We start from the raw sequence: 55,700 nt of genomic DNA, 5'->3' as shown, positions 1-55,700 counted from the left end.
ATCTGCCACGATGAAGGTGCGGGCCCCCCACGGCTCGGTCCGCAATGTCTGATGAAAGCTGACCCCGGCCGCCTGATATTCCAGGAACAGCGGCTTGATGGCGTCGAGCACGATCGTCGCCGACAGCAGATCCTCATTGGCCCTGGGGCTTTTGTCGAACAGAGGCTTGTCGACATGGCGCAGGTTCAAGCGTGCGCCATCGCGGATGACCTGGGCGTAGAAGGGCGGTTCGCCATAGGTGAACCGCGTCCGGAAGCCTAGTTTTTGGCGATAGAACGCGCAGGCTGCGTCTACGTCGGAAACGAAAAGCTGGGGCTCGGCAAAGGCGAGGAAGGGTTTTTCTGCATCCGGTGGCGTGCGGTCGGTCATGGTTTGAAGGCCTTTCTTCAGCGCCTGCCAGTTTTCGAAGCCCGCTTTCCTGGAGACCAGTTCCTGTGCATCGGCGAGCTTGAAGCCGTGATCCAGGATTTGGCGGTCGGTCAGGTGGCGGAAGCGCGGCAGTATCGAACCGATCGCATCCGCGACGGGATAATACCGCTCGCGATGCCAGCGCAGGTAAAGCTGGGCCTGTTTCCTGAAGGTCTCGAGATTCGGCATGTTCGAAGATTGGGCGCATTGATTGAGGGGTTGAAGGTGTCGTAGGCGGGCAATGCCCCTCCGGCCGAAGCCGATGCGCCCTACAGCAGCACCGGCAAGCTATGGTGGTTTACGGTCTGTGGTCAAGGGGCGGCTGCGTCGGCATCGTATCCGGTGAGTTGCCTGAAGCCGCCCAGGCGCTATCTATGAGCCGTTGCCATCTGCCGCTCCCTTGCGGTTGACTTGCCAACTGCCTTCCGATTTACACCGAACCCAACACATCCCGACAGCTCGGACCTCTTTTCATGCTCGAAAAAACCTACGACGCCAAAATCGTCGAGCCGAAGATCGCCAAAATCTGGGAGGAGGCCGACGCGTTTCGCGCCGGCGCCGGCGCCGAGGAGGGCGCGGAAGCCTTCACCATCGTCATCCCGCCGCCGAACGTCACCGGCTCGCTGCATATGGGCCATGCGCTCAACAACACGCTGCAGGACATCCTGGTGCGCTTCGAGCGCATGCGTGGCAAGAACGTGCTGTGGCAGCCCGGCATGGACCATGCCGGCATCGCCACGCAGATGGTGGTCGAGCGCCAGCTCATGGAGAAGCAGATCCATCGCCGCGACCTGACGCGCGGTGAGTTCATCGAGAAGGTCTGGGAGTGGAAGGCCGAATCCGGCGGCGCGATCCTCAACCAGTTGAAGCGGCTCGGCGCTTCGGCCGACTGGAGCCGTGAGCGCTTCACCATGGACGAGGGGCTGTCCAAGGCGGTGCTCGAAGTGTTCGTCACGCTCTACAAGGAAGGGCTGATCTACAAGGACAAGCGCCTTGTGAACTGGGATCCGAAGCTGCTTACGGCCATCTCCGACCTCGAGGTCGAGCAGCAGGAGGTCAACGGCAATCTCTGGCATTTCCGCTATCCGGTCGAGGGCGAAGCCTTCGATCCGGAAAATCCGAAGACTTTCATCACCGTGGCGACGACGCGCCCCGAGACGATGCTGGGCGATACGGCGGTGGCGGTGCATCCCGACGACGAGCGTTTTCGGCATTTGGTTGGCAAGAATCTCGTCCTGCCGATCGTCGGCCGCAAGATCCCGGTGGTGGCGGACGAATATTCCGATCCGGAAAAGGGCTCAGGCGCGGTCAAGATCACGCCGGCGCATGATTTCAACGACTTCGAGGTTGGCAAGCGCCACAAGCTGCCGGCGATCAACATCCTCACCGTGGAGGCGGCGGTCGCCCTCACGGACAATGACGACTTCCTCGCCGGGCTGGAGGTGACGCCCGAACGCCAGGCCGTCTGGGATGCGCTCGACGGCCTCGATCGTTTCGTCGCGCGCAAGAAGATCGTCGAGCTGATGGAGGCGGGCGGTTTCCTCGAAAAGGTCGAGCCGCATCGCCATGCCGTGCCGCATGGCGATCGCGGCGGCGTGCCGATCGAGCCGCTCCTGACCGACCAGTGGTATGTCAACGCGGCCGAACTCGCCAAGCCGGCGATCGCGTCCGTGCGCGAAGGCCGCACCAAGATCATACCCGGCAGCTGGGAGAAGACTTACTTCCAGTGGATGGAGAACATCGAACCCTGGTGCATCTCGCGCCAACTCTGGTGGGGACACCAGATCCCCGCCTGGTATGGGCCGGACGGGCGTGTCTTCGTCGAGAAGACCGAGGAAGAGGCGCTCGCAGCGGCGATCGAATATTATCTGGCGCTGGAGGGGCCGTGGAAGGCCTGGGTCGAGGACAAGCTCGAGAACTTCAAGCCGGGCGATATCCTGACTCGCGACGAGGATGTGCTCGACACATGGTTCTCGTCGGCGCTATGGCCGTTCTCGACGCTTGGCTGGCCGGACCAGACGCCGGAGCTGAAGACCTACTACCAGACCGACGTGCTGGTGACCGGCTTCGACCTGATCTTCTTCTGGGTCGCCCGCATGATGATGATGGGCCTGCACTTCATGGAGGAGGAGCCGTTCCACACCGTCTATATGCACGCGCTGGTGCGCGACAAGAACGGGCAGAAGATGTCGAAGTCGAAAGGCAACGTCATCGACCCGCTCGATCTCATCGACGAATACGGCGCCGACGCGCTGCGCTTCACGCTGGCGGTGATGGCGGCGCAAGGGCGCGACGTGAAGCTCGATCCGGCGCGCATCGCCGGCTACCGCAATTTCGGCACCAAGCTGTGGAACGCGACGCGTTTTGCCGAGATGAACGACGTCGCGAGAAACGACGATTTCTGGCTGAACGATGCCAAGCTGGCGGTCAACCGCTGGATCCTGACCGAACTGACGCGCACCGCGGGTGAAATCACCGATGGCATCACCTCATACCGCTTCAACGAGGCGGCTGGTGCGGCCTACCGCTTTGTCTGGAACCTGTTCTGCGACTGGTACCTGGAACTGTTGAAGCCGGTGTTCATGGGCACGGACGAGACCGCCAAGGCCGAAAGCCGGGCTTGCGTCGCCTTCGTGCTCGACGAGATCTACAAGCTGCTGCACCCGATGATGCCGTTCATGACCGAAGAGCTGTGGGCGCAGACGGCCGGCGAGGGCAAGGAACGGCCGTCGCTGCTTTGCCATGCCGCATGGCCGTCGCCCGACTTCGAGGATGAGGCCGCGGCCGCCGACATCAACTGGCTGATCGATCTCGTCTCCGGCATCCGCTCCGTGCGCTCGGAGATGAACGTGCCGCCGGCGGCGATCGCCCCGCTGGTGGTGATCGGCGCCAACGAAGCGACGCGCGACAGGCTCGAACGCCAGGATTCAGCGATCAAGCGGCTGGCGCGGGTCGGCGATATCTCACTCGGCGAAGCAGCACCCAAGGGCTCCGCCCAGATCGTGCTCAACGAGGCGACCATCTGCTTGCCGCTTGGCAGCCTGATCGACCTCACCGCGGAGGCGGCGCGACTGCAGAAGGAACTGGTCAAGGTGACCGAGGAGATCGCCCGGCTGCACAAGAAGCTGTCCAACGAGAAATTCGTCGCCAACGCGCCGGAAGACGTCGTGGAAGCCGAGCGCGAAAAACTCGGTGAGTACCGCGAGGCGCAGGAGAAACTTTCAGTGGCGTTGACGCGGGTGCGCGAAGCCGGTTGAGCTATTTTCGTCCAAGCATCGGATTGTCCCAAAACCCGATTCTACGATGCTCTGGATTCGTGTTTTGGACGGGCTTCCTGCCACGAAAATAGGCATTCCGCAGCGTAAATCTTGACGTAAACGGAATGTTTTGGCCCCATTGTTGCCATAATGTAACAATGGGCCTGATCCTCGCAAAACGGGCCGTTTTTGCGTCGTTCTATGCTGGTTTTCCGGATTTTTTCGTCGATTTGCATCCTAATGGGCCATTTTCTGGCCTTGTCATGAAAGCTGTCACTTTGCCCAGAATACGATCGGCGAAGGCGTACGTGTACGCATCGAGAATTCGTTGTTGCGACGTTAACCTGAATTGGTTCTAGCTTGGTCCATTCGTATTCGGGAGGGACATTCATGAGTAATTTGCGTCTGAAAGCGCTGCTGGGGGCAGGGTGCTTTTCGCTATCCATTTTCGGCGTTGCGAACGCGGGCGGCTTCGACCGGGGCGGTGTCAACATCGACCAGTTGTTCGATGCCGCGCCATATTCGTTCGATGCCGGCGTCACCTATGTTTCGCCACAGCGCACACTGAAGAATGTGCAGCGCTTGGATGGCTCGGGAATGTCGACGTCGAAAGTGGATGTTGAGGGCGACTATGCGGTACCCCGCATCGGTTTCAAGGCCAACATCTTTGAACCAGTGGATTGTCTTGCGACCTATACGGAACCGTATGGTGCGGAGGCAGACTTCGGCATGAACAACGCCTATTCGCCAACGGCGGTCAAATACTATGTCAAAACAAATGATTTCGGCCTTACCTGTTCCTACAAGATAAATGTCGGCAAGGGCGCCATCCGGTTCATCGGCGGCGTCTCCTACCAGGAGGTCGAAGCGTTTCTGTCCCGCCAGACGCTGCTGGCCTTCGGCAATACCGGCCTCGGCAAATTCAAGCTTTCCGATGAGGCATGGGGTTGGCGCGCGGGCGCCGCCTATGAAATTCCCGAGATCGCCTTGCGCGCAAGCTTGATGTACTATTCGAGCTACAAATATGACGGACTGTCGGGAACCGTCGACACGACCGGTTTCAGGGGCGCCCCTCCGGCGGATCTGGTTCCAGGCTCTACAGGAGTCTTCCCTGTCTCCGCATCCGCCGAGATTCCCCAGGCCGTGGAATTCAAGCTGCAGAGCGGTATAGCTCCTGGCTGGTTGGCCTTCGGCTCGGTTCGTTGGCAGCAGTGGAGCAATCTTGGTATCATTCCAATCAAAGGAGTCCGTAGTCCGGTAACCGGTGGCATACCTGGTTCACCAGACTCTGCCACTTCTTTCGACCTACTCTATCGCGACGGCTGGACGATTTCGGGCGGTATAGCTCACAAGTTCACCGACCAATTGTCGGGCGCGGTTTCGCTGACCTGGGATCGTGGAACCTCGACGACTTCCGGCTATCAGTCGGACACCTGGTCCGTGGCCAGCGGCATCTCCTATTCGCCGAACGAAAAGATCGAGGTCAGACTTGGTGGCTCGATCGGCGTGCTGACCAGCGGATCGTCGACCTTCACCGGTGCTGGCGACACGGCAAATGCCATTACCTACACATACGGCGACGATCTGCTCCTTGCTGGCTCGGCTTCGGTCAAGATCAAGTTCTAAGTATAGGTTTTCAATAACAAAAAGGCCGGGCAATGCGCGGCCTTTTTGTTTGAGCGGCTTTCCCGGCATCCGTCTGGCGTTGCAAATACACCGCCCCTTGCCTCCTGCGATCGTGACGTTTTGGCAACAGTTTGCGAGCAACGCTCGCGCCGCGAGGGCAGCAGGGGACATTGCCTATTTCCCGCCATAAACCCGGCGCACCTCGAATTTGTCTCAGAACACGTGCCAAAAGGCCCGGCAATGGGGCAGGCCGCATCGCCCGCGGCGAGGAAGAGTATGGACGCCAGAGTCATCTCCAAGGCCAAACTGCCCAGCCGCTATGTGACCGTCGGCCCGGCGCGCGCGCCGCACCGCTCCTATCTCTATGCGATGGGATTGTCGGCGGCCGAGATCGCGCAGCCGCTGGTCGGTGTCGCGAGCTGCTGGAACGAGGCGGCGCCCTGCAACATCTCGCTCATGCGCCAGGCGCAGGTGGTCAAGAAGGGCGTCGCCGCGGCTAACGGCACGCCGCGCGAATTCTGCACCATCACCGTCACCGACGGCATCGCCATGGGCCATCAGGGCATGAAATCGTCGCTGGTGTCGCGCGAGGTCATTGCCGATTCGGTCGAACTCACCATGCGCGGCCATTGCTACGATGCACTGGTCGGCCTTGCCGGTTGCGACAAGTCGCTGCCCGGCATGATGATGGCCATGGTGCGGCTCAACGTGCCGTCTATCTTCATCTATGGCGGCTCGATCCTGCCCGGTTCCTACAAAGGCCGGCAGATCACCGTGCAGGACGTGTTCGAGGCCGTCGGCCAGCACTCGGTCGGCACGATCGATGACGCCGAACTTCTTGAAATCGAACAAGCCGCCTGTCCGTCGGCCGGCTCTTGCGGCGCCCAGTTCACCGCCAACACCATGGCCACGGTCGCCGAGGCCATCGGCCTGGCGCTGCCCTATTCCTGCGGGGCGCCGGCGCCTTACGAGATGCGCGACCGCTTCAATTTCGCCTCGGGCGAAAAGATCATGGAGCTGATCGCAAAGAATATCCGCCCGCGCGACATCGTCACGCTAAAGGCGCTGGAGAATGCCGCGACCGTGGTTTCGGCCACCGGCGGTTCGACCAACGCGGCGCTGCATTTGCCGGCGATCGCGCATGAAGCCGGAATAAAGTTCGACCTCTTCGACGTGGCCAGGATCTTCGAGAAGACGCCCTATATCGCCGACCTGAAGCCGGGCGGCAAATATGTCGCCAAGGACATGTTCGAGGCCGGTGGCATTCCGCTTTTGATGAAGACGTTGCTCGACCATGGCTATCTGCATGGCGACTGCCTGACGGTGACCGGCCGCACTTTAGCCGAAAATATGGAGCACGTAGCCTGGAATGATAGCCAGGATGTGGTCCGTCCCGCCAACCGACCAATCACCCAAACGGGTGGCGTCGTGGGTTTGAAGGGAAACCTTGCCCCCGAAGGCGCGATCGTGAAGGTCGCGGGCATGTCGGAGCTGAAATTCTCGGGTCCGGCACGCTGCTTCGATTCGGAAGAGGAATGTTTCGAGGCGGTTACGGATCGCAGCTACAGGGAGGGCGAGGTCCTCGTCATCCGCTATGAGGGGCCGCGCGGCGGTCCGGGCATGCGGGAAATGCTTTCGACGACGGCGGCTCTCTATGGCCAGGGCATGGGCGGCAAGGTGGCTCTCATCACCGACGGACGTTTTTCGGGCGCGACACGCGGTTTCTGCATCGGCCATGTCGGGCCGGAAGCCGCCGTCGGCGGTCCGATCGGGTTGGTGAAGAATGGCGATGTGATCTCGATCGACGCGGTGAACGGCACGATCGAGGTTGATCTGTCCGACACCGAACTGGCGGCGCGGGCAAAGGCATGGAAGGCGCGCGCAACCGACTATCAGTCGGGCGCGATCTGGAAATATGCGCAAACGGTAGGGTCTGCGCGCGACGGCGCGGTCACCCATCCCGGCGGTGCGAAAGAAACACACTGTTATGCGGATATCTGAGTTGCTGAGGTCGTCTGTCTTTTCGGCACTGGTCGCGATCGCCACTTTTGGCGCGACCTTGGGCGCCGTAGGCCAGGCCATGGCCTTCGACGACAAGGTGTTCGACGATAAGACCGGCGTGAAGCCGCAGTCCAGCCCGTGGGCGGTGTTCCAGTTCGGTTTCTCCGCCTACAAGAACGGCCGCAAGGAGCAGGCCGCGGAGGCCTATAAATACGCGGCCGAAAACGGCCAGATCGGCGCCACCTGGAAGCTTGCGCGCATGTATGCCGAGGGTGACGGCGTGGAGCGCGACGATTACGCGGCGTTCAAGTTCTTCAGCGAGATCGTCGACCAGGACGTCGAGCCCGGTTCGCCGGAAGAGAGCTATGTATCGGACGCGCTCGTGGCGCTCGGCGACTATCTGAGGAAGGGCATCCCCGGCAGCCCCATCACAGAGGACGAAGTGGCGGCCCAGGAATATTACATGCGCGCCGCCGCCAACTACCGCAATCCGAACGCCCAGTTCGAGATGGGCCAGATGTTCCTGAGTGGCAAGGGCGGCGTCAAGGCCAGCATCAAGCAGGCCGGGCGCTGGTTCCAGCTCGCCGCGGAAAAGGGCCATGCCGGTGCGCAAGCGACGCTCGGCAACCTGCTCTTCCAGAGCGGCAAGATCGTTCGGGGGCTGGCGATGATGACCGCGGCACTTGAGCGGGCCTCACCCGCCGACCGGCCGTGGATACGCGGCATGCAGGAAGAGGCGTTTGCCGCGGCCGGCGAGGCCGACCGCCGCACCGCGATTTCGCTGGCCGGTGACATCCTCACCAAAGGTGGCGGCGGCGACCAGTAGGTGCTGCTCGCTGGGGACAAGACTATCCGAACTCTTTGAGTGGCGAATTCCGTTTCGAAGCGTTGCGTCGGCTGCTCAGAGATCAATTCTCGGTCGGCCCGTCCGGAACCGGGCTTGGCGCCGGTGTCGAGATTGGCGTGGTGCGTGGCGCCGGCTTGGTTCCCTGGCACTCGTCGTCTACCTTCGCCCACGACGTGTTGTTGAGCACCATGTCGCAGCGGGCGAGGTGGCTTTTGCCGGAAAGCCTCAGGCAGGCGACCTGACCGATCGGGAACGATTTTCCGTTGGCCAGGCAGTGCGGGTCGCCAAGAGCCGGCGTTGCCGCAGCCATGGCAAGCGCGCAGCCGATCGGACAGAGAGCAAATCGAATAGTCATGGGAACCCCAGCCACCATGATGATTTCTCATCAAACGCGCGATTTGTGGCGATAAGAGGTCAACATTATCAATGTGCTGCCGGACAACCGTCGATCAAGCAGGCAGCAGCGCCAGTTCGATAGCCACCGGTACGTGGTCGGAGGGTTTTTCCCAAGCGCGCACATGCTTTTCGATCGAGGCTGCGGAAAAGCGGTTGGCGGCCTCCGGCGAGAGCAGCAGGTGATCGATGCGGATGCCGTTGTTCTTTTGCCAGGCGCCGGCCTGATAATCCCAGAAAGTGTAGGTGTCGCCCGCGTCGGTGACCGCGCGTACGGCTTCGGTGAAGCCGAGATGCTTCAGCCGGCGGAACGCCTGCCGCGTCTGCGGCTGGAACAGCGCGTCGCCCAGCCAGTTCTCCGGGAATCTGGCGTCGATCGCTTCGGGGATGACATTGTAGTCGCCGGCCAGCACCAGCGCCTCTTCGAGCAGAAGCCGCTCCTGCGCCCAGCGCTCCAACCGCGCCATCCAGGACAGCTTAAAGGGAAACTTCTTCTCGTCGTCGATCGGGTTGCCGTTCGGCAGGTAGAGCGAGACGACGCGCAACGCGCCCTTGTCGGTCGAGAATACGCCCTCGATGAAACGCGCCTGCTCGTCGGCGTCGTCGCCCGGCAGGCCGCGATTGACTTCGTCGAAGCGCAGCTTCGACAGGATGGCGACGCCGTTGAAGCCCTTCTGGCCATGGGTTTCGACATTGTAGCCGAGCGCCTCGATCTCGGCGCGCGGAAACTGCTCGTCGACGGTCTTGATCTCCTGCAGGCAGGCGATATCAGGCGCGCTTTCCGTCAGCCAATGGGTCAAATTGCCGATGCGGGCCCGAACGCCGTTGATGTTCCAGGTGACGATTTTCATGACGGCCTCACTGATGTTTCGGGCTGTTCCGGCGGATGGCGTTCGACGAGCCCGATCGTATTGCCTGCCGGGTCCTTTAGGAAGGCCATCCATTCGCTTTCCCCCGCCGGCCCGAACAGGCCTTCTGTGTCGCGATGGACAAGCATTGGCGGCGCGGTGAAGGGGACACCGGCGGCTTTCGCCGAGGCGTGGAAATGGTCAAGGCCTGATATGTCGAGATAGACGGTGCCGGCCGGCAGGCCATCGGTGAACAACAGGCGCACGTTGCCCGCCATGATGAAGGCGATGCCGGGCGGATCGAAGCGCACGTGCAGGCTCATGCCGAGCACGTCGCGCCAGAACGCCAGCGTTGCGTCCAGATCGCGCCCGGCCGAAAGCGCGACCTGACGGACCGCGCCGACGCCAGGCATTTCTATATGCTGAAGCTGGTGCCGCAGCCGCAGGAGGCGACCGCATTCGGGTTCTTGATCTGGAACGACTGGCCCATCAAATCGTCGACGAAATCGATCACCGAACCGCCCATATAGACCAGCGAAAGGTCGTCGATCAGAACGGTGGCGCCGTCCTTCTCGATGGCGACGTCGTCGTCGTTGCGGGTGTCGACCAGGTCGAACTTGTAGGAAAAGCCGGAACAGCCGCCGCCCTCGACCGAAACGCGCAACGCCGTCTTGCCGGCTTCGCCCGATACAATCTTCGCGATCCGCCTGGCGGCGGCGTCGGTCATCTCGACTTTCATGGCGGTCTTGGCATCAGCGCCCATGGGCGTCACCTTGCTTTCGGTTTCACATGATAGGTATGAAGCGCAAGGAGGCAAGTCAACTGCGGTATCGGCGATGACCAACGAGTTGGGCGACATCGGATTCGGCTATCGGCCGCGCGCGGCCTATGCCTGCGATCCGGCACAGTCGCGCGGGCGGCTGTTCGACGAGGTGGAGAGCCCGACCCGAACGCCGTTCCAGCGCGACCGCGACCGCATCATCCATTCGACGGCCTTTCGCCGGCTGAAGCACAAGACACAGGTGTTCGTCGCGCATGAGGGCGACCATTACCGCACCCGGCTGACGCATTCGATCGAGGTGGCGCAGATTGCGCGCGCCCTGGCGCGGGCGCTGCGCGGCGACGAGGATCTGGCCGAGGCCGTCGCCCTGGTGCACGATTTCGGTCACACGCCCTTCGGCCACACCGGCGAGGACGCGCTGAACGAGAAGATGGCCGCCTGGGGCGGCTTCGACCACAATGCGCAATCGCTGCGCGTGGTGACGCGGCTGGAGAGCCGCTATGCCGAGTTCGACGGGCTGAACCTCACCTGGGAAACATTGGAGGGGCTGGTCAAGCACAACGGACCGCTGACCGACGCCGCCGGAAAGGGCCTGAAGGGGCCGGTGCCGCAAGCGATCCGCGATTATTCGGAGTTGCACGACCTCGAACTCGACCGCTTCGCCGGCATCGAGGCGCAGTGCGCGGCGATCGCCGACGACATCGCCTACAACACCCATGACATCGATGACGGCCTGAGATCCGGCTTCCTGACGCTGGACATGCTGGAAAAGGTCTCGCTGCCGGGTTCGATCCTCGAAGGCGTGCGTCAGCGCTATCCGGCGCTCGACGACGTGCGCACCGGCCACGAACTGATGCGCAGGCAGATCACGATGATGGTCGAAGATGTTATCATATCGACAACCGCCAATCTGGACCGCATCCAGCCGGAGAGCGCCGACGCGGTGAGGGCTGCGGGCGAGACGATGGTCACCTTTTCCGTCGAAATGGCCGCGTTCGAAAAGGAGTTGAAGGCTTTTCTCTACACGCACCTCTACCGGCACAGCGAAGTCATGCGCGTGCGCAACGATGCCGAGCAGATCGTCAAGAACCTGTTCGATGCCTATTTCGCCGATCCGCGCGCCATGCCCGATGGCTGGCGCGAGGGGCTCGACCGGGCGGACGATCGCATCAAGGCGCGCAGCGTTGCCGATTTCCTGGCGGGCATGACGGATACCTACGCTTTGAAGGAACACCGCCGTTTGTTTGACCATACGCCTGAATTAAGCTAGGGCGGGCTCGATTTTGCCGGCCAATGAGCCGGATCCCTGCAATACCGCCAGAGCCACACCAAATGAACATCTTCGCCGATTTCACCGCGCGAATCATCAGAGCTGTCGAAGCGCTTGATTTGAAAGACAAGGACGGCGGTTCGCTGGACCTGTCGCGCATCGCCGTCGAGCCGCCGCGCGACGCCAGTCATGGCGACCTGGCGACCAATGCGGCGATGGTGCTGGCCAAGCCGACAGGCCAGAATCCACGCGCACTGGCCGAAAGGCTGGCGCAGGCGCTGCGCGCCGACAGCGACATCGCCGCCGCCGACATTGCCGGTCCGGGCTTCGTCAATCTCAGGCTCAAGGACGCATTCTGGCAGGCGCATCTGACCGCGCTGCTCGGCGAGGGCCGCAATTATGGCCGCTCGACGGTCGGCGGCGGCAGGAAGGCCAATGTCGAATATGTCTCGGCCAACCCAACCGGGCCGATGCATGTCGGTCATTGCCGTGGCGCCGTGGTAGGTGACGCGCTCGCCAATCTGATGGCCTTCGCCGGCTACGACGTGACCAAGGAATATGTCATCAACGATGCCGGCACGCAGATCGACGTGCTCGGCCGATCGGTCATGCTGCGCTACCGCGAGGCGCTCGGCGACGACATCGGCGAAATACCGGCCGGGCTTTATCCGGGCGATTATCTGATCCCGGTTGGCCAGGCGTTGGCCGGCGAATTCGGCCGCTCCTTGCTGCAGATGCCCGACGAGGAAGCGCTTGCCATCGTCAAGGACCGGTCGATCGACGCGATGATGGCGATGATCCGCGCGGATCTGGCGCTGCTCAACGTTCATCACGACGTCTTTTTCTCGGAGCGCACGCTGCATGCCGACAACGCCCGAAAAATCCGCTCGGCCATCGCCGACCTGACGCTCAAGGGGCATATCTACAAGGGCAAGCTGCCGCCGCCCAAGGGCGAGAAGCCGGACGACTGGGAGGATCGCGAGCAGACGCTGTTCCGCTCGACGGCGGTCGGCGACGACATGGACCGGGCGCTGGTCAAGTCGGACGGCACCTTCACCTATTTCGCCGCGGACGTCGCCTATTTGAAGGACAAGGTCGGCCGCGGCTTCGTCGAGCTGATCTATGTGCTTGGCGCCGATCATGGCGGCTATGTGAAGCGCCTGGAAGCGCTCGCCCGGGCGATCGCCGGCGACGAGGTGAAGCTCACCGTACTGCTTTGCCAGTTGGTGAAGCTTTTTCGCGACGGCGAGCCGGTGCGCATGTCGAAGCGGTCGGGCGATTTCGTGACCCTGCGCGAAGTGGTGGAGGAGGTCGGCCGCGATCCGATCCGTTTCATGATGCTCTACCGCAAGAACGATGCGCCGCTCGATTTCGACTTCGCCAAGGTGACTGAGCAGTCGAAGGACAATCCGGTGTTCTACGTCCAGTACGCTTCGGCGCGCTGCCATTCGGTGTTCCGCCAAGCCAGCGAGCAGTTGGGCGAGGCCAATTTCGACCGCAATCGGCTGGCGGCAGCCACCGCTTCGCTGACCGACGAAGGCGAGATCGGCCTGATCCGGAAGCTCGCGGAATATCCGCGGCTGATCGAATCCGCGGCACTTGCGCTCGAGCCGCACCGGCTGGCATTCTACCTCTATGATCTCGCCTCCAGCTTCCACGGACATTGGAACCGCGGCACCGAGAATCCCGACTTACGTTTTGTTAAGGTTAACGACCGACAATTGACGCATGCCAGACTAGGGCTGGTGCAGGCTGTTTCGGACGTTTTGACGTCCGGCCTGACGCTGATCGGAGCGGATGCGCCCACCGAAATGCGTTAGGTTTGTCTAAAAAACCTGTCACCTTTTGCCCACATTGCGCTGGTAAGGGCCAACCCTACGCGACGTCCATGGCGTCCGAATGAGTGCGAGTTCGGGAACAATAATGGCAGACAGAACCCAGCTGAGAGCAGCCGCCCAAAACGATATCGCCGACGATGATCCGTTCGCGGAACTGACCAGGATCATGGGGTTTGACCCGCGCCAGCCGGTCAAGCCGCAGGCCCAGCCGAAGGCGGCTCCCGCCAGTCAGCCGATGGACGAGGGCGATTTCGACATCGACCTCGAGAAGGAGTTGATGGGCGAATTCGGCGCCGACGACAATGACGGCGCCGCCGAGGTTCGCGAGCCGGCTTTCAACGCGGCTGCCCCTGACGCAGTGGACGACGAGCTTGCCGCGTCGCTCGAACAGGATTTCCCGCTGTATGACGACGCGGCCGACGAAGCCGCCCATGCCGTTGCTGCCGGTCAGGCGCATTCTGGGGCTGCCGAAGCATCCGCGCCGGCCCTTGAATCTGCTTTCGATGACGGTTTCGACGATGCGCTCGCCAGTTCGCTCGAAGACGTCTCGCCATTCGAAGATGATTTGCCGGTAGACGACGAGCTTGCCGCATCGCTCGAACAGGATTTCCTGCTGTATGACGACGCGGCCGACGAGGCTGAACAGAATACTGCCGCCGCCGACGTTTCCGCGTCGCGCGCCGAGCCCGTCTTGGACGATGACTTCGACAATGCCGTCGCAGGCTCGCTCGAAGACGAGTTGATGCTGGACGAGCATGTGCCGGTGGAGAGCGCCGCCAACGTTTTCGCGTCGCGCGCCGAACCCGTCTTGGACGATGAATTCGACAACGCGGTCGCAAGCTCGCTCGAAGACGAGCTGATGCTGGACGAACACGTGCCGATGGAGAGCGCCGCCGAAGCTGCTGAAGCCTCCGCGCCGGCCGCCGAGCCCGCCTTGGACGATGAATTCGACAACGCGGTCGCAAGCTCGCTCGAAGACGAGCTGATGTTCGATGACCATGTGCCGACGGAGCACGCCGCCGTCGATGCTCCTGCTGCGCCTGTTCGGGCTGTTTCGGATGAGTCGGACGAGGACTTTGCCAGCCAATTCGACGACGCCATGGCCGATGTCGATATGGATTTCGACGTTCGAACGGATGAGCCAGTCGAGATCGACGAGCCCGAAATTGACGAACCGGAGACTATCGCCGCCAAGGACGAGCCTTCCGCCGCACCCTCGGAAGATGCGTTCGATGACGATTTCGATTTGCGCTTCGACGACGTGCTTGCCGAGGAAGCCGAAGAGCCGGTCGCGCAGGCCTCCGGCTTTGCGGCCCCGCCGACGGCGCCAGCCCACGTCGCTGACGAGCGGAGCCTCGAAGACGAATTAAACGCGCTGTTAGGCACCATGAGCACACGGGCTGCTCCCGTGGCCGTGCCCGAATCCGCCATGATTCAGCAGCCTGTGGCCGAGGCTGAAAGAGCCGCCGACAAACCAAGGGATATTGTCGACGACCTGGATTGGAGCCTTGACGAGCAAGCCCCTTCGGCGCCGTCGGATGACGACGCGGTTCAGTCCGCCGACGCCGATCTCGACGCCGTTCTCCTCGATGAGCTCGAGGGCCAGGATTTCGATGCTGAAGATGCCGCCGAGTCGGCCGATGTTGATTTCGACGACGATGAATTGCATGCCGCCTTCGCCAAGGACATCGGTCTGGATCATGGCGACGGCGATAGGGGTGCGACATCCGCTTCCCAGGAGGATTCGGATGAATCGCTCAACTGGCTGGCGGCACGGCCCGCCCCGCCGGCGCCGGCCCGTTCGTGGAGCCGCGTAACGCCGGTCGCACAGTCGCAGCAGCCTGCCTTTGCGGCCCAACCGACGGCTTCGGCGAAGACCACAGAAGTGGCTTCGGCGAAGACCACGGAAGCCACGCCGCCCATGGCTGCGGCACCGTCCTATCAGGAAGAGCCGGCCTATCAGGACGAGCCGGCCTATCAGGAAGAGCCGGCCTATCAGGAAGAGCCGGTCGAGGACGATGCCGCCAACGCGGCATCCGCGCCAGCGCAAAGCGAACCGCCTTCGGCGTATGACGAGATGCCCGATCTCGAGACGGTCGATGTGCCCGAGCGCGTCGTGGCGTTGGCGGACGATCTCGATATTCCGGAACTCGACTTCGACGAAGACGAACCGGCGGCGCCTGCCTATGACGATCTTGACACCGAATTCGCCAGCCTTCTCACGGAAATGAATACCGTGGACGTCGCTGCAGCTCCGGCGCGCAGCGCGGCATATGACGATGCATCCGGGTTCCGTTCAGGCGCCGAGTTCAAGTCAGGCTATGAGCCCGACCGCGTCGAAACGCGAACCTATGCGGCGAGGCCCGCAGAAGCGCCCTTCAGTGCGTCCTATGCCGACGCCGCCAGCGGCTTTGATCTGGGCGACTTGCCCGGCGGCCGACCGTCTTCGCAGGCCGACGACTTTGGCTTGGACGAACTCGACTACGACCCCGAACTGGATGAGGCTATGTCGGTTCCCGGCCTGGCCGAGCAGGAGGCCGCGAGGCCCCGGAGCCGTGGCCTGCTGGTTGCCGCAGTCGTTGGCGCCGTGGCGATCGCCGGTGGTATAGGCGCCTTCGCATTGTCTTTCGGCGGCAGCGGCGGCAGCGATGCGCCGGTCATAGTCAAGGCGGACAATGCACCGATCAAGGTCAAGCCGGAAAATCCGGGCGGTACCGTCGTGCCGAACCAGGACAACAAGGTCTATGATGCCGTGGCCAAGGGTGGCGCGAGGCCTGCCGAACCGGTCCAGGAGAAGCTGGTCACCAACACTGAAGAGCCGGTGGACGTGACGGCCAAGGAGCCGCCGCAGAGCCGTGTGGTCGATCTTTCGCCCGACGACATCGACGCGGCTGAAGGCGCCGATGCGATCGGCGGCACGCAAGCGGCCGGAAATGCCGATGCCGCCGCCGCGCCGGCACCCAAGTCCGAAGACCGTATCGCCCAGGTTCTGCAGGAGGCCGACAAGGACATAACGCCCGATGTCGTCGCCGTTGCGCCGCGCAAAGTGAGAACCATGGTCGTCAAGCCCGACGGTTCCCTGGTTGCGCGCGAGGATCCGGCACCTGCGGCACCGCAGGTGGCCGCCGTCGAGCCTGTCGATCCGGCGCCGCAGCATGTGGCCCCGGCGGCCCAGGCCGGCGACGCGGAGCAGACCGGCACGGTGCCGCCTATTGCCGATCAGGCAAGTGGCGACCCAGTGGCCGGCGACCAGATGATCGAAGCCGTCAAGCCGGCAGTCGCGCCCGAGGCCCAAACCGCCCAGCCCGTCAACACGCCGGCCACGGTTCCGGTGGCTCCGCAGCGCCCGTCGGACCAGCCGGTCGATGTCGTCGGCGAGGTCAAGCCCGACCAGGTTGCGTCCATCAGTCCGGCGGCGGCCTCGAACGGCGGTGGCTCGTGGTCGATGCAGATCGCCTCGCAGCCGACCGTCGAAAGCGCTCAGTCGACCTATCGGGATCTGCAGCGCCGCTATGGCAGTGTGCTTTCCGGCCTCACCGCCAACATCGTCAAGGCCGAGATCGCCGGCAAGGGAACGTTCTACCGCGTTCGCGTCCCGGCGAAGTCGCGCAACGATGCGATCAACCTGTGCACCAACTACAAGGCTGCCGGCGGCAACTGCTTCGTGTCGCGCTAGCCAAATCTCCCGTCCTTAGGGGCAAGAACCGGCGCGGTCACAGACCGCGCCTTTTTTGTGGGATTCTGGTTCAATCGCATATGGTTCGATGCGATTCCCTTTGTTCGCGTGAAGCTCTAAACTCCTGCCCATGACCGAATCAAAATCCATGATCCTCGGCTGCGCCGGGAAATCGCTCACACGCGACGAAATCAATTTCTATCGCAATGAATGCCCATGGGGCTTCATCCTGTTTGCGCGCAACATCGGCGAGACCGAGCAGATCCGCGATCTGGTCGCTGCGATGCGTGACTGTGTCGAGCGCCCGGATGCCCCGGTGTTCATCGACCAGGAAGGCGGCCGGGTGCAGCGCCTGCGGCCGCCACTGGCGCCGAATTATCCGGCCGGCGGCGCGCTCGGCGTCTTGTGGCGCAACGACCACGACGCCGGCAACCGCGCCGCCTGGCTGATGGCGCGGCTGCATGCCTTCGATCTGCTGCGCTACGGCATATCGGCGGATTGCCTGCCGGTGCTCGACGTGCCGATCGAGGGCGCCAGCGATGTCATCGGCGCGCGCGCCTACGGGAAGGAGCCTCGTGCCGTCATCGAACTGGGTCGCGCGGCGGCGGAAGGATTGATGTCGGGCGGCGTGCTGCCGGTGATGAAGCATATTCCGGGGCATGGACGGGCCTTTGCCGACACGCATTTCGAACTTCCCACCGTCGATGCCTCGATGAGTGACTTGCAGCGGCATGATTTCGCCCCGTTCAGGGAGCTCAATCATTTGCCGATGGCGATGACGGCGCATGTCGTCTACAGCGCGATCGACCCGAAGAACCCGGCCACGACGTCCGGCAAGGTCATTGATGAGATCATCCGCGGCGAAATCGGCTTCGACGGGCTGTTGATGAGCGACGACACCTCGATGAAGGCACTTTCTGGGGATTTCCCGACAAAGGCGGCCGCGATCCTTGCGGCGGGCTGCGATCTGGTCCTTCACTGCAACGGCGTTTTCGAGGAGATGGCCGGCATCGCGTCGCGCACCACGGGGCTTGAAGGCACGTCGCTGCAGCGCGCGCAACGCGCACTGACCTATATCAAGGGTCGCGATCAGGCCGATGAAACCGAGATACGCGCCGAATTCGCCACCTATTTCGACGCGGTGGCCTAGCAAAGGACGGGAAGTGGCGGAAACATTGGACAGTAAGGCCGGCAAGGCCGCCCCGATGGACCGTCTGTGGGCCGCCGAGAACGACGATTCGCGGCTGACCGGCGATCCCGCGCTGGTCGTCGACGTCGCCGGTTTCGAAGGCCCGCTCGACCTCTTGCTGCATCTTGCCCGCAACCAGAAGGTCGATCTGGCGCGCATCTCGATCCTGGCGCTGGCCGAGCAATATCTGGCCTTCATCGAGAAGGTGAGGGCGCTCAGGCTGGAGCTCGCCGCCGACTATCTGGTGATGGCGGCGTGGCTGGCCTTTCTCAAGTCGAAGCTTTTGATCCCCAAGCAACCCGGCGACGACGGCGAGAGCGGCGAGGAATTGGCGGCGGTGCTGCAGTTCCGGCTGAAGCGGCTGGAAGCCATGCGCGACGCTGCGGCTCGGCTGGTCAACCGCAACCGGCTCGGGCGCGACGTGTTTGCACGCGGCATGCCGGAGATGGTCATCGTCGAGAAACGCAACGCCTATTCGGCCTCGCTCTACGATCTGCTGACCGCCTATGCGGCGCAACGTCAGAAGCAGGCGATCACCAATGTGACGATCGCCAGGCGCGGTGTGTGGTCGCTCAAGGACGCGCGCGATGTCCTGACCAGGCTGATCGGCTCGCTTGCCGACTGGACGGCGCTGGATGGCTTCCTGATCGAGTATCTGACCGATCCGGAAGAGCGGCGCACAGCGATCGCCAGCTCCTTTGCGGCAACGCTGGAGCTGGTCCGCGAAGGCAAGGTGGAAATGCGGCAGGACGAGGTGTTCGCGCCGCTCTATCTGCGCGGTCGTGCGCAAGGCATCAGGGCAGTCGAGGTGGCATCATGAGTGAACGCGCCAACGCTTCGGTCATTCCGTTCAAGGTCGACGACGAGGCCGAAGAGGGCGTGCTCGCCGGGACTCCGGCAGAAAATCAGGCCCAGAATCCATTCCAGACTCCTGGCCAGAATCCTGGCGAGCGGCTGCATATGGCGGAAGCCGTGCGCATGGCCGAGGCGATCGTTTTCGCCAGCGCCGAGCCGGTCAGCGAAAAGCAGCTTGCCGCGCGCCTGCCCGACGGCATCAGCATTGCAGCGGCGATGGCTGAACTGCAGCAGATTTATGAGCGGCGCGGGGTCAATCTGGTGCGCGTCGGCGATGCCTGGGCGTTCCGCACCGCCGGCGACCTCGCTTTCCTGATGAGCCGCGACACGGTGCAGCAGAGGAAGCTCTCCCGCGCGGCGCTCGAAGTGCTGGCGATCATCGCCTATCACCAGCCGGTGACGCGCGCCGAAATCGAGGATATCCGCGGCGTCGAAACCTCGAAGGGCACGCTGGACACGCTGATGGAGACCGAATGGGTGAGGATGCGCGGCCGGCGCCGCACGCCCGGCCGTCCCGTCACCTACGGCACCACCGACATCTTCCTCGACCATTTCGCGCTGGAGGAGATCCGCGATCTTCCCGGCATGGAGGAATTGAAGGGCGCCGGGCTGCTTTCGGGCCGCATGCCGTCGAATTTTTCCATTCCGCTGCCGCCGGCCGATCCAGACGCGCTGACCGACGACGAGGATCCGCTGACCGACATCGACCTCGAGGAACTCGGCCTGTTGACGCCGCGCGTCGAGGAAGATTGACCGCAGGTGTGCTGTCGAAACGGCCGGCAGGCGGGGGCTGCGCGGATTCGTAGCGCCTCTCTCGCAACGAAAGTGCGTGACTTCGGCCACTCATTCATAAACTCTGTCGCGGTTGTGTTTGAATCCCAGCGCGAAAACGCATAGATCATCGTCAGAGAAAACATTTCGAGAGAGAGTTGCTATGGGTTCGTTTTCGATTTGGCACTGGATGATCGTGCTGGTGATCGTGCTGCTGGTGTTCGGCCGCGGCAAGATTCCCGAGTTGATGGGTGACATGGCCAAGGGTATCAAGAGCTTCAAGAAGGGCATGGCCGACGACGATGTCGCCGAGGACAAGCGCACCGTCGAGCACCGTGCCGACGAGACCGTTTCGGCAGTGAAGGAAAAGGCCAGCAAGAGCTGAGCCCAAAACTTTAGTCGGCCAAAACTTTAGTCGGAACGTATCGCCATGTTCGACATCGGCTGGACCGAGATGCTGGTGATCGCGATCGTCATGATCGTGGTCGTTGGGCCCAAGGATTTGCCCAAGATGCTGCGCACTTTCGGCCGCACGACGGCAAAGATGCGTGGCATGGCAGCCGACTTCCAGAAGCAGTTCAACGACGCGCTGAAAGAGGCCGAACTTGACGACGTCAAGAAGTCGGTCGATTCGCTCAGAAGCCTCAACCCGGCCGCCGAGATCAGGAAACAGCTCAACCCGTTCGAGCAGGCGGCAGCCGACGTGCGCTCCGGGGTCGATGCGGTGATGAAGCCGAAGCCGGCTGTCGACCCGGTCGCGCCGGATGCTTCGGCGCCGCAGGATATCGAGCTAAAGAATGGCGCGACGGTGCTGCCGGGCGTCGATGCGCCGGAAGCGATCCCGGCGGCGCCGACCTTTCCGGCCATGACCGATGAGTCGGTGGTGACGTCGCCTGTCGGGACGGCGACGCCGGCTGCATCGCAAAAGGCTTCGGCAGCGAAGAAAAAAGCTGCGCCAGCGAAAGCGATGCCGGCCTCCGAGGCCGCAGCGAAGCCAGTGGCAGCAGCGGCAAAACCTGCCGTAACAAAGACCCCAGCCAAAAAGGCCGAGCCGAAGGCTGCACTGGCAGCGGTGAAGAAGCCGGCGGCAGCCGCCAAGAAGACGGCGGGAGCCACCAAGTGAGCGTTTCGGAAAAGGACGAGATTGAACAATCGGCGGCTCCGCTGATGGAGCATCTGATCGAGTTGCGCCGGCGGCTGATGTGGTCGATCGGCGGTTTCTTCATCGCCTTCCTGTTCTGCTTCTTCTTCGCCAAGCAGTTGTTCAACCTGTTGGTCATCCCGTTCAAATGGGCGACCCAATGGGCAGGGCTCGACCCGCACAAGGTCGAGCTGATCTACACGGCGCCGCAGGAATTCTTCTTTACCCAGGTCAAGCTGGCGATGTTCGGCGGCATGGTGATCGCCTTTCCGCTCATCGCCACGCAGATCTACAAATTCATCGCGCCCGGCCTCTACAAGAACGAACGCAACGCTTTCCTGCCGTTCCTGATCGCTTCGCCGATCCTGTTTCTGATGGGCGCGTCGCTGGTCTATTTCTTTTTCACGCCGATGGTGATGTGGTTCTTCCTCGCCATGCAGCAGGCCGGCACCGACGACCAGGTGCAGATTTCGCTGCTGCCGAAAGTCTCGGAATATCTCAGCCTGATCATGACGCTGATCTTCTCCTTCGGCTTGGTGTTCCAACTGCCGGTGGTGACCAGCCTGATGGCCCGGGTGGGCATGCTGTCATCCGAGGCGCTGGTCGAAAAGCGCAAATGGGCCATCGTCATCGCCTTCGTCGTGGCGGCTGTGCTGACACCGCCCGACCCGATAAGCCAGATCGGCCTGGCCATTCCCACGATCCTTCTCTACGAGGTCTCGATCTGGTCGGCCCGGCTGATCGAGCGCAACCAGGAGCGGGACCGCCTGGCGCGCGAGAAGCGGGAGGCTGCGGAAGCGGCGGCCGAAAAGGCAGCGGACGCGTCGTCGACGTAGGTTCCGTCGTGGGCGAGTAGCGCTCTCATCTTTTCAAGATCCGCGGGACAGAGGGGGGCGTGAAGGAACTCGACGCTGACGTCTTGCATCGATCAAGGATGCGGTTTACGCCCTCTGGCCTAGCTCAGGAGCGTTCAAGACCATGCTTGACATCAAATGGATTCGCGACAACCCGAAGGCCCTTGTCGAGGCGCTCAAGAAGCGCTCGTGGTCCGGTGCTGACGCGCAGTCTACAGTCGATGATCTGATCGCCAGGGACGAGGCGCGGCGTGAACATCTGACCGAGCTGCAGACCAGGCAGGAGCGCCGCAACGCCGCGTCGAAAGAGATCGGCAACGCCATGCGTTCGGGCGACGCCGCCCTTGCCGAAAGGCTGAAGGTCGAGGTCGGCGAGATCAAGGCCTTCATCCAGAATGGCGAGGCGCGCGAACGCGAACTCGACAAGGCGCTGAACGACGCCTTGGCCGTGCTGCCCAATTTACCGCTCGACGATGTGCCGGTCGGCAAGGACGAGCACGACAATGTCGTTAAGCGCATCGTCGGCAAGGTGCCGGCGCGCCCGAACTGGGTGAAGGAGCATTTCGAGATCGGCGAAGCGCTCGGCATGATGGATTTCGAGCGGGCGGCGAAGCTGTCCGGCTCGCGCTTCACGGTGCTGAAGAGCGGACTGGCGCGGATGGAACGCGCACTCGGCCAGTTCATGCTGGACCTGCACACGACCGAGCACGGCTACGAGGAAATCCAGCCGCCGCTGATGGTGCGGGACGAGGTTCTTTTCGGCACAAATCAGTTGCCGAAATTCGAGGAAGACCTGTTCTTTGCCCCGCATGGGGACGGCAGGCTCGGCCTCATCCCGACCGCCGAAGTGCCGCTTACAAACCTCGTGCGCGAGGACATCACGCCGCATGAAAAGCTGCCGCTGCGCTATACGGCGCTGACGCCGTGCTTCCGCTCGGAGGCGGGCTCGGCAGGGCGTGACACGCGCGGCATGCTGCGCCAGCACCAGTTCTACAAGGTCGAGCTGGTGTCGATCACCGATCAGGAATCGTCGCTGGCCGAGCACGAGCGGATGACCGAGTGCGCCGAGGAAGTGCTGAAGCGGCTCGGCCTGCCGTTCCGAACCATGACGCTGTGCGCCGGCGACATGGGCTTTGGCGCGCGCAAGACCTACGATATCGAGGTCTGGCTGCCGGGCCAGAACGCCTATCGCGAGATTTCGTCGTGTTCGGTGTGCGGCGATTTCCAGGCGCGGCGAATGGACGCCCGCTACAAGGACAGGGATGGCAAGGGCAACCGCTTCGTCCACACGCTGAACGGCTCCGGCACCGCCGTCGGCCGCGCTCTTATTGCCGTCATCGAAAACTACCAGAATGAGGATGCCAGCGTAACCATTCCTGAAGCGCTTCGGCCTTACATGGGCGGTCTGGAAAAGATCGAATCGAAATAATGCGCATCCTCCTGACCAATGATGACGGCATCCATGCCGAGGGCCTTGCATCGCTCGAACGCATCGCCCGCACGCTGTCGGACGACGTCTGGGTGGTGGCGCCGGAACAGGACCAGTCCGGCTACGCGCATTCGCTGTCGATCTCGGAGCCGCTGCGCTTGAGGAAGATCGGCGAAAAGCATTTTGCGGTGCGCGGCACGCCGACCGACTGCGTCATCATGGGCGTGAAGAAGATCCTGCCCGCGGCGCCCGACCTGATCCTGTCCGGCGTCAATTCCGGCGCCAACATCGCCGACGACGTCACCTATTCGGGCACCGTCGCCGGCGCCATGGAAGGCGCGCTGCTCGGCGTCCGCTCGATCGCCTTCAGCCAGGCCTATTCCTACGTCGGCGAGGATCGCGTCGTTCCCTACGAGACCACCGAGGCGCTGGCGCCGGCGCTGCTCAAGAAGCTTGTCGCCACGCCGCTGCCGGACGGCGTGCTGCTCAACGTCAATTTTCCGAATTGCCCTCCCGAAGAGATCGCCAGCACGGTGGTCACCTCGCAAGGCAAGCTCGTCCACAGCCTTTGGGTCGACGAGCGCCGCGACGGCCGCGGGCTTCCCTACTATTGGCTGCGCTTCGGCCGCGAACCTGTCGAGGGCAAACATGGCACCGACCTCCATGCCATGCGCAACCGGCTGGTGTCGGTGACGCCGCTGCAGCTCGATCTCACCGCTCATGAAATCCGCGATCAACTCACCAAGGCGCTCGCATGGCCCTGAACCACAGTCCAACGGTCGACGACCGCGAAGGCTTCGCCGCATTCCTGCTTCGCCTGCGTGGCAGGGGCACAGTGCCGAAGGCGCTGATCGCAGCTTTCGAGGCGACGCCGCGGCGTGGTTTTCTTGCCGCTCAGTTCCATTCGATCGCCTGGACGGATCGCATGCTGCCGATCGAATGCGGGGAGGCGATCGAGGGGGCCGATCTGCAAGCCGCGGTGATCGCAGCGCTTGCCATCGAGCCGGGCAACCGCGTGCTCGAGATCGGCACCGGGTCCGGCTACACCGCAGCGGTGATGTCGCGGCTTGCCGTGCGGGTCGTCACCATCGATCGCTACAAGACGCTGGTCGAGCAGGCCAAACAGCGCTTCGAGGCGCTCGCCATCGGCAATGTCATCGTGCGCCAGGCGGACGGCTCCAACGGACTGGCGAATGAAGCGCCGTTCGACCGCATCGTCGCATGGGCGGCCTTCGACAGCCTGCCGCGCTTCCTGCTCGACCAATTGTCGAGCGGCGGCATCGTCATCGCACCGATCGGGCCCGAGGAGGGCGAGCAGGTGCTGGCCAAACTGACCAAGGTCGGCAGCCGCTTCGAACGCGAGGACATTGGCCTCGTTCGCCTGCAGCCGATCCTGCGCAGCGTAGCCGCGGTCATCTGATGCATGTCGCCCAAAGTACGCAGCGCTTTGGGATAACGACATACATAAGAACAATAACTTGAAGCGCGTCGCATGGATCCTTCAAGCGCGACGCGCTTTAGGGGTATGTCGATAGTCAGGTGATGCCGCAACCGACCCTGTCTGGTCGCTTCTCCTCCGCCTCCGACTCGGCCTGACCTGGAACTTCACCCGTCCAAGTCCAGCTTTAAATATTTTAAGAAAATTTGCGTCTGATTCTAGCGGTTTAACCGACCAGTAACATTAACGCGCTTTAATCGCGGTCAGTTTGTACCGGGTATCTGCGGGTAAGTGCGATGCAATTCAGTGTTTTGAAGGCAAACGGACGCAATCTGGCGCGTGGCTTCGCCGTCCTCATGGTCGCGGGTACTGCCGCGGGATGCAGTTCCCAGGTCGCGCGGTTCAACAGCGTCGATGACGTCTTTACCTCCTCGACCAACAACCAGCGCGCCATCATAGACAAGCAGGACGCCGCCCAGCCTTATCCCGGCGACGCCCCGGTTTCGGCCGCGCCGCTCGACGGCAGCCATACCCAGTCAGTCACCCGCTCAAGCCTCGAACCGGTGACGACGCAGCAATTGCCGCCGGTCAGCCAGGCGCAGCCGGCCCCCGCGCTGGCGCCTGCCTCCCAGGTCGACCGGACCGCGACCGGGACAGTGGCAAAGCCGTTCAAGGATGCACAGCCCGACGCACCGCGTGTGGCGACGGCAGGCAGCGAACCGCGTGCCACCGAGGTCGTCGTCAAGGACGGCGAGACCATTTCCGGCCTGTCGCGGCGCTACGGCGTACCCGCCGACGCCCTTATGAAGGTCAATGGGCTGAGCGCCACCAATGGGTTGAAGGCCGGCCAGAAGCTCGTCATCCCGGCCTATGCCTATTCGAGCAAGAAGCCGGCGCCGAAGCTTGCCGACGCAAAGCCTGCCAACGACACCAAGCATGATTTGCCGGCCAAGGCGCCGGAGATGGTGGCCGTGCTGCCGCAGCAGCCGAAGCCTAAGGAGGACAAGTCCGCCGCGCAGGTGGATGCATCGGCCGCAGCAAGCCAGCCGAAGGACGGAAAAGCCCCCAAACCGGCTGGCGCCGGTGGCACCTACACGGTCCAGCAGGGCGATACGCTGACGGCCATCGCCAGGAAAACCGGCGTCGGCGTGGTTGCGTTGAAGCAGGCGAACGGCATGCAGGACGGTCTGCTCAAGATCGGCCAGACCCTGAAGGTGCCGACCGGCGGAACCGCGACGGTCGCCAGCGCCAAGCCGGCAAAGGTCGATCCGGTAACGACGGCCACCACCCAGCCCGCGGCGAAGACCACTCCGTCGGAGACACTCGCCGCCTACACGCCGCCGAAGAAGGATACGAAGCTCATCCAGCAGGCGGAGGACGACGACGCGGTGGCGCCTGACGCCACCGGTATCGGCAAGATGCGCTGGCCGGTGCGCGGCCGCGTGATCTCCAGCTTTGGCGGCGGCAAGGATGGCGTCGACATCGCTGTGCCGGAAGGAACGGCGGTCAAGGCGGCCGAGAACGGTGTCGTCATCTATGCCGGCGATGGCCTCAAGGAATTCGGCAATACCGTGCTGGTGCGCCACGAGAACGGGTTGGTTACAGTCTATGGCCACGCCCGTTCGATCGAGGTCCAGCGCGGCCAGAAGGTCAAGCGCGGCGAGGAAATCGCGCAGTCCGGCATGAGCGGCACGACCGACTCGCCGAAACTGCATTTCGAAGTGCGCAAGAATTCGGCGCCGGTCGACCCTTCGACCTATCTTGAATAAAAGAAAGTCGACCCTTCGACCTATCTGGAATAGAAGAAGTCGACTCTTCGGCTATCTCGAGTAGAAGAAGAAAAGCGTTTGCAGGCCGCCTAACCTCCAGTCCGGCCCGCCGGCTCAGCCCGCCCTGCCAAGGGGCGGGCTTTTTCAGGATGGAACGCTAGTAGCGCGGCGCAGGGAATTTGACGGGTTGGATGCCTGTTGGCGGCCAAGATTTTATCGATCGTTTCGGTGGACTGTCATAACGGCCGAAGCTCCTCAACTTCGTCATCCCTGGGGAAGCAGGAACGGAGCTCCGTCGCGAACACCCCTGGGATCCCGTAACCTTTGCCGAAGAGTGCAGCGGTCAAGAACTGTCCTCCGCCGCTTCGCGGCAAGACAAGGAAGGCAATCCCCGCAAAGCCGCTGCCAGCACTGCATATTCTGCATCGCTTCGGCGCTCGAAAGTCACGGAATGGATCCTCGGGTCTTCGCGGTTCGCTTCGCTCCCACGCCGCCCGCGGATGACGAAAGGAGAGGCGTTTTCGCCAACCTTCTCCATTTGCGATTTGCCATCAAGGCGCGTCGGATGAGCCTGCTCAAACACGTCGCCCTAATGCCCTGTCTTCAACATACGCGCAGCCTCGGCGGCGATGGCTGCGTCGAGCGCCTGCCAGTCTCCCAGAAACTCCCTGGGAAAGCGGTAGGTGAGGCTGAGCTTGTCGCCGACCTGGATGTCGCGTTCGCAGGGCGCCAGCGATTCCGCAGCACTTGGGCCGCTCAGGCAGCGGGCCACGAACGGGTCCTTGCCGGGGTGATTGCCGACCGCCAGCACCTCGTTGAAATAGCCTGATTTTTCGGTGAAGCCGTAGAGCATCGTGCCGCCCGGGCCGGGCGTGCCGGGCTGGACGATCAATGCGCCGTAGATCGGCGCGAAGCGGCCGCTCATGTCACGCGACATGATCTGCCGTTCGAACGACAGGAAGATGATGTCCTTGCTGGGTCCAGTGTGGTTGAAATCGTCGCGGGCGGCCTCGCTGTAACCGTCCATCTCGGGGTAGCGCAGATAGAGGTCGAGGCGCGAGGCAATGCCGTCGCGCCGGGCCTGGTCGAAGCGGATCACATTGGCCGGCACGGCGACGACATTGTTGCCCATCACGACCTCGTGGATCGTCGTGTCGTCGGTGTATCCGGCCATGGCGATCGAGCGGCCGAACCATTTGCCGCCAAGGCTAATCGCCACCGAAAGCACGGCCAGTGCCGAAAACACGTAGAATACCCGCTTCATCAGCTTGGAATCGACCACAGTGAGTTGCGGGCCGTGGGCGGTGGCTGCCTGCTTCATCGCGATCCCCTATCGGCGGCCTGTCCCAAGATATCCCCGTTGGGCGTTCCCGTTCCTGAGCGGCACATGTGGCGTGGCGCGGCTCTTGCATCACGCCCTATCGTACAAGACTGTGCGATTTCATGGTAAATGGAAGGTAAAGATGGGTCCGGTCGAACACACACTCTTCGCTTTTATGGTTGGGCTGACGGCGTGCGGCCTGGCCGGATCGGCGATGGAACTGATATCGGGCCGCCGGCTTGCCTTCGTCGAGCCCTATGTGTCGCCGGCGCACATCCTGCGCTCGCTCGTCGCCACGGCATGCGCCGGGCCCTTGATGTTCGCCAATGAAGCCCTGGACGCCTGGCGGCAAGGCCGCATTTCGGCACCGGCGCTGATCTCTTGCGGTTGCACCGCGACGATCTGGGCATTGGCATTGGGCGTCGTGCTGCTCGACATTGCGTCCGAGGCAGGCATTCTCCTAGGGTCGGCTGATTTTTCAGCATGAGACGATTCGGAGGCGAAAAATGCCGCTCTATGCGATCGACGGAAAAGCCCCCGGCTTCGAGGACGCGGACAGCAACTGGATCGCGCCCGACGCCAGCTTGATCGGCGACATTAAGGTCGGCCGCAACGCGGGCTTCTGGTTCGGCGTCGTCATTCGCGGCGACAACGAGCCTGTTGTCATCGGCGCCGACACCAATGTGCAGGAGCACACGGTCATGCACACCGATGTCGGTTTTCCCCTGACCATCGGACAAGGCTGCACGATCGGCCATCGCGCCTTGCTGCATGGCTGCACGATCGGCGACAACAGCCTGATCGGCATGGGCGCCATCGTGCTGAACGGCGCGAAGATCGGCAAGAATTCGCTGGTCGGCGCCGGCGCCCTGGTCACCGAAGGCAAGGAATTCCCCGACAATTCGCTGATCATCGGCTCGCCCGCTCGTTTGATGCGGGAGCTGGACGATGCCGCGGTCGCAGGGCTGCGCGCTTCGGCCACGCACTACGTCGCCAACGGCAAACGCTTCAAGGCGGGGCTGAAGAAGGCCTGAGGTTGCGACCGAAATCGGCCATCGCTCGCGCCCGTCACCGCTGAATGCCGTCTCGCCTGTTCATCGCCTCACGCAGGAGCGAGGCGCCGGCTTCGAAGCCAGCATCCTCAGCGCCCTCGAGTGGTGTCGCATAATCGTCGATGCGGGTTTCGAGCGACGGGTCTGCACCGGCGGCAAGCAGCAGGCGGATCGCCTCGGCGTCGCGCATCGCCACGGCGTAGTGAAGCGGCGTCCAGTCGTTGACGCCGCGCATGTCGGCGTCGGCGCCGTGATCGAGCAGGATGCGGATGATCTCGTGCCTGTCCGCCCGCTCGGTGGACAGCGCCGCGATGATCGAAGGAAAGCCGGCATGATCCGCGTAGTTCGGGTTCGAGCCGGCGTCGAGCAGCGCCGAGACGAAGACGACGGGGCTCCAGTAGATCGCATACTCCAGCGGATGGCCAAGGCCGAGCTCAAACGGCATGCGTTCGTCGAACCAGCGCGGCGACCCGCCGAGAGCCACACCGAGGCCATCGAAGTCGCCCGCCTTGAAGGCGTCGTCGATGACCTGGAACAGGCGATGGCGCTCGCATCGATCTTCCGGGATTTCCAACACGGCAGCGATCCGGAGGTTGAATTGATGGTTCATACTGTATCGGTCAATTGCCCTTGGAAAGCTGGACGAGGCAAGAGTTTCTGGATCTGTTCCGATGTCCGTAGCGGCTGCCTCCGGTGGATCGTCAGCGCTACATCATTTCAGCAAGTGGTGACACGCGAGCGGATGCCATTTCCGGGCCGTTATTCGCTTTCGGACGTGCCGCTGGTACATGGCCGACGATAGCACTTTACCCATTCTCCGTCACGGATCGCTGGAGGGCTGCTCGTGCGAGCAGCCGGGTGGAGTTCAGTGTTGGAAGCGGTGAATTGTCGTCGTCTATGATCAGCGGTATCTCCGTGCAGCCAAGTATGACCGCGTCGCAGCCTTCGCCCTTCATCCGCTCTATGATCTGTTGGAAGGTGCGAATGCCCTCCGGCTTGAAGATACCACCGACCAGCTCGGACATGATGATGCGATCTACCGCGTCGCATTCCTCCTCGGACGGCCGCATGAAGCGCAAACCGTGGTGCGAGAGCTTGGACGGGTAGACTTCGCTGTCCACCAGCCATCGCGTTCCCGTGATGGCAAGGCGACGATAGCCGCGCGCCGCTGCTTCTTGCGCAACGACTTCGGCGATGTGGAGCCAAGGTAACGGGGATCGTCGCTCAACATAGTGCATAGCCTGGTGGATGGTGTTGTCGGGGCAGATGAGAAAATCGGCACCGGCGGACGCGAGCTTGCGGGCCGACGAAAGCATAAGCTCGCCAACCCCGTTCAGATCGTCATTGTCGAGGCACGTCACGTAGTCGGCCAGCGAGTGCGTATGCATTGAGACTTCGGGATGGGCGTGACGGCCGAGCAGGCGAGCACCCTCGACGCAGATCGTCTTGTAACAGAGTGCGGCCCCTTCGGCGGAGCATCCGACAATGCCGATATGGTGGGTCATACGAACGCATTATGGCACGATCGGATATGTCCGCAACGGGCGTAGATCTTCTTGTTCCGTCGGTTTCCGGTTTAACACCCCGTCGCCCGGCGTCGGTTCCTTGCTCGCCCACGCGCCGGTCGCGAAACGCCTCACGTCCGGTTGATCGAGACGCCGCCATCGGCGAACAGCGCCGTCCCGGTGGTGAAGCTCGACGCATCCGACGCCAGATAGAGCGCCGAGCGGGCGATCTCTTGCGGCTGCGCCATGCGTTTCAGCGCGTGAAGGCCCTCGACGAAGGCCCGAGCCTCGGGTGTGGTCGTCGTCGCTCCCGGCGTGTCGGTGCCGCCGGGCAGTAGTGCGTTGACGCGCAACCCTTGTGCTCCGTATTCGGCCGCCAGAACTTGCGTCAGCCCGATCAGCCCGGCCTTGGCCGCAGCGTAAGCGGCCATGCCCGGCATGCCGGCGGTGCGACCGACGAAACTGGAGGTGAAGATCAGCGATCCGCCGCCGCGCTCCAGTAGCGCCGGCACCTGGTGTTTCGCACCGATGAAGGCGCCGGTCAGGTTGGTGTCGAGGGTCTCGTGCCACGTCTCCAGCGGCATGTCGGGAACCGGTCCCATCTGGCCGACGGAGCCAGCGTTGTTGAAGGCGATGTCGAGCCCGCCGAACCTGCCCACGGCAAGATCGACAAGGGCCTTGGCATAGGCCTCATCCCTGATATCGCCGGTAAGCGCGATTGCCGAGCCTTCTGCCTCCGCGATCTCGGCGACAAGCGCGTCAAGCTCCGCCTGGCGGCGGCCGGCGACGACGACCTTGGCGCCTTCCGCGGCAAAAAGTTTTGCGGTGGCGCGGCCAATGCCGGAACTGGCGCCGGTGACGATGGCGACCTTGTTGGCGAGTGCGAACATTTCTATCATCCCTTTTTTCGCGCCAGCTTCGCCGGCAATCGGGATGGTGATCGCAGTCCAGAGCGGCACGAGCCACCCGATACGTGCGAAGGCTGCGTAGGGCCTGTTGACGCGCAATGGGTGGCAGGCTACCAAGCCGTCGTTGAAATTTTGCGGGTGGACGCGCCACCCATTCCAATGACCCCCCAAGACATAATGAGTAAGTTGTTGGCCCCCGGCTTCGAGGGCGACAGCGAGTTGACGTTCGCTCTTCAGTCGGAATTTCACAAAGGCTTTCCGCTTGAAAACCTCCGGCCGCTGCTGACGTCCGACAACCTTCATACGCAGGCCGCCGCCGCTTACTTGGTGGCCGAAATCAGCCCTAGGCTAAGCTTCAACATGAATTGCGTTGTTGCGGAGATCGCCGATCTGCTCGACAGCAAAATTGTGCGGATCAGGTTCGACGCAATCGAGGCTCTGCTGGGATGCACGACTGGGGCAGATGGGGCCATTCTCGGCCGTGTCATGCTCAAGCTTGATGACGAATGTCTCGGTGTTCGATGGAAGGTAGCGCAGTTCATTCGCCTTGCGGCGGGATGGCAGTTACGGCTTGCAGTGGAAAATGCCGCCACGCTTCGCCCGGACTCGGCATTCGCGATCCTGGCAAAGGCTCATGGTCGCGAGAACCTCAAGGCCACCACCCACACAGTGCAGTGGCTACTCGATCACCCGAACCCGCTTGTGCGGCGCTTCGGTGCTTCAGTCGCTACTAGGCCGCGCTATGTGCTCGACGAGCAGTTCCTGGCAATGGCTGAAGCGTCCCATGATGTCGAAGTCAGGGAGATCGCGGCTACCTGCAGGCGACGTGGGCCTCCCGAATAGCCTTTGTTCGTGCTGGATTGAGCACGACCACCAATTGATCGCATGCCTCTTTTCCGTCGCGGCGCAAAACGGCAAGCGCCGTCGCAAACAGCGCAAGGGTGGCAGCGCTGTTTCGCTAGTGATAGACCTCGCGCGCCGGGGCTTAATTGGATGCCCGGCCGCTATCTGCGAGGCCAGAACGTTGAAAAAATATTCGGTATTCGCCATCGCCCGCGAGGCCATGCGCGGCCACAGGGGCTGGGAGGAACAGTGGTCCTCGCCGGAGCCGAAGAAGGAGTACGACGTCATCATCGTCGGCGCCGGCGGCCATGGCCTGGCCACCGCCTATTATCTCGCCACGGTGCACGGCATCACCAATGTCGCGGTGTTGGAAAAGGGCTGGCTCGGCGGCGGCAACACCGGCCGCAATACCACCATTATCCGCTCCAACTATCTCTATGACGAGAGCGCCGGCATCTATGACCACGCGCTGAAACTGTGGGACGGGCTCAGCCAGGAGCTCAACTACAACGTCATGTATTCGGCGCGCGGCGTCATGATGCTCGCCCACAACGTCCACGACATCCAGGTGCTGAAGCGCCATGTGCATGCCAACCGGCTGAACGGCATCGACAATGAGTGGCTGACGCCCGAGCAGGCGAAGGAGTTCTGTCCGCCGCTGAACATCTCGAAGCAGGCCCGCTACCCGGTGGTGGGCGCCGCCTTGCAGCGCCGCGGCGGCACGGCGCGTCACGATGCCGTTGCCTGGGGCTATGCGCGCGGCGCCTCGGCACGCGGCGTCCACATTATCCAGAATTGCGAGGTCACCGGCGTCAAGCGAGCGCCGAACGGCGCCGTCACCGGCGTCGAGACGACGCGCGGCTTCATCGGCGCCAGGAAGGTGGGCGTCGTTGCTGCCGGCCATTCCTCGGTGATCATGAACATGGCCGGCGTGCGCATGCCGCTGGAAAGCTATCCGCTGCAGGCGCTGGTGTCGGAGCCGGTCAAGCCGGTGGTGCCGTGCGTGGTGATGTCGAACACGGTACACGCCTATATCTCGCAGTCCGATAAGGGCGAGCTGGTCATCGGCGCCGGCACCGACCAATATGTCTCCTATTCGCAGACCGGCGGTCTGCACATCCTCCAGCACACGCTCGACGCGATCTGCGAGATGTTCCCGATCTTCACGCGCATGAAGATGCTGCGCTCCTGGGGCGGTATCGTCGACGTGACGCCCGACCGCTCGCCGATCCTGGCCAAGACGCCGGTGCCCGGTCTCTATGTCAATTGCGGCTGGGGCACAGGCGGCTTCAAGGCGACGCCGGGCTCGGGCCATGTCTTCGCCCACACTATCGCCAGGGACGATCCGCACCCGATCAACGCACCCTTCACGATCGAGCGCTTCCGCACCGGCCGCCTGATCGACGAGGCGGCGGCGGCGGCGGTGGCGCACTGATGATGGCCGAGATAGCTGTCGCCATGCCGCTGATGTTCGCGGGCGAGCAGGGCCTGTTCCATTTTCCGTCGCCGGACGAGGTGCGCATACAGCCGATCAGCCGCGCAGGAAACGAGACGGAATGGCCGTTTTCCGTCGACGGCGGCATTCTGGCCTGCGTCTGGAGCGGCGGCCAAAGGATAGTCTCCTTCTTTGAGGGGCGGCCATCCGATCTGGACGAGGACGAGCCATTCGAGCCACGCGGCGTCATCGTCACGACGGATCCGATCCAGCTCACCATCGGCAACATGGCGAACCGCGCGCTTTTTCGCTCCGCGGCAAGCGTCGAAGAGCGCATCCGGCTCGTCGCGCCCTTCGCGATATTGGGCCAGAGGCTTTGCGATCAACCGGCCGGCGCCCGCGTCGGCCACGGCGAATTGTAGGAAAACCATGCTTCTCATCCGCTGCCCCTATTGCGAGGAAGAGCGTCCGGAACTCGAGTTCCGCAACGCCGGCGAGGCGCATATCGCGCGTTCGGCAAACATGGCCGGCGAGACCGATGACGACTTCGAAAAGTTCTTCTTCATCCGCTCGAACCCCAAAGGCATCATCTATGAGCGCTGGCGGCACATGCATGGCTGCGCGCGGTTCTTCAACGCGGTGCGCGACACCGTCAGCGACAGGTTCCTGATGACCTACAAGGCCGGCGAGCCGAAGCCCTCGAAGTTGCCGGGAGCCTCCAAATGAATGCCGTGTTCCGCATTCCCGGCGCCGGGCGCCTCAAGCAGGCGGAGACGGCCCGCTTCAGTTTCGACGGCCAGTCCTATGCCGGCGTCGAGGGCGACACGCTGGCCTCGGCGCTGCTTGCCAACGGCGTCCATCTGGTTGGCCGCTCGTTCAAATACCACCGGCCGCGCGGCTTCCTGTCGGCCGGCGCGGAGGAGCCCAATGCGCTGGTCGAGATCAAGCGCGACGCGGCCAGGAAGACGCCGAACGTCCGCGCCACCGTGCAGGAGCTCTATGACGGGCTGACGGCGCAGTCGCAGAACCGCTGGCCCTCGCTGTCCTTCGACGTCGGCGCTGTCAACGACATCGCCTCGCCGCTGTTTTCAGCCGGTTTCTACTACAAGACCTTCATGTGGCCGAAGGCCGCCTGGAAGACCTTCTACGAACCCAAGATCCGGGCAGCGGCCGGCCTTGGCGTAGCCCCCGACCAACCCGATCCCGACCATTATTCGGCGCGCTTTGCCCATTGCGACGTGCTGGTGCTTGGCGGAGGTGCTGCCGGCATCGCCGCCGCGCTTGCCGCGGCCGAGACCGGCATGCGCGTCATCCTTGCCGACGAGCAGGCGGATTTCGGCGGCAGCCTGCGTTTCGAGAGCGGCGCGCGGATCGAGGGGCAGGGCGGTTTTGCCTGGGCGCAGGCGGCGGTCGCGAAGCTCGAGGCCATGGACAATGTCCAAGTGCTCTCCCGAACCACGGCCTTCGGCTATTACGCGCAGAATTTCGTCGGGCTGGTCGAGCGCGTCAGCGACCATCTGCAAAATCCCGGCCGCGAGCTGCCGCGCGAGCGGCTGTGGCAGATCCGCGCCAAACGCGTGGTGCTGGCGACGGGCGCGATCGAGCGGCACATGGTGTTCGCCGACAACGACCGGCCGGGCATCATGCTGGCGTCGGCGGCGCGCACCTTTCTCAACCATTATGGCGTCGCCGTCGGCAGGAATGTCGGCGTCTACACTGCCAATGACTCAGCCTATGCGGCAGCGATCGACCTGAAGAAGGCCGGCGTCAACGTGGCGGCCATCGTCGACCTGCGCGACCATCCCACCGGACCGGTGATCGACGAGGCGAGGGCGCTCGGCATCGAGGTCAATTTCGGCCGCGCGGTGATCCGCGCCAGCGGCAAATTGCGGGTGTCGTCGATGACCGTGCAGCCGAAGAATGGCGGCGGCGAGCGCACCATTCCCGTCGACGCGATCCTGATGTCGGCCGGCTGGACACCTTCGGTGCATCTGTTCTCGCAATCGCGCGGCAAGGTCGCCTTCAACGACGAGACCCAGCGCTTCGTGCCCGGCACTTACGCGCAGGACTGCGTCTCGGTCGGCGCCTGCAACGGCACCGACGGGCTGTCGGCGACGATCGACGAGGCCTATGCGGCGGGCGCCGAGGCAGCGAAGGACGCCGGCGCCAGCGCGGTCAAGGGAACCAAGCCGAAGGTCGACGCCGGCGAGAGCTGGTCGCGCGGCATGCTGGGTGCGGCGCCCGGCGCCGGGCCGAGTACGACGGTCAAGGCCTTCGTCGATTTCCAGAACGACGTCACCGCCAAGGACATCCGCCAGGCGGTGCATGAGGGCATGCACTCGATCGAGCACGTCAAGCGCTTTACCACCAACGGCATGGCGACCGACCAGGGCAAGACGTCGAACATGCACGGCCTGGCTATCGCTGCCGAGACACTCGGCAAGCCGATCCCGCAAGTCGGCCTGACGACGTTCCGGGCGCCCTACACGCCGGTGACCTTCGGCTCGATCGTCGGACACGCGCGGGGTCCGCTGTTCGACCCGACGCGCAAGACGGCGATCCACCCCTGGGCAGAGGCCCAAGGTGCGGCGTTCGAGGATGTCGGCCAGTGGAAGCGCGCCTGGTATTTTCCCAGGGCGGGCGAGGACATGCATGCCGCCGTGGATCGTGAGTGCGTCACCGTGCGCAAGACGGCCGGCCTGTTCGACGCTTCGACCCTGGGCAAGATCGAGGTGGTTGGGCCGGATGCGGCGAAGTTCATGGAACTGCTCTACACCAACCCGTGGGAGAAACTGGAGCCCGGCCGCTGCCGCTATGGCATCATGCTGCGCGAGGACGGTTTCATCTATGACGACGGCGTGGTGGGCAGACTGGCGCCGGACCGCTTCCATGTGACGACGACGACGGGCGGCGCGCCGCGTGTCATGAACCATATGGAAGATTATCTCCAGACCGAGTTCCCGCATCTCAATGTCTGGCTGACCTCGATCACCGAGCAGTGGGCTGTCATCGCCGTGCAAGGGCCGAAGTCACGCGACATCATCGCGCCGCTGGTCGAAGGCATCGACATGTCGGACGAGGCGCTGCCGCATATGTCGGTGCGCGAGGGCAGGATCTGCGGCGTGCCGACACGGCTGTTCCGCATGTCGTTCAGCGGCGAACGCGGCTTCGAGGTCAACGTGCCGGCCGATTATGGCCAGGCCGTCTGGGAAGCGCTGTGGGCCGAGGGCCAGAAGCATGGCGCCTGCGCCTACGGCACCGAGTCGATGCACGTGCTGCGCGCCGAAAAGGGCTACATCATCGTCGGCCAGGACACCGACGGCACGGTGACGCCGAACGATGCCGGCCTCGACTGGGCGGTCGGCAAGAAGAAGACCGACTTTGTCGGTATCAGGGGCATGGCGCGGCCGGATCTCGTCGCCAAGGGCCGCAAGCAGCTTGTCGGCCTGAAGACCAAGGATCCCAAGGTGGTGCTGGAAGAAGGCGCGCAGATCGTCGCTGATCCGAAGCAGGCGATCCCGATGAAAATGATCGGCCATGTCACCTCCAGCTACTGGTCGGAAAATTGCGGCCGCTCGATCGCGCTGGCTCTGGTTGCCGGCGGCCGCGACCGGATGGGCGAAACGCTCTATGTGCCGATGCCTGACGGAACGATCGAGGTGGAGGTCACCGGCATGGTGTTCTTCGACGAGAAGGGGGGCGCCTTAATGGCTAAGGCTGCTGCTAACAAAATTGCTGCTCCCACGCCGGCCGGACGCCGCGCCGCGCTCGCCGGCCAGGAGCTTTCCGCCGCTGGCGTGACGCTTGCTGTGTTGCCACCGGCGGAGCGCATTTCGCTGCGTGCGCCGGACGCGTCCGTCGCGGCGCTTTCCAAGGCGCTTGGCGTGACCTTGCCGAGAAAACCGAAGACGTCAGCCGCAAAAGCCGGCCGCACGGCGCTATGGCTCGGACCGGACGAATGGCTGATCATCGACGAGGCCGGCAGGGATCCGCTCGCCGAGTGCGCGAAAGTCACCGCGCTGCATTCGGCGGTCGGCATCTCGCATCGCAACATCGCCATATCAGTCGCCGGCCCTGCAGCGGCGGCGACGATCAATTCAGGCTGTCCGCAGGATCTGTCGCTCGGCGCCTTTCCCGTGGGCGCGGCCTCGCGCACCATTCTGGGCAAGGTCGAGATCGTGCTGTTGCGCACCGCGACAAACACTTTCCGGGTCGAATGCTGGCGTTCCTTCTCCGACTATGTCTTTACTTTCCTGTCTGAGGCGGCAGGCGACGCGGCGGCTTAGGAACATTCGCTGCACTCGACCGTTTGCCCGAGCAAGTCGAGGGAGAATATCGATGCCGTCGAAATCCGCGCCGAAGTCACCGGTCCAGAAGACGTCGGCCGTGCGTTCTCTCGAACACGAGCAACATCAAGAACCGAACATTGAAGAGGAACTCGAGGAAGGGCTCGAGGATACGTTTCCCGCCAGCGATCCGGTGTCGATCACCGGGACTTCGATCTCGGGCGCTCCTGCAAAGCCCGGCAAGGCCAAGAGCGTGGCCGGAATGAAGAAGCGCAGGAAATAGCTTCCAACCAGCTCCAGCGGGCCGGGCTGAAATGGCCGCGAAACCGGGCGGTCAGGATTTCCTGCCGCCCATCTGTTTTCGAACCTCAGAACGTGCTGGGCACGATCCACGGATCGATGTCGATGCCGAGCCGCGGGTCCTTGTTTTCAGTCGAGCCCTTGGCCGCGCCTGCCTTTTCGACCGAGCCGGTCGCACCGCAGTCGAGCTTGACGCTGGCGTCGACGCAGGCCGCGTCCGGCGCCTGCTTGCCGGGCTGGTTCTGGCTAGCGTAGGCCGCGCCCGAGAATGCCAGTACGGCGGCGAGGGCGAGGATTGTCTTTTTCATGATCTGTCTCCAGTTTCGGTGGCTGAATTGAATTCGTACATGTACGGCATAACGTACAGATACGGCCGGCGAATGCGGAGTTCAAGAAGAAATCGTACATGTACGATAATTTTGAAACGCTGAGATTCGAAAGGCAGGAAAGGCGTGCGAGCCGCATGAGCATGGCGGCCGAGACTGTTAATCTCGCCCTTCGCCCAAGGTGATCGTTGGTTTACGGGCAGCAGTTGACCGGCGCCTCCGTCAGCGGCGGCACGTCCTGCGTGGCCAGCGCGGCAAGCGCGAAGTCACACATCCGCGTCACGAAAGCCTGCTGGTCGCCGAACGGATAGAAGGGAAAGGTGATCAGCAGCGAGATCGTGCCGTGGCCAACCGCCCACAGCATGGTGGCGATGGCGCGCGGATCGCCCTTGAGCTTGCCGGCGGCAACGCAGGCCTCGACCCTTTCGATCAGCACCTTCATCAACGGATTGCCCTCTTGCATCTCGGCGAAGGTCTTGCCTTCCGGGGGCTTGACCTTTTCGGTCATGAACACCGTGCGATATTCGTTGGGATTGCCAAGTCCGAAGGCCGCGTATTCGGTCATGATCACCTTTAGCGCCTCGATTGGATCGTCGGCCGGGTGATCCTCGATACGCTTGGCCAAAGTCTGGAACGCATCCTCGGCCAGCGCGAACAAGATGTCCTGCTTGTCGGCGAAATAGGAATAGACCGACATCGGCGCATAGCCGACGCGCTTGGCCAGCTTGCGGATGGTGAGGCCCTCATAGCCTTCCTCCTGCACGAGCTTGTGCGCCGCAGCGACAAGTTCGGAGCGCAGTTCGGCCTTTTGTTTCTCGCGGCGTGTCTGGACGCTGAGCGGCAATTTTCGCCTGCCTTGGTTGTTGGCGGTGTCGGTTGGTGGCTGGCTAATTTATATACGCTGTACGGAATTGGACAAGATGATCGCCCCAACAGGGTTACCGATGTTGCCCCGCCGCCTCGCCATTTCGCGCCATTATACCGCCTCTGGCTGGCGTTCGATCAGCGTCAGCGTCAGCCAGCGCGCGGTCAATGCCGGCTTTTTCGAACCCTCGATCTCGATGGTCACGTCGTGCGCCGTCTGCACCCAGCCCGATGGCCTGACCTTGACGTCGGCCAGCACGAAACGGGTGCGGATGCGGGCGCCGGTCTTCACCGGGGCCAGGAAGCGCAGCGAATCGAAGCCATGGTTGACGCCCATCTTGCTGTTTTCGAGCGGCGGCATGGTCTCGAAGGTCATCGCCGACAAAAGCGAAAGCGACAGGAAGCCATGCGCGATGGTGCCGCCGAACGGCGTCTCGCGCTTGGCGCGCTCCGGATCGCAATGGATGAACTGGTGGTCGTCGGTGGCATCGGCGAACTGGTCGATCATGCGTTGCGAGACCACCCGCCACGGCGACACGCCGACTTCCTTGCCGACGCTGGCCAGAAGCACATCGAGACTGATCGGTTCCAAGCTGATGTCCTCCATTTAACCGCCCGGGGCGCGAGCGGCTTCCTTCATTCCTTGAACAGTGTCAGCCCATGCTGCACCGATTGCCCGCCATCGATCGGCAGGATGGCGCCAGTGACGTAGCTGCCGGCACGACTGCACAAATAGAGCGTTGCGCCGGCAATGTCATCCGGCGCGCCGATGCGGCGAAGCGGAACATGGCCGCCGACATGTCTTGCCTGCTGCTCGGTCGCGGTGGCGAAAGCCGTCATCCGGCTCTGGAAGGGGCCGGGGGCGAAGGCGTTGACGGTGATGCGGCGGGCCGCGAACTCGATCGCCAAGGTGCGCGTCAGATGATGAACCGCAGCCTTCGAGGCAGAGTAGGAATAAGCGTCGTCGGCCAGCGGCTGCGTACCCATCACCGAGCCCAGATTGATCACCCGGGCCGGATCGGCATCGCTGGCGGCGGCATCGAGTAGCGGCAGAAGCTCGCGCGTCAGGTGGAAGACGGCGGTGACGTTGACACCGAACACCTTGGCCCAGGCATGGTAGGGGAAGCTTTCCAGCGGCGCGCCCCAGGAAATGCCGGCATTGTTGACCAGGATGTTCAGCCGCTCTGTCCGCGCCTTGACCTCGGCGACCAGTGCCGCGATACCGGCCTCGCTGGAAACATCGCCGGCAAACCCCTCGGCTCGGCCGGGCCCGCCGAGGCCGTTCAATTCGCCGGCGACCTTGATACAATCCTCGCCCTTGCGCGAGGCGATCATCACGGTGGCGCCGGCCCTGACCAGTGCTGCCGCCGCCATGCGGCCGATGCCGGTTGCAGCGCCGGTCACCAGCGCGGTCTTGCCGGCGACCGAAAACAGTTCGTCCAGATAGCTCATTGCAACTCCTCCGCGCCTTCTCGCCATCCGGGTGAGGGGCTCGCGTTGGCAAGGCTACCCGAAGTACGGTCATCGTTGCCACGGGTAAAGTGCCGGAGCCGAGAAGGCCGAAATGACGCTGAAACTCGAATATGATCCGGAAGCCAATGCTGCCTATATCCGTCTCTCCTCGGAGGCGATCCGGGAAAGCGAGGAAGTTTCCGCAGGCATAGTCCTCGACTATGATGCTGAAGGCCGCATCGTTGGCATGGAAGTGCTGGATGCTCGGGAACACCTCCCCGCCGCGATGCTGAAGGCGGCCTGACCGAACCTACTCCGCCGGCTCGACATTGGTGTAGGCGGCTTCCTCAAGCTCGCGCTTCAGCCGTGATGCCTCTTCCACCTTCGGCGTCACGAAGCGGCCGAGCAGCAGATAGGCAACCGGCGTCAGGAACAGCGTCGAGACGGTGGCCAGCCCCAGGCCGCCGACGATCACCCAGCCGAGCGCGATGCGCGCCTCGGCGCCGGCGCCGCTCGCCAGCACCAGCGGCACGCCGCCAAGCACGGTGCAGATCATCGTCATCATCACCGGCCGCAGCCGGATGGTGGAAGCCTGCTCGATCGCCTCGCGCACGCCGAGCCCGCGGTCGCGCAACTGATTGGCGAACTCGACGATCAGGATGCCGTTCTTGGCCATGACGCCGACCAGCAGCACCAGGCCGATCTGGCTGTAGGCGTTGAGGCTGGTGCCGCCGAGCAGAAGGGCGAAGATCGCGCAGGCCAGGCCGAGCGGCACCGTCGCCATGATGATGATGGCGCTGACGAAGCTCTCGAACTGGGCGGCGAGCACCAGCAGGATGATGACCAGCGAAAAACCGAAGATGGTGATCATGGCGCTGTTGGTTTCGCCCAGCGTCGCCGCCTCGGCCAAAGGCACGATGCGGCTGCCCGGCGGCAGAAGCGGCGTGGCGATTGCCACGGCGCGGGTGAGCGCCTGGCCGAGCGCGAGATCGCCGCTCAGGTTGGAGGTGATGGCCACCGACGGCTGTTGCTGCTCGCGGGTCAGCGAGGGCGGCACGGCGCGCTCGGTCAAGGCGGCGATGGTCGACATCGGCACGAAGCGGCCGTCGGCCGTCTTCAGGAAGATGTTCTCCAGATCGGTCGGATCGTTGATCGGGTTGGTCGTCGAGACGAGTTTCACCCCGTAGCTGCGGTCCGCGATATAGACGTCGACGACATCATTGCCGTCGAGCATGGCCTGCAAGGTGTTGGCAAGCCCGGTGATGTCGATGCCGAGGTCGGAAGCGCGCTCGCGGTCGATGGCCACGGAAAGCTGGGGTTGCGTCGGGTCGACGGAGAGCCGAGGCGACTGGAAGCCGGGATCCTTCTGCATCTCGGCGATGATCTTCCCCGCGGCCTCGCCGAGCGCCGCGCGGTTGTTGCCGACCAGCGCGAACTGCAGGCCGTTGCCTGCGCCGCGAATACCGAGGCTGTTGGGCTGCATCGGAAAGACGCGCACGCTCGGCACCTGCCGGGTGAGCCGGCTGATGTCGGCCATGATCTGCTGCTGGCTGCGGGTGCGCTCGTCCCATGGCGCCAGCGTCATCACCATGAAGCCGGCATTGTAGGCGCCGTTCCGGCCGGCGCTCTCGAACGTGTTGCGGATTTCGCCGGAATCGCGCAGCGGCTGGATCAGTCTTTCGATCTTCTGCATCTGTTCGGCCGTGTAGTCGAGGCTGACGCCTTGCGGCGCGTCGACGCGCATGAGCACGACGGCACGGTCCTCGGTAGGCGTCAGTTCCTGGCGGATCGTACCGAAGAGCGTGAAGGCGGTGGCTGCAAACAGCGCCGCGACCAGAAGCACTATCCACGGCGCGTCGAGGCAGATGCGCAGGCAGCGCCGGTAGAGCGTGTTCAGCGCACCGCCGATGCGGGCGCCGACGCCGTTGCCGCCTTCGTGGTGAAGCGGCGCGGCCGACAGCATGCGCGAGGCAAGCATCGGACAAAGGGTCAGCGCCACGATGGCCGACAGAAGCACCGATATGGCGAGCACGAAGCCGAATTCGCGGAACAGGCCGCCGGTCTGGCCCGGCAGGAAGGAGATCGGCACGAAGACGGCGACCAGCGTCAGCGTCGTGGCAATGACAGCGAAGAACACTTCCTGGGCGCCAAGCACGGCTGCGGCGCGCGGTCCCATGCCTTCGTTGCGTCGTCTCACGATGTTTTCCAGGACGACGATGGCGTCGTCGACGACCAGGCCCGTCGCCAGCACCAAAGCGAGCAGCGTCAATATGTTGACCGAGAAGCCGGCGAGATAGATCGCGGCGATCGTCCCGATCATGGCGACCGGCATAGCAAGCCCCGGAATGAGCGTTGCGCGCCAGTCGAGGAGAAAGACGTAGATGACGATCAGCACGATGGAGACGGACAGGCCGAGCGCGATCTCGACCTCATGCACCGCACCGTTGACGAAGACCGCATCGTCGCTGGTGACCTTGATCGACATGCCCTGGGGCAGATCCGCCTGCAGCTTGTCGACAGCGGCCCTCACGCCGGTCGAAATATCCAGCGTGTTCGATTCTGCCTGGCGGATGATGCCGAGACCGATGCCGTTCTTGCCGTTCGACCGCAGCGAGGTCTGGCCGATGTCGGGGCCGAGCGTGACGGTGGCGACGTCGCGGATGCGTGTCGTGCCGCCGATGATGAGGTTTTCGAACTCCTCCGGCGTGGTCACGTCCGCCGTCGTGCGCACGATGAGATCCTGGTTGGTCGAGGTGATCGAACCCGCCGGGGAGTCAAACGCGACCGAGGCCAGCGCCGCCCTGAGATCGGCGACGGTGAAGCCCAGGCTGGCGAGCTTGTTCTGGTCGACATCGATGCGGAAGATCTTGTCACGGTCGCCATAGACCTGGACGTCGGCAACGCCAGGCACGGCGGCAAGCGTGTCCTCGACCTGGTCCTGGACCAGCACCGTCATGTCCTGCACCGGCATGGTGTCGGACGTGACGGCCAGCCGCATCACCGGCTCGGAATTGGCATCGGCCTTGACGATTCGTGGCGCATCCGCCGCGTCCGGCATCTGGTCGGCGACGCGGCCGACGGCATCGCGCACATCGGAGGCGGCGACGTCGAGGTCGACACCATCGTTGAACTCGATGGTGACGCGGTTCGAGCCGAAGGACGAAGTGGACGAGATCGACTTGACGCCGGAGACGCGGGCGACCGCTCCCTCGATCGTGTCGGTCAACTCGCGATCGACGGTTTCGGCCGCGGCGCCGTCGAAGGTCGTGGAAACGGTGATGACGGCGCGGTCGACATCAGGCAGTTCGCGAACCTCGACACCGTAAAAGGCGGCAAGGCCGGCAACCGCGATCAATGTGTTCAGGACGAAAGCCATCACCGGCCTGCGGATGAACAGCGCGGTGAGGCCTGTGTCGCTGGCGGCGTTGTTGGTTGTGGTCATCAGCCGTCGGCGTCCGCGGCGCGCTGTTCTTCGCCGGCGATGCGGACCTCGCCGCCTTCACTGACGCTCTGGGTGCCTTCGGTCACTACCATGTCGCCGCTGACGATCGGGGCGTCGATCAGCACGGTCTCGGTGTTGCGCTGGATGATGCGCACGGCCACCCGCTTGGCCTTGCCGTCCACGATGGCCCAGACATAGGCACCGTCCGAACCCCACTGGATCGCCAGCGGGCTGACCGCCGGATAGCTGTCGCCGGGGAACTTCATGGTGATCTGGAAGGACATGCCGGCACGCAGCGAATCGGCCGGATTGGCGATCTTTGCCTTGACCAGAAGGGTACGGCTGGCTTCGTCGATGTGGTTGTCGATGGCGGAAACCGTGCCGGTATAGGCTTTGTTGGGATTGGCGATCGGCGTTGCCGACAGTTGCGCGCCGACCTTGACGGCGGCGGCGAAGCGTTCCGGCACCCAGAATTCGACCAGTATGCTGGAGCGGTCGTCGAGCGTGGCGACCGCCGACTGGCTGGTCACATAGTTGCCGGCGGCGATCGGCAGGATACCGACGACGCCGGCGATCGGCGCGACGATCGAGCGTCGCTGCAAGGTCAGTTCCGCGTCGCGAAGCGCCAGCCTGGCATTGGCCAGCACCACTTCGGCATCGGCAACCGCGACTGCTGTCGCGGCGTTGGAAGCCCGCAGCGATTTGACCCGGTCGAGCTTGGCTTGCGCGTCCTGCAAGGCAACCTTGGCGCGGTCCTGTGCGATCTCCTCCGCGTCGGAATCGAGGGTTGCGATCACCTGTCCTTTTTCGACATGGGCGCCGGACTCGACCAGGAACTCGATGAGACGGCCGGTACTGTAGGGATTGACCGTCACCGAGGCGTTGGCGCGACCGGTGCCGATCGCCTGCAGGCGATCGTTGATGGTGGCCGAGGCCGCCGGCAATGCGACGACCGTCACCTGCTGGCCGGCGCCGTTGCGGCCGCCTGCTTGCCCGGCCTTGTCGACGGCGCCCGTCGGAGGCGTCGCGGCATAAACCCAGTCGATCCCCCAGCGCGCCAGCACATCCGGCGCGCCTGGAAAGAAGCGAACCCAGGCGGCCGCGGCCGCGATGAGGATCGCAAGTGCAAAAACGATCTGTTTCCAGGCGGCCATCGGCACTCCGGTTGGCAAAAGAACCTCCGTCTACCGTTCCCTAGGTAAAGTAGACGCGACGGCACGATCCAACACTTAGGGTGCCTCGTCGATATCATGGCTTTATGGCAATTCTCCCGCTCGCTTGCACATTAAATCGGCGTAAGGTTGGTGGATGGGCGACGCGGGGGGCAAACTCGATCAACTGGCTGCTGTCTGCCAAATGGGGCAGACGAAGCGCTTCACCAGCCTTCTACGTGGACGACTGATCCGCGCGTGTTCGCGCCGCTCCCGCAGACAGCGTGGCCGCGCGCCGTTTCACATGCACGCCAATCGCGGCGTGGGCGAGGATCGCAAACACAAGAGCCACGACATGCATCGCCGTCGTGACATCCGGCATGCGCGATATGACCATCAGGGCATAAAGCCCAACCGGCAGGAACAGTACGACGGCCGTAACCAGCCCCGGATTGTAACGGCGCTGGACCATCGCCGCGAGTATGTGGACCAGAGCGTTGATCAACGTGAGATAGATGGCGATGAGCCCCCAGCCGAGATCGACAAAGCGGGCAAGATAGAGCGCGATCAGGTTCACCACCCACACGCCGACATTGATGACCACAACCGCTGGCGTCGACAGCGCCTCCCGTACGCCGGCCACTCCGTCGTTTATGAACCGGCGAAAGCGATCGTCGTGGTGCTCCTCCAACTGGTGGAGCATGTAGGCCGGGAGCTGCAAATAGACGAAGAGCACGGGAAGGACTAGCGCGTCGGCGAGGATCGGTGTGATCGCGAGCAAAAACAGCCCTGCGATGAATCCGGCATACATCCAGTTGCGCAGAAACCACGTCATCGTCGCCTCCGTCTCAGCACTGAGCCATAGCATGCGCCAGGGAAGGATGCCTTATCTGCTCGTGTGCCAGTCGGATTGTCACCACCGGGAACCCCGGTGTCACTTGAAACGGTGGAGCCGGCCCGGGGACGGGGCCGGCTCCTAAACCCGGTCGTTGGGACGGGGAGGGTGGGGACTCGACCGGGTTTTTGCGTCGTGTCCTTAGCGGACGCTGGCGACCGCGTCGGAACGGCCGTCGTTGATCGTCACCCAAGCGCCCGAATTCCGGCTCGATTGGCGCTTCAGGTAGGTGTAGTCGGTGTCGGTCCAGGACAGCACCCTGGTTTCCAGATTGTCGAGGATGAACTCGCCGAGGCTGGTGCGCACGGTCAGCACCGCATGGCCGTCTCCGTTCGGCTGGCGCGCAACCGTCATCAGCAGGTCGCCGGCCGGAACGCCGATGCTCATCAACGCGCGGCGCTTCGCCAGCGCATAGTCCTCGCAGTCGCCGAACCCGCTGCTGGGATAAGACCAGACTTCTTCCTTGCCCCACAGTTCCATATCGGTGCGCGGCGCAATCTCGCTGTTGACCGAATTGTTGATGCTCACGATCCTTGCCCACAACTTGCGGGTCAGCTCGACCGGCGCCTGCTTCGGCGTCCGTTCATTGCATTCCCGCGGGATCTGCTGGCAGAGTTCGTAATGACCGACCGGCTGGGTGGTGCGGCTGCCGGTATGCATGAAGGCAGGTCCCGCTGCGTTCGCCGTCCCCACGGCGAAAAACTGCATCGCCATTGCCAAGAGCAACAGCTTGCCCCTCGTCTTCGTCATCGTTCCAGTCTCCCCGTTTGAGGAGACAATGACACGATTGGATTTATTCGTCGCAAAAGCGCGAAGTAGATATTAAGTAAAACGCCTATAGAATAAACATAAAATTTGAATCATTTCAGTATAAAATTGTTGAGGCGTTTTTCGCGAAGCCGTGTCGGCTAGCCGGAGCAAAAAACGGTCGAAATGGGCCGGGCAATCGCTACAGGCTTGCGCTGCCCTCATCTGCCTGCCGGCAGCCAGATGAGGGACAGTGCCGACATCGACAATCGATCGCCTTCACAAGGATTGGAAGCCGACATTTGTCTGAAGCGATTGATCGGCCATAGGATCTGGGAAACAGGCCGGTTCGATTGCGGCAGCGTGTTGCTGTTTGTCAGACGCCGGGTGCGTTGAATTCGGAATCGAGTGTCTCTGGCCGCTGGATGACGGCGAACTCGATGGCGACGCCTTCCTCGAAATGGCGCACCACCTGGCCGCGCATGGTGCCCAGCATGACCTGGACGCCGACTGCCGGCTTGACGTCGATCTCGACCGCGGCGCCCGAAAGCGACAGGTCGATGATGCGGCACTGGTACTGGCGCCCGTCGGCGAGCTGAAGCACGCTGCTCGGATTGCGCGGCGCCACGCGTTCGTGACGGCGGTCTTCCGGCAGATCGAGCTCGTGCTTGTTGGCAAGCCAGGTCAGTTGCGCGGCGAGCTTGTCCTTCTTGCGTTCCGACGCGATGACCGTCATCGCGAAACCATCTTGCAGGATGCGGGTGACGACGCCTTCGACGCGGCCGATGTGATCGATATAGGCGATGATTTTCTCGCCCGGCATACCGATGCGCTCGGTGCGAAGCGCAACATTGCCCGGCGACATATCGACCACCTGGCACGGATGTTCGGTGCGATCCTCCAGCATGAAGCGTCCGTAGATCTTCACGCGGACGCGCTGAAAGTTGCGCCTTTCAGCTCGAGACGGCGCGGTGTCGACCGCCGCTGACCTCATGACTGCCTACACCCCGTTTGGCATTCCGCGCGTTGATGCGAGGAACTTCGTCAGAAAATTACAGCAAGGCAAGTTAACAAAGCGGAAAGCTTGGCACCGTTACTTTAGGATTCGCGATTATTCCTCGCGCCCGCCGTCGAACACGACCAGATGACGGATGCGGCGCGCGTGGCCGAGCACCGAAATCGTTTCAGGCGGATCGAGTTCCGACGGGACAAGCGAGGGGACGTCGATGGCCGGCCGGTTCTTGGGGAAGATCGGCTCCTTCTCCGGATCGACGGCGCGGATCGAATCGATCAAGGCGTCGACGATCGGATCCGCGCCCAGCCAGAAGGGTTTTTCCGCGGCGCTTATCACGCCGAGGCAGCGCGGATTTTCGACGCCGCCGTCGAGCGGCAGGGCGAGCAGTTCGAACTTGCTGGAGCGATTGCTGCGGCTGAAACCTTCATAGGTGATGAGCACCACGGATTTCTGGTCCAAGACGCCGTGGATCAGCCTTGAGACAAGCCGCTGGTCCTTCTCCCGCCACAGCGACGGGAAGGAAAACCCCTTGAGCTCGCGGCCATAGACCGCGCAAAGCCTGGTGCCTGCGAGCCGGAACACCGCTTCGCCACGCGTATCCTTTTCCAGGATGAACGTGTCGGCCAGCAGCGACTTGATGTCGGCCGGTTCGACTTCCGAACGCTTCGGGGCAGGGCGCCCGTCACGCAGCCGGTTCCAATAATGGAACAGCGTGATCGATCCGTTCTGGTTCATGCTATGCTGCTCCGCGCAATCTGTCGTCTGATGTCCCATCGGTGAACAGAAGGGCGCCCTCCGAGGACCTACATGCGTTGCGGAGCAGGATGCGTGCCAGCATCGTTAACACTTGTTCACGGGTGGGGGTCATTAAGGTTAACAAGTGGTTTACGTTGCGCCCGCGCCAAGTCCATGGCACACCAAAACCACTCCAGAAGCGGTCGTTTCGCAGCGATCGGCAGCACTTCAGTCAAGAGTTTCGGGGAGCATGGGGGCTCGACCAGCCGTTCAAGGGCAACCTTGGACGGCTTCTTTTTGATTCGCGCCCCATTTTGATTCGCGCCCCCATTTTGGCTCGCTGGGGCGATTCGCCCTTTGTGATTCGGTTGGCCATGACCTAGATGCTGGCGAAGTCGAATCCAGGGACCGAGTGCAAGGCATATGAACGAACCAGCAAGCCCATCGGAAGTCGAGCGGGGCGAGGGCGGGCCTATCGGCCGCGAGCCGGTGTTCAACCTGCCGCCCGTTGTGCTGGCGGTGATCGGCATCTGCGTCGTCGTTCACCTGATCCGGGTCTATGGGCTCACCGACGACCAGGACTTCTCCCTGCTGATCCGGGCCGCCTTCATCCCGATCCGCTATTCCGGTCGCTTCGATCTCGATTTCTACGCTTTTTCGAGCCCGTTCACCTATGCCTTCCTGCATGGCGGCTTTGCCCATCTCGCCATCAACATGGTGTGGCTGGCGGCTTTCGGCTCGCCGCTGGCGAACCGCTTCGGCGCGCTTCGGTTCAGCCTGTTCTTCGCCGCGACAGGGCTGGCGGCGGTGGTGCTGTTCTGGACCGTGCATCCGCTCGGCCAGATGCCGCTGGTCGGCGCGTCGGGTGCGATATCAGGCATGATGGGCGCCGCCGCCCGCTTTGGCTTCCGCATCGACCGCTCGTCCGGCAAAGCCGCCTTCGCCGGCGCGCCGCTGCCGATGGCGGCGGTGTTCCGCTCGCGCGGCGTTGTGACCTTTCTCGCCATCTGGATGGTGATCAATCTCGTCACCGGCCTCATGGCCTTCGCGCCCGGCATCGACAGCCAGATCGCCTGGGAGGCCCATATTGGCGGTTTTGTCGCCGGCTTCTTCGGCCTGCGCGCTTTCGATCGGCGGCAGCAGGCGGATGAGTCCATGGCCTGAAGCATGTCGCCCAAAAAGTGCGCAGCGGTTTTGGGACAACGTCATGCGATGCTCATCGAGGCGCCGCACTTGAAATGCGATCGATCGCGGCGCACGATGTCTGTCACTAAGCCGGTCAGGGCAGGAGCCGGCAAGTGAGACTGAGGAGGACGCCATGACTGTTAAGGCAATTCTCGAGCAAAAAGGCCATGATGTGTTGACGCTCGGGCCGAACGAAAAGCTGAGCGAGGCCATTCGCATCCTGACCGAACACAGGATCGGTGCGCTGGTCATCACCAATGGCGATCACAAGATCGTCGGCATTCTTTCCGAGCGCGATGTCGTGCGGGTCCTCGCCAGGGAAGGAGCCGCCGCACTGGATATCGCGGTGCGTTCGGCAATGACGCCCAAAGTGAAGATCTGCAATGAGAACCACACCGTCAACGAGGTCATGGAGATCATGACCAGTGGCCGTTTCCGCCATCTGCCGGTGGAAAAGGACGGCCTGCTTGACGGCATCGTGTCCATAGGCGATGTGGTCAAGCGGCGCATCGAGGATGTCGAGCGCGAGGCCGCGGAGATCAGGGCCTATATCGCGACGGCCTGACGGCTTGTTTCCTCAGCCGGCGGGGGCCGGTTTCTAGCGTAGGCCGGCCGCATGTTGCAGCCGTGCGATCAGGTCACGGTTGCGGCAATAGTCCGGCGGATCGTCCGGTTGCTCGTTTTCGTCGAGCCAAACCGCGCATTCGTCCTGATGGCCGCACGAACGGCAGCGGTCGACGGCGCGGCTGGTGACGGCTGCCTGGTCGGGCACGGCTTTTAATTGCCGGTCGACGCCCAGCTTCTGCATCATGCGACCCATCAATGCGGTTCTGGCATCGACTGAAATCAAATAGTCGAGAAAACTCATGTCGGTCACTCCTGCCTCCCCGGCAATCATTGCCATGTCGGAGGTCGGTGACATTGATCTCGGTCAACAGGGGCATCTCGGCCAACAGGGGCTCCCTTGCCAGTTCCGGCCGATTGATCTAGCGAACGCTTGATTTTGTCGGCCGACAACGCCAGACAATTTGAACAACAATCATCTGGATCACCATGACCCTCATCGACACCCGCACGCCCGACGCCAAACGCCTGATATCAGGCGCCACCGGCGACTGGGAAATCATCATCGGCCTCGAAGTCCACGCGCAGGTGACCTCGGAGGCAAAGCTGTTCTCCGGCGCCTCGACGGCTTTCGGTGCCGCACCCAACGCCAATGTCAGCCTTGTCGATGCGGCGATGCCGGGCATGCTGCCGGTCATCAACGAGGAATGCGTCAAGCAGGCGATCCGCACCGGCCTCGGGCTGAAGGCCGAGATCAACCACAAGTCGGTCTTCGATCGGAAGAACTACTTTTATCCCGATCTGCCGCAGGGCTATCAGATCTCGCAGTTCAAGCAGCCGATCGTCGGCGAGGGCAAGGTGACCGTCTCGGTCGGCCCGGACCGGCAGGGCGAATTCGAGGACATCGAGGTCGGCATCGAACGCCTGCATTTGGAGCAGGATGCCGGCAAGTCGATGCACGACCAGCATCCGACCATGTCCTATGTCGACCTCAACCGTTCCGGCGTGGCGCTGATGGAGATCGTCTCCAAACCCGACATGCGCTCCGCCGACGAAGCTAAGGCCTATGTCACCAAGCTGCGCACCATCGTGCGCTATCTCGGCACCTGCGACGGCAATATGGACGAAGGGTCGCTGCGCGCCGACGTCAACGTCTCGGTGCGCAGGCCCGGTGGCGAATTCGGCACGCGCTGCGAGATCAAGAACGTCAACTCGATCCGCTTCATCGGCCAGGCCATCGACTACGAGGCGCGCCGGCAGATCGCCATTCTGGAGGACGGCAGCAAGATCGACCAGGAAACGCGGCTGTTCGACCCCAACAAGGGCGAGACGCGCTCGATGCGCTCCAAGGAAGAAGCGCACGACTACCGCTATTTCCCGGATCCGGATCTCCTGCCGCTGGAGTTCGACCAGGCCTATGTCGACGCGCTGGCGAAGGATCTGCCTGAACTGCCCGACGACAAGAAGGCGCGGCTGATCTCCTCGCTCGGCCTGTCGACCTACGACGCCTCGATCCTGGTGTCGGAAAAGGCGATCGCCGACTATTTCGAGAAGGTTGCCGCTGGTCGCGACGGCAAGCTCGCCGCCAACTGGGTCATTAACGATCTGTTGGGCGCTCTGAACAAGGCCGGCAAGGATATTGAAAATGCTCCGGTTTCGCCCGATCAGCTTGGCGCGGTCATCGACCTGATCAAGGAGGGCACCATCTCCGGCAAGATCGCCAAGGATCTGTTCGAGATCGTCTGGAACGAGGGCGGCGATCCGCGCCAGCTGGTCGAAAGCCGCGGCATGAAGCAGGTCACCGATACCGGCGCCATCGAAAAGGCGGTCGACGAGGTGATATCAGCCAACCCGGACAAGGTCGAGCAGGCGCGCGCCAAGCCGACCATGGCCGGCTGGTTCGTCGGCCAGGTGATGAAGGCGACGGGCGGCAAGGCCAACCCGCAAGCGGTCAACGACCTGGTCAAGGCAAAGCTCGGGATCGAATAGGATGATGTTCGTCCGCACCGCTGGCGAGCGCGATCTTGCCGCGGTCCGCGCGTTGCTGGTTGAAACCTGGCACGCCACCTACGACAGCATCTATGGTGCCGCCAAAGTCACCGAGATATCAGACGAGTGGCATTCGATCGCCTCGCTCAGGGCGCGGCTGGCACGGCCGAATTCCGAATTCCTGATCGCGGACGACGGCAAGCGCATCGGCGGCATGGCTTTCGCCGCAGCCACCACGGATGCCAAGATCGTCATGCTGAACCAGCTCTACGTGCATCCGGCCTGGCAGAGGCAAGGGATCGGCCAGGCATTGCTGGAAGAGGTCGGGGCCAGCTTTCCGGAGGCGCGGACGCTGCGTGTCGAAGTGGAAGAGGCAAACGCTCCGGCCATCGCCTTCTACCGCTCGAAAGGGTTTCTGCCCGCCGGCAACACCGCCGACTGTGGCGGCGGCTCAGGGTTGCCGGCGCTGATTTTCGAGAAGGCGATCGGATAGGTCTGCCTGCCCGGGCACGTCGCGGTCAGTCGTGTTTCACGGGCCGCGCCGGTCCGTTGCGGTTGCCACGCCGTCAATGTTGTCCCTCGAGGACGAGAAGGTAGCCGCGTTCCACGCGAAGGCGGAAAGCGATTTGCCCCGACGCGGTCGGGGCCTTGGATTTTTCGACGACATAGCCGCCAGGATGGAAGCTGAGCCATCCCTCGGGATTGTCGGTTGTTTCGAACGGCTTTTGCAATCTGGCAAGGAAGCCGACCTCGTCCTGGTAGTCGAAGGCGACAGCCCAGTCCGCATCCTTTCGCTCGTCGATGAAACTGGCCAGCGGCTTGAGATCGTCTCGTTTGAAGACGGTCGCTGATGCCATGGCATGGCCGATGCCGAAAATGGCAAGCAGGGCGAAGGCCGGGTTTCTAAGCCTCGCGAGTGGAATCTCCGCCATGAAATACGCGAACAGAATGGCCACAAATGGCAATGTTGGCACCACATAATGAGGCTGCTTGCCGGATATCGCGCTGAAAATGAGCAAAATCGCAACGAACGAGAACGACAGCAGGCGCAATGTGCGCAGGTCCGGCGATCTCGCGTCGACCAGGCCACGTATCCGGGCGCCCAGTTTCAGCCGCCACACGTCGGGTATGAATATCCACGGTATGAGCATGATCGGCGCTAGCGCGACATAGAAATAGAACGGCCGGCCATGGGAGTTGTGCAGATGGCCGGTGACACGCCCTGCCGACTGGTTCCAGACAAGGTCGTAGACGAAGTTGCCTTTCGTCATGATGGTCGCAGGCACCAGCCAGATCGCCACCGGAATCAATGCGGCGAGAATTGCCAGACCGGCCCCGGCGAAGAATTTCGGCGTCGTCAGCCCGGCCTGCCGATCGCGCCAGAGCGGATAGAGCAGGATCGGGGTGCCGACATGGATGAGCACCACCGGACCCTTCGTCAGAACACCCAGTCCGATGAACAGTCCCGCCAGCACGGCGTGCCAACGATTGCCGCTCCTGGCAAAGGTAAGCAACGACAAAAGCGCGGCGAGCACGAAGACCGTCAGCAGCATATCGAACAGGATCAGGGTCGAATAAATGACGAAGGCGGTGCTTCCGGCGACGAGCCAGGGGACACGGCTTGCGATGTCGTCGCGCCCGGGAAAGAGGGTTTTTGCCAAACGCGTCGTCAGCCAGATGACAAGCGACGACGCGACGAAGATGACGAGCATCGCGGCAATCCGGCTTGCGCCGAAAATGTTCCAGGCCAGATCGATGAGCCAGAACAGCAGCGGCGGCTTTTGCAGATAGGGCACGAAATTCATCGTCGGAACGAAGATCTGTCCGCTTACATACATCTCCCAGGTGACGCTGAGATATCGCGTTTCATCGACCGGCAGGAGCGGCCGGAAGACGACCGCGATGCAGATCAAGGCAAGGAGGAACAGGTACGGGAGCAGCCGCTCGACATGTGTCGGTATCAAGACTAGGGATCCGCGCCAGAAATCGTTCTCTTTCCAGCCGTGCATGATGCTGAACTCCTGGAACGCGCAGCACCGCACCACGATTTTGGCCGAATTGTAACGGAGCCGGCCCGGTGTTCCGGATTTTGCAAATGAGGCTCACAAAGACCTCGGTGCCGGGTGCAAAAAATCAGCTTGAGCGCAGCGGCGGCCACAATTCGCGCCTCGGGCGAGGGCCTGCAAACTATGTGGAGGGAACTTCCACATTATCGATCAGCCTGGTCTTGCCCAGCCAGGCGGCTGCGAGCAGGCGTCCGTCGCGGCCTCGCCGCCATGGGGCGAGCGTCAGGCTCTCGCGCGCGGCGATATAGTCGACTTTGTCGAAGCCGGCCTTGACGAGCGCGCCGCTGGCCTCGGCGGTTGTGCTGCCTTCGTCGCCGCCTGCCGCAAGTGCCGCGGCCGTCTGGCGCAAGACGACGTTGAAGTTGCGCGCAACCTCGAGCTCGGCTTCGCCGAGATAGGCGTTGCGTGATGACATGGCGAGGCCACGCGCGTCGCGCACCGTTGGCGCGCCGATGATTTTCACCGGCAGATCGAGGTCGCGACAGAGCTGCCTGACGACGCAAAGCTGCTGGTAGTCCTTTTCACCGAAGACCGCATAGTCGGGCGATGCCTGCAGAAAGAGCTTTGCCACGACCGTCGCGACGCCGTCGAAGAAGGTCGGCCGGAAATCCGATTCCAGCCCGGCGGCTGGCCCGCCGACCGAAATCCTCGTGGCGAAGCCGGCAGGGTACATCTCCGTCACATCGGGGGTGAAGGCGAGCTCTGCGCCGGCCTCGGCCAGCCGGTCGAGATCGCGGGCGAGCTGGCGCGGATATTTGTCGAGGTCTTCGCTCGGCGCGAACTGGGTCGGGTTGACGAAGATCGAAACAACGCAGCGATCGGCCTTTTCGAGCGCGATCTCGACCAGCGAGATATGGCCGTCGTGCAGCGCCCCCATGGTCGGCACCATGGCAACGCTGAGGCCATCGCGACGCCAGTCCTGGACCTGTGCGCGAAGCGCGGCGACGCTGTCGACGACGCGGGGACTCATGCTCATGTTTTGCCCCAATTCATGGCTTTGCCTTGTCGACGGTGGCGGAAAAGACATGGCCCGGGCCGGGGAATGTCCGGCTTCGCACCTCCGCCGCATAGCTGGCCGCCGCCTGCGATATGGTGCTGCGCAGGTCGGCATACTGCTTGACGAATTTCGGCACACGGTCGACGGTCAGGCCGACCATGTCGTCGATGACCAGGATCTGGCCATCGCAGTCGCTGCTGGCGCCGATGCCGATGGTTGGAATGGACATGT

General features: G+C 63.1%; 53 protein-coding genes and 1 pseudogene (2 of these 54 cut by a window edge). 31 read left to right on the top strand and 23 right to left on the bottom strand.

The window, feature by feature from the left end; translation table 11 throughout:
- Positions 1-597, bottom strand: the 5' portion of a protein-coding gene (locus EJ066_RS24930; protein ID WP_126042618.1) for a VOC family protein. 48 nt of this gene lie to the left of the window's left edge; 597 of the gene's 645 nt are visible here — the first part of the coding sequence; its start codon is at positions 595-597; its stop codon lies off the left edge, out of view.
- A 284-nt stretch (positions 598-881) separates the two neighbouring features.
- Here EJ066_RS24930 and EJ066_RS24925 point away from each other — a divergent pair, with 284 nt between their 5' ends.
- From EJ066_RS24925 to EJ066_RS24910, 4 genes are all read left to right on the top strand, one after another.
- On the top strand, positions 882-3,665 hold the full coding sequence (locus EJ066_RS24925) for a valine--tRNA ligase (RefSeq protein WP_126042617.1): 2,784 nt from the start codon (positions 882-884) through the stop codon (positions 3,663-3,665).
- A 390-nt stretch (positions 3,666-4,055) separates the two neighbouring features.
- Positions 4,056-5,291 carry an OmpP1/FadL family transporter gene (locus tag EJ066_RS24920; RefSeq protein ID WP_126042616.1) on the top strand — a complete coding sequence of 412 codons (1,236 nt, stop codon included), beginning with the start codon at positions 4,056-4,058 and terminating at the stop codon, positions 5,289-5,291.
- 276 nt (positions 5,292-5,567) lie between these two features.
- Entirely contained in the window at positions 5,568-7,292 is a 1,725-nt protein-coding gene (gene ilvD, locus EJ066_RS24915; RefSeq protein WP_126042615.1) for a dihydroxy-acid dehydratase, read from the top strand.
- Positions 7,279-8,118: a tetratricopeptide repeat protein gene (locus EJ066_RS24910; RefSeq protein WP_126042614.1), complete on the top strand. Its 840-nt coding sequence runs from the start codon at positions 7,279-7,281 to the stop codon at positions 8,116-8,118. Before ilvD ends, EJ066_RS24910 begins: the two co-directional genes overlap by 14 nt.
- 82 nt (positions 8,119-8,200) lie before the next feature.
- Here the strand turns inward: EJ066_RS24910 and EJ066_RS24905 are convergent, their stop codons facing one another.
- The 4 genes from EJ066_RS24905 to erpA all read right to left on the bottom strand — a co-directional run bounded on the left by EJ066_RS24905 (position 8,201) and on the right by erpA (position 10,143).
- Complete coding sequence (locus EJ066_RS24905) at positions 8,201-8,512, bottom strand: hypothetical protein (RefSeq protein WP_126042613.1); 312 nt, start codon at positions 8,510-8,512, stop codon at positions 8,201-8,203.
- 76 nt (positions 8,513-8,588) lie between these two features.
- Positions 8,589-9,383: an exodeoxyribonuclease III gene (xth, locus tag EJ066_RS24900; RefSeq protein ID WP_126042612.1), complete on the bottom strand. Its 795-nt coding sequence runs from the start codon at positions 9,381-9,383 to the stop codon at positions 8,589-8,591.
- Positions 9,380-9,793: a VOC family protein gene (locus tag EJ066_RS24895; RefSeq protein WP_126042611.1), complete on the bottom strand. Its 414-nt coding sequence runs from the start codon at positions 9,791-9,793 to the stop codon at positions 9,380-9,382. Before EJ066_RS24895 ends, xth begins: the two co-directional genes overlap by 4 nt.
- Positions 9,794-9,795: 2 nt before the next feature.
- Positions 9,796-10,143 (bottom strand): iron-sulfur cluster insertion protein ErpA, encoded by a 348-nt coding sequence (gene erpA / locus EJ066_RS24890; RefSeq protein WP_126042610.1) that lies wholly within the window; start codon positions 10,141-10,143, stop codon positions 9,796-9,798.
- A 73-nt stretch (positions 10,144-10,216) separates the two neighbouring features.
- Here erpA and EJ066_RS24885 point away from each other — a divergent pair, with 73 nt between their 5' ends.
- From EJ066_RS24885 to EJ066_RS24825, 13 genes are all read left to right on the top strand, one after another.
- Positions 10,217-11,431 carry a deoxyguanosinetriphosphate triphosphohydrolase gene (locus tag EJ066_RS24885; protein WP_126042609.1) on the top strand — a complete coding sequence of 405 codons (1,215 nt, stop codon included), beginning with the start codon at positions 10,217-10,219 and terminating at the stop codon, positions 11,429-11,431.
- A 62-nt stretch (positions 11,432-11,493) separates the two neighbouring features.
- The gene (gene argS, locus EJ066_RS24880; protein ID WP_126042608.1) at positions 11,494-13,251 is read left to right on the top strand and encodes an arginine--tRNA ligase; all 1,758 of its coding nucleotides are present in this window, start codon (positions 11,494-11,496) and stop codon (positions 13,249-13,251) included.
- Between the two features lie 103 nt (positions 13,252-13,354).
- Positions 13,355-16,945, top strand: coding sequence for an SPOR domain-containing protein (locus EJ066_RS24875; RefSeq protein ID WP_126042607.1), 3,591 nt, complete (start codon positions 13,355-13,357; stop codon positions 16,943-16,945).
- 130 nt (positions 16,946-17,075) lie between these two features.
- On the top strand, positions 17,076-18,095 hold the full coding sequence (gene nagZ, locus EJ066_RS24870) for a beta-N-acetylhexosaminidase (RefSeq protein ID WP_126042606.1): 1,020 nt from the start codon (positions 17,076-17,078) through the stop codon (positions 18,093-18,095).
- Between the two features lie 55 nt (positions 18,096-18,150).
- Complete coding sequence (locus tag EJ066_RS24865; protein ID WP_126044034.1) at positions 18,151-18,954, top strand: ScpA family protein; 804 nt, start codon at positions 18,151-18,153, stop codon at positions 18,952-18,954.
- Entirely contained in the window at positions 18,951-19,742 is a 792-nt protein-coding gene (gene scpB, locus EJ066_RS24860; RefSeq protein WP_126042605.1) for an SMC-Scp complex subunit ScpB, read from the top strand. The genes EJ066_RS24865 and scpB overlap by 4 nt, the downstream gene beginning before the upstream one ends.
- Positions 19,743-19,923: 181 nt before the next feature.
- Entirely contained in the window at positions 19,924-20,145 is a 222-nt protein-coding gene (locus EJ066_RS24855) for a twin-arginine translocase TatA/TatE family subunit (protein WP_013895102.1), read from the top strand.
- A 45-nt stretch (positions 20,146-20,190) separates the two neighbouring features.
- Entirely contained in the window at positions 20,191-20,883 is a 693-nt protein-coding gene (tatB, locus tag EJ066_RS24850) for a Sec-independent protein translocase protein TatB (protein ID WP_126042604.1), read from the top strand.
- Between the two features lie 44 nt (positions 20,884-20,927).
- The gene (gene tatC / locus EJ066_RS24845) at positions 20,928-21,737 is read left to right on the top strand and encodes a twin-arginine translocase subunit TatC (protein ID WP_126044033.1); all 810 of its coding nucleotides are present in this window, start codon (positions 20,928-20,930) and stop codon (positions 21,735-21,737) included.
- 142 nt (positions 21,738-21,879) lie between these two features.
- Positions 21,880-23,184, top strand: a complete 1,305-nt coding sequence (gene serS, locus EJ066_RS24840; protein WP_126042603.1) for a serine--tRNA ligase — start codon at positions 21,880-21,882, stop codon at positions 23,182-23,184.
- Complete coding sequence (gene surE, locus EJ066_RS24835; RefSeq protein ID WP_126042602.1) at positions 23,184-23,948, top strand: 5'/3'-nucleotidase SurE; 765 nt, start codon at positions 23,184-23,186, stop codon at positions 23,946-23,948. The genes serS and surE overlap by 1 nt, the downstream gene beginning before the upstream one ends.
- On the top strand, positions 23,939-24,604 hold the full coding sequence (locus EJ066_RS24830; RefSeq protein ID WP_126042601.1) for a protein-L-isoaspartate(D-aspartate) O-methyltransferase: 666 nt from the start codon (positions 23,939-23,941) through the stop codon (positions 24,602-24,604). Before surE ends, EJ066_RS24830 begins: the two co-directional genes overlap by 10 nt.
- Positions 24,605-24,918: 314 nt before the next feature.
- The gene (locus tag EJ066_RS24825) at positions 24,919-26,391 is read left to right on the top strand and encodes a peptidoglycan DD-metalloendopeptidase family protein (RefSeq protein ID WP_126042600.1); all 1,473 of its coding nucleotides are present in this window, start codon (positions 24,919-24,921) and stop codon (positions 26,389-26,391) included.
- A gap of 589 nt (positions 26,392-26,980) precedes the next feature.
- Here EJ066_RS24825 and EJ066_RS24820 read toward each other — a convergent pair.
- Complete coding sequence (locus EJ066_RS24820; RefSeq protein ID WP_126042599.1) at positions 26,981-27,712, bottom strand: hypothetical protein; 732 nt, start codon at positions 27,710-27,712, stop codon at positions 26,981-26,983.
- Between the two features lie 142 nt (positions 27,713-27,854).
- Here EJ066_RS24820 and EJ066_RS24815 point away from each other — a divergent pair, with 142 nt between their 5' ends.
- Both EJ066_RS24815 and EJ066_RS24810 read left to right on the top strand, forming a co-directional pair.
- On the top strand, positions 27,855-28,199 hold the full coding sequence (locus tag EJ066_RS24815) for a hypothetical protein (RefSeq protein ID WP_126042598.1): 345 nt from the start codon (positions 27,855-27,857) through the stop codon (positions 28,197-28,199).
- A gap of 19 nt (positions 28,200-28,218) precedes the next feature.
- Positions 28,219-28,746 carry a gamma carbonic anhydrase family protein gene (locus EJ066_RS24810; protein ID WP_126042597.1) on the top strand — a complete coding sequence of 176 codons (528 nt, stop codon included), beginning with the start codon at positions 28,219-28,221 and terminating at the stop codon, positions 28,744-28,746.
- Between the two features lie 34 nt (positions 28,747-28,780).
- Here the strand turns inward: EJ066_RS24810 and EJ066_RS24805 are convergent, their stop codons facing one another.
- From EJ066_RS24805 to EJ066_RS24795, 3 genes are all read right to left on the bottom strand, one after another.
- A complete protein-coding gene (locus EJ066_RS24805; RefSeq protein ID WP_126042596.1) occupies positions 28,781-29,374 on the bottom strand; it encodes an ankyrin repeat domain-containing protein in 594 nt (197 codons plus the stop codon).
- A 196-nt stretch (positions 29,375-29,570) separates the two neighbouring features.
- Positions 29,571-30,269, bottom strand: a complete 699-nt coding sequence (locus EJ066_RS24800; RefSeq protein ID WP_126042595.1) for an amino acid racemase — start codon at positions 30,267-30,269, stop codon at positions 29,571-29,573.
- Positions 30,270-30,400: 131 nt separating this feature from the next.
- A complete protein-coding gene (locus tag EJ066_RS24795) occupies positions 30,401-31,159 on the bottom strand; it encodes an SDR family oxidoreductase (protein WP_126042594.1) in 759 nt (252 codons plus the stop codon).
- A 195-nt stretch (positions 31,160-31,354) separates the two neighbouring features.
- On the opposite strand from EJ066_RS24795, the gene EJ066_RS24790 reads away from it, so the two are divergent.
- The 7 genes and pseudogenes from EJ066_RS24790 to EJ066_RS24765 all read left to right on the top strand — a co-directional run bounded on the left by EJ066_RS24790 (position 31,355) and on the right by EJ066_RS24765 (position 38,024).
- Positions 31,355-32,020 carry a hypothetical protein gene (locus tag EJ066_RS24790; protein ID WP_126042593.1) on the top strand — a complete coding sequence of 222 codons (666 nt, stop codon included), beginning with the start codon at positions 31,355-31,357 and terminating at the stop codon, positions 32,018-32,020.
- Positions 32,021-32,201: 181 nt separating this feature from the next.
- Complete coding sequence (locus EJ066_RS24785) at positions 32,202-33,455, top strand: sarcosine oxidase subunit beta (protein ID WP_126042592.1); 1,254 nt, start codon at positions 32,202-32,204, stop codon at positions 33,453-33,455.
- Complete coding sequence (locus EJ066_RS24780) at positions 33,455-33,877, top strand: hypothetical protein (protein WP_126042591.1); 423 nt, start codon at positions 33,455-33,457, stop codon at positions 33,875-33,877. The genes EJ066_RS24785 and EJ066_RS24780 overlap by 1 nt, the downstream gene beginning before the upstream one ends.
- A 7-nt stretch (positions 33,878-33,884) precedes the next feature.
- Positions 33,885-34,181 (top strand): sarcosine oxidase subunit delta, encoded by a 297-nt coding sequence (locus tag EJ066_RS24775; protein ID WP_126042590.1) that lies wholly within the window; start codon positions 33,885-33,887, stop codon positions 34,179-34,181.
- Positions 34,178-37,162 (top strand): annotated as a pseudogene (locus tag EJ066_RS24770) (sarcosine oxidase subunit alpha); the annotation flags it as partial. The gene EJ066_RS24775 and the pseudogene EJ066_RS24770, both read left to right, overlap by 4 nt.
- Positions 37,163-37,741: a sarcosine oxidase subunit gamma gene (locus EJ066_RS32195; RefSeq protein ID WP_245455233.1), complete on the top strand. Its 579-nt coding sequence runs from the start codon at positions 37,163-37,165 to the stop codon at positions 37,739-37,741. It begins immediately after the preceding pseudogene.
- Between the two features lie 52 nt (positions 37,742-37,793).
- The gene (locus EJ066_RS24765) at positions 37,794-38,024 is read left to right on the top strand and encodes a hypothetical protein (protein ID WP_126042588.1); all 231 of its coding nucleotides are present in this window, start codon (positions 37,794-37,796) and stop codon (positions 38,022-38,024) included.
- Between the two features lie 85 nt (positions 38,025-38,109).
- Here EJ066_RS24765 and EJ066_RS24760 read toward each other — a convergent pair whose 3' ends face one another.
- The 4 genes from EJ066_RS24760 to EJ066_RS24745 form a co-directional block, all read right to left on the bottom strand.
- Entirely contained in the window at positions 38,110-38,349 is a 240-nt protein-coding gene (locus EJ066_RS24760) for a DUF680 domain-containing protein (protein ID WP_126042587.1), read from the bottom strand.
- A gap of 211 nt (positions 38,350-38,560) precedes the next feature.
- Positions 38,561-39,211 (bottom strand): TetR/AcrR family transcriptional regulator, encoded by a 651-nt coding sequence (locus EJ066_RS24755; protein WP_126042586.1) that lies wholly within the window; start codon positions 39,209-39,211, stop codon positions 38,561-38,563.
- Between the two features lie 132 nt (positions 39,212-39,343).
- Positions 39,344-39,838, bottom strand: a complete 495-nt coding sequence (locus tag EJ066_RS24750) for a MaoC family dehydratase (protein WP_189644359.1) — start codon at positions 39,836-39,838, stop codon at positions 39,344-39,346.
- 29 nt (positions 39,839-39,867) lie between these two features.
- Positions 39,868-40,683: an SDR family oxidoreductase gene (locus EJ066_RS24745; protein WP_126042584.1), complete on the bottom strand. Its 816-nt coding sequence runs from the start codon at positions 40,681-40,683 to the stop codon at positions 39,868-39,870.
- Between the two features lie 112 nt (positions 40,684-40,795).
- On the opposite strand from EJ066_RS24745, the gene EJ066_RS24740 reads away from it, so the two are divergent.
- Positions 40,796-40,987: a DUF2283 domain-containing protein gene (locus EJ066_RS24740; protein WP_126042583.1), complete on the top strand. Its 192-nt coding sequence runs from the start codon at positions 40,796-40,798 to the stop codon at positions 40,985-40,987.
- A gap of 6 nt (positions 40,988-40,993) precedes the next feature.
- Here the strand turns inward: EJ066_RS24740 and EJ066_RS24735 are convergent, their stop codons facing one another.
- The 6 genes from EJ066_RS24735 to EJ066_RS24710 all read right to left on the bottom strand — a co-directional run bounded on the left by EJ066_RS24735 (position 40,994) and on the right by EJ066_RS24710 (position 48,668).
- Entirely contained in the window at positions 40,994-44,125 is a 3,132-nt protein-coding gene (locus EJ066_RS24735; protein WP_126042582.1) for an efflux RND transporter permease subunit, read from the bottom strand.
- A complete protein-coding gene (locus EJ066_RS24730; protein ID WP_126042580.1) occupies positions 44,125-45,279 on the bottom strand; it encodes an efflux RND transporter periplasmic adaptor subunit in 1,155 nt (384 codons plus the stop codon). Before EJ066_RS24730 ends, EJ066_RS24735 begins: the two co-directional genes overlap by 1 nt.
- 232 nt (positions 45,280-45,511) lie before the next feature.
- Positions 45,512-46,111, bottom strand: a complete 600-nt coding sequence (locus EJ066_RS24725) for an HXXEE domain-containing protein (protein WP_189644358.1) — start codon at positions 46,109-46,111, stop codon at positions 45,512-45,514.
- 201 nt (positions 46,112-46,312) lie between these two features.
- Positions 46,313-46,921 (bottom strand): transglutaminase-like cysteine peptidase, encoded by a 609-nt coding sequence (locus tag EJ066_RS24720; RefSeq protein WP_126042576.1) that lies wholly within the window; start codon positions 46,919-46,921, stop codon positions 46,313-46,315.
- A 373-nt stretch (positions 46,922-47,294) separates the two neighbouring features.
- A complete protein-coding gene (locus tag EJ066_RS24715; RefSeq protein ID WP_126042574.1) occupies positions 47,295-47,912 on the bottom strand; it encodes a PilZ domain-containing protein in 618 nt (205 codons plus the stop codon).
- 117 nt (positions 47,913-48,029) lie between these two features.
- Positions 48,030-48,668 (bottom strand): PAS domain-containing protein, encoded by a 639-nt coding sequence (locus tag EJ066_RS24710; protein WP_126042572.1) that lies wholly within the window; start codon positions 48,666-48,668, stop codon positions 48,030-48,032.
- Positions 48,669-49,091: 423 nt separating this feature from the next.
- On the opposite strand from EJ066_RS24710, the gene EJ066_RS24705 reads away from it, so the two are divergent.
- Both EJ066_RS24705 and EJ066_RS24700 read left to right on the top strand, forming a co-directional pair.
- Positions 49,092-49,832 (top strand): rhomboid family intramembrane serine protease, encoded by a 741-nt coding sequence (locus tag EJ066_RS24705; protein ID WP_126042570.1) that lies wholly within the window; start codon positions 49,092-49,094, stop codon positions 49,830-49,832.
- Positions 49,833-49,986: 154 nt separating this feature from the next.
- Positions 49,987-50,418, top strand: coding sequence for a CBS domain-containing protein (locus tag EJ066_RS24700; protein ID WP_126042568.1), 432 nt, complete (start codon positions 49,987-49,989; stop codon positions 50,416-50,418).
- Between the two features lie 33 nt (positions 50,419-50,451).
- Here EJ066_RS24700 and EJ066_RS24695 read toward each other — a convergent pair whose 3' ends face one another.
- On the bottom strand, positions 50,452-50,721 hold the full coding sequence (locus tag EJ066_RS24695; protein WP_126042566.1) for a DUF6455 family protein: 270 nt from the start codon (positions 50,719-50,721) through the stop codon (positions 50,452-50,454).
- Positions 50,722-50,906: 185 nt separating this feature from the next.
- Here EJ066_RS24695 and gatB point away from each other — a divergent pair, with 185 nt between their 5' ends.
- Entirely contained in the window at positions 50,907-52,406 is a 1,500-nt protein-coding gene (gene gatB / locus EJ066_RS24690; RefSeq protein ID WP_126042564.1) for an Asp-tRNA(Asn)/Glu-tRNA(Gln) amidotransferase subunit GatB, read from the top strand.
- A gap of 4 nt (positions 52,407-52,410) precedes the next feature.
- Positions 52,411-52,899: a GNAT family N-acetyltransferase gene (locus EJ066_RS24685; protein WP_126044032.1), complete on the top strand. Its 489-nt coding sequence runs from the start codon at positions 52,411-52,413 to the stop codon at positions 52,897-52,899.
- A 73-nt stretch (positions 52,900-52,972) separates the two neighbouring features.
- Here EJ066_RS24685 and EJ066_RS24680 read toward each other — a convergent pair whose 3' ends face one another.
- The 3 genes from EJ066_RS24680 to panB all read right to left on the bottom strand — a co-directional run.
- Entirely contained in the window at positions 52,973-54,415 is a 1,443-nt protein-coding gene (locus EJ066_RS24680) for a glycosyltransferase family 39 protein (protein ID WP_126042562.1), read from the bottom strand.
- Between the two features lie 178 nt (positions 54,416-54,593).
- Positions 54,594-55,442: a pantoate--beta-alanine ligase gene (gene panC, locus EJ066_RS24675; RefSeq protein WP_126044031.1), complete on the bottom strand. Its 849-nt coding sequence runs from the start codon at positions 55,440-55,442 to the stop codon at positions 54,594-54,596.
- Positions 55,443-55,461: 19 nt separating this feature from the next.
- Positions 55,462-55,700: the 3' portion of a 3-methyl-2-oxobutanoate hydroxymethyltransferase gene (gene panB, locus EJ066_RS24670; RefSeq protein WP_126042560.1), read on the bottom strand. It continues 604 nt past the right edge of the window; 239 of the gene's 843 nt are visible here — the last part of the coding sequence; its start codon lies beyond the right edge, outside the window; the stop codon is at positions 55,462-55,464.

This window comes from Mesorhizobium sp. M9A.F.Ca.ET.002.03.1.2 (genome assembly GCF_003952365.1).
Classification (GTDB): Bacteria; Pseudomonadota; Alphaproteobacteria; order Rhizobiales; family Rhizobiaceae; genus Mesorhizobium.
This window is presented reverse-complemented; position numbering and strand designations above follow the sequence as displayed.

What these genes read in the sequence shown, in the direction of transcription:
- EJ066_RS24925 (WP_126042617.1), top strand. Translation starts at nt 882, where the DNA reads ATGCTCGAAAAAACCTACGACGCCAAAATCGTCGAGCCGAAGATCGCC.
- EJ066_RS24920 (WP_126042616.1), top strand. Translation starts at nt 4,056, where the DNA reads ATGAGTAATTTGCGTCTGAAAGCGCTGCTGGGGGCAGGGTGCTTTTCG.
- ilvD (WP_126042615.1), top strand. Translation starts at nt 5,568, where the DNA reads ATGGACGCCAGAGTCATCTCCAAGGCCAAACTGCCCAGCCGCTATGTG.
- EJ066_RS24910 (WP_126042614.1), top strand. Translation starts at nt 7,279, where the DNA reads ATGCGGATATCTGAGTTGCTGAGGTCGTCTGTCTTTTCGGCACTGGTC.
- EJ066_RS24905 (WP_126042613.1), bottom strand. Translation starts at nt 8,512, where the DNA reads ATGGTGGCTGGGGTTCCCATGACTATTCGATTTGCTCTCTGTCCGATC.
- xth (WP_126042612.1), bottom strand. Translation starts at nt 9,383, where the DNA reads ATGAAAATCGTCACCTGGAACATCAACGGCGTTCGGGCCCGCATCGGC.
- EJ066_RS24895 (WP_126042611.1), bottom strand. Translation starts at nt 9,793, where the DNA reads ATGCCTGGCGTCGGCGCGGTCCGTCAGGTCGCGCTTTCGGCCGGGCGC.
- erpA (WP_126042610.1), bottom strand. Translation starts at nt 10,143, where the DNA reads ATGGGCGCTGATGCCAAGACCGCCATGAAAGTCGAGATGACCGACGCC.
- EJ066_RS24885 (WP_126042609.1), top strand. Translation starts at nt 10,217, where the DNA reads ATGACCAACGAGTTGGGCGACATCGGATTCGGCTATCGGCCGCGCGCG.
- argS (WP_126042608.1), top strand. Translation starts at nt 11,494, where the DNA reads ATGAACATCTTCGCCGATTTCACCGCGCGAATCATCAGAGCTGTCGAA.
- EJ066_RS24875 (WP_126042607.1), top strand. Translation starts at nt 13,355, where the DNA reads ATGGCAGACAGAACCCAGCTGAGAGCAGCCGCCCAAAACGATATCGCC.
- nagZ (WP_126042606.1), top strand. Translation starts at nt 17,076, where the DNA reads ATGACCGAATCAAAATCCATGATCCTCGGCTGCGCCGGGAAATCGCTC.
- EJ066_RS24865 (WP_126044034.1), top strand. Translation starts at nt 18,151, where the DNA reads ATGGACCGTCTGTGGGCCGCCGAGAACGACGATTCGCGGCTGACCGGC.
- scpB (WP_126042605.1), top strand. Translation starts at nt 18,951, where the DNA reads ATGAGTGAACGCGCCAACGCTTCGGTCATTCCGTTCAAGGTCGACGAC.
- EJ066_RS24855 (WP_013895102.1), top strand. Translation starts at nt 19,924, where the DNA reads ATGGGTTCGTTTTCGATTTGGCACTGGATGATCGTGCTGGTGATCGTG.
- tatB (WP_126042604.1), top strand. Translation starts at nt 20,191, where the DNA reads ATGTTCGACATCGGCTGGACCGAGATGCTGGTGATCGCGATCGTCATG.
- tatC (WP_126044033.1), top strand. Translation starts at nt 20,928, where the DNA reads ATGGAGCATCTGATCGAGTTGCGCCGGCGGCTGATGTGGTCGATCGGC.
- serS (WP_126042603.1), top strand. Translation starts at nt 21,880, where the DNA reads ATGCTTGACATCAAATGGATTCGCGACAACCCGAAGGCCCTTGTCGAG.
- surE (WP_126042602.1), top strand. Translation starts at nt 23,184, where the DNA reads ATGCGCATCCTCCTGACCAATGATGACGGCATCCATGCCGAGGGCCTT.
- EJ066_RS24830 (WP_126042601.1), top strand. Translation starts at nt 23,939, where the DNA reads ATGGCCCTGAACCACAGTCCAACGGTCGACGACCGCGAAGGCTTCGCC.
- EJ066_RS24825 (WP_126042600.1), top strand. Translation starts at nt 24,919, where the DNA reads ATGCAATTCAGTGTTTTGAAGGCAAACGGACGCAATCTGGCGCGTGGC.
- EJ066_RS24820 (WP_126042599.1), bottom strand. Translation starts at nt 27,712, where the DNA reads ATGAAGCAGGCAGCCACCGCCCACGGCCCGCAACTCACTGTGGTCGAT.
- EJ066_RS24815 (WP_126042598.1), top strand. Translation starts at nt 27,855, where the DNA reads ATGGGTCCGGTCGAACACACACTCTTCGCTTTTATGGTTGGGCTGACG.
- EJ066_RS24810 (WP_126042597.1), top strand. Translation starts at nt 28,219, where the DNA reads ATGCCGCTCTATGCGATCGACGGAAAAGCCCCCGGCTTCGAGGACGCG.
- EJ066_RS24805 (WP_126042596.1), bottom strand. Translation starts at nt 29,374, where the DNA reads ATGAACCATCAATTCAACCTCCGGATCGCTGCCGTGTTGGAAATCCCG.
- EJ066_RS24800 (WP_126042595.1), bottom strand. Translation starts at nt 30,269, where the DNA reads ATGACCCACCATATCGGCATTGTCGGATGCTCCGCCGAAGGGGCCGCA.
- EJ066_RS24795 (WP_126042594.1), bottom strand. Translation starts at nt 31,159, where the DNA reads ATGTTCGCACTCGCCAACAAGGTCGCCATCGTCACCGGCGCCAGTTCC.
- EJ066_RS24790 (WP_126042593.1), top strand. Translation starts at nt 31,355, where the DNA reads ATGAGTAAGTTGTTGGCCCCCGGCTTCGAGGGCGACAGCGAGTTGACG.
- EJ066_RS24780 (WP_126042591.1), top strand. Translation starts at nt 33,455, where the DNA reads ATGATGGCCGAGATAGCTGTCGCCATGCCGCTGATGTTCGCGGGCGAG.
- EJ066_RS24775 (WP_126042590.1), top strand. Translation starts at nt 33,885, where the DNA reads ATGCTTCTCATCCGCTGCCCCTATTGCGAGGAAGAGCGTCCGGAACTC.
- EJ066_RS32195 (WP_245455233.1), top strand. Translation starts at nt 37,163, where the DNA reads ATGGCTAAGGCTGCTGCTAACAAAATTGCTGCTCCCACGCCGGCCGGA.
- EJ066_RS24765 (WP_126042588.1), top strand. Translation starts at nt 37,794, where the DNA reads ATGCCGTCGAAATCCGCGCCGAAGTCACCGGTCCAGAAGACGTCGGCC.
- EJ066_RS24760 (WP_126042587.1), bottom strand. Translation starts at nt 38,349, where the DNA reads ATGAAAAAGACAATCCTCGCCCTCGCCGCCGTACTGGCATTCTCGGGC.
- EJ066_RS24750 (WP_189644359.1), bottom strand. Translation starts at nt 39,838, where the DNA reads ATGGAGGACATCAGCTTGGAACCGATCAGTCTCGATGTGCTTCTGGCC.
- EJ066_RS24745 (WP_126042584.1), bottom strand. Translation starts at nt 40,683, where the DNA reads ATGAGCTATCTGGACGAACTGTTTTCGGTCGCCGGCAAGACCGCGCTG.
- EJ066_RS24740 (WP_126042583.1), top strand. Translation starts at nt 40,796, where the DNA reads ATGACGCTGAAACTCGAATATGATCCGGAAGCCAATGCTGCCTATATC.
- EJ066_RS24735 (WP_126042582.1), bottom strand. Translation starts at nt 44,125, where the DNA reads ATGACCACAACCAACAACGCCGCCAGCGACACAGGCCTCACCGCGCTG.
- EJ066_RS24730 (WP_126042580.1), bottom strand. Translation starts at nt 45,279, where the DNA reads ATGGCCGCCTGGAAACAGATCGTTTTTGCACTTGCGATCCTCATCGCG.
- EJ066_RS24725 (WP_189644358.1), bottom strand. Translation starts at nt 46,111, where the DNA reads ATGACGTGGTTTCTGCGCAACTGGATGTATGCCGGATTCATCGCAGGG.
- EJ066_RS24720 (WP_126042576.1), bottom strand. Translation starts at nt 46,921, where the DNA reads ATGACGAAGACGAGGGGCAAGCTGTTGCTCTTGGCAATGGCGATGCAG.
- EJ066_RS24715 (WP_126042574.1), bottom strand. Translation starts at nt 47,912, where the DNA reads ATGAGGTCAGCGGCGGTCGACACCGCGCCGTCTCGAGCTGAAAGGCGC.
- EJ066_RS24710 (WP_126042572.1), bottom strand. Translation starts at nt 48,668, where the DNA reads ATGAACCAGAACGGATCGATCACGCTGTTCCATTATTGGAACCGGCTG.
- EJ066_RS24705 (WP_126042570.1), top strand. Translation starts at nt 49,092, where the DNA reads ATGAACGAACCAGCAAGCCCATCGGAAGTCGAGCGGGGCGAGGGCGGG.
- EJ066_RS24700 (WP_126042568.1), top strand. Translation starts at nt 49,987, where the DNA reads ATGACTGTTAAGGCAATTCTCGAGCAAAAAGGCCATGATGTGTTGACG.
- EJ066_RS24695 (WP_126042566.1), bottom strand. Translation starts at nt 50,721, where the DNA reads ATGAGTTTTCTCGACTATTTGATTTCAGTCGATGCCAGAACCGCATTG.
- gatB (WP_126042564.1), top strand. Translation starts at nt 50,907, where the DNA reads ATGACCCTCATCGACACCCGCACGCCCGACGCCAAACGCCTGATATCA.
- EJ066_RS24685 (WP_126044032.1), top strand. Translation starts at nt 52,411, where the DNA reads ATGTTCGTCCGCACCGCTGGCGAGCGCGATCTTGCCGCGGTCCGCGCG.
- EJ066_RS24680 (WP_126042562.1), bottom strand. Translation starts at nt 54,415, where the DNA reads ATGCACGGCTGGAAAGAGAACGATTTCTGGCGCGGATCCCTAGTCTTG.
- panC (WP_126044031.1), bottom strand. Translation starts at nt 55,442, where the DNA reads ATGAGTCCCCGCGTCGTCGACAGCGTCGCCGCGCTTCGCGCACAGGTC.